The 56,610-nt window shown below is 65.8% G+C and carries 52 protein-coding genes (1 of these 52 cut by a window edge); 39 read left to right on the forward strand and 13 right to left on the reverse strand.

Features of this window, described 5'->3' with window-relative positions; all coding sequences use genetic code 11:
- The 16 genes from rpsB to SB751_RS11295 all read left to right on the forward strand — a co-directional run.
- Window positions 1–47: the final stretch of a 30S ribosomal protein S2 gene (gene rpsB, locus SB751_RS11220; RefSeq protein WP_144195056.1), read on the forward strand. Its footprint begins 697 nt before the window's first position; only the last 47 of its 744 coding nucleotides appear in the window; the start codon falls outside the window, past its left edge; the stop codon is at window positions 45–47.
- A 254-nt stretch (window positions 48–301) separates the two neighbouring features.
- Window positions 302–1,180, forward strand: a complete 879-nt coding sequence (gene tsf / locus SB751_RS11225; RefSeq protein WP_144195058.1) for a translation elongation factor Ts — start codon at window positions 302–304, stop codon at window positions 1,178–1,180.
- A gap of 336 nt (window positions 1,181–1,516) precedes the next feature.
- Complete coding sequence (gene pyrH, locus SB751_RS11230; RefSeq protein ID WP_092297616.1) at window positions 1,517–2,227, forward strand: UMP kinase; 711 nt, start codon at window positions 1,517–1,519, stop codon at window positions 2,225–2,227.
- Window positions 2,228–2,335: 108 nt separating this feature from the next.
- The gene (gene frr, locus SB751_RS11235) at window positions 2,336–2,896 is read left to right on the forward strand and encodes a ribosome recycling factor (protein WP_144195060.1); all 561 of its coding nucleotides are present in this window, start codon (window positions 2,336–2,338) and stop codon (window positions 2,894–2,896) included.
- Window positions 2,897–2,944: 48 nt separating this feature from the next.
- Complete coding sequence (locus tag SB751_RS11240; protein WP_144195062.1) at window positions 2,945–3,715, forward strand: isoprenyl transferase; 771 nt, start codon at window positions 2,945–2,947, stop codon at window positions 3,713–3,715.
- Window positions 3,716–3,770: 55 nt separating this feature from the next.
- Window positions 3,771–4,592: a phosphatidate cytidylyltransferase gene (locus SB751_RS11245; RefSeq protein ID WP_144195064.1), complete on the forward strand. Its 822-nt coding sequence runs from the start codon at window positions 3,771–3,773 to the stop codon at window positions 4,590–4,592.
- Window positions 4,593–4,622: 30 nt separating this feature from the next.
- Window positions 4,623–5,801, forward strand: coding sequence for a 1-deoxy-D-xylulose-5-phosphate reductoisomerase (gene ispC / locus SB751_RS11250; protein WP_144195066.1), 1,179 nt, complete (start codon window positions 4,623–4,625; stop codon window positions 5,799–5,801).
- Window positions 5,802–5,855: 54 nt separating this feature from the next.
- Complete coding sequence (gene rseP / locus SB751_RS11255; RefSeq protein WP_410748052.1) at window positions 5,856–7,259, forward strand: RIP metalloprotease RseP; 1,404 nt, start codon at window positions 5,856–5,858, stop codon at window positions 7,257–7,259.
- 144 nt (window positions 7,260–7,403) lie between these two features.
- Window positions 7,404–9,743, forward strand: a complete 2,340-nt coding sequence (bamA, locus tag SB751_RS11260; protein ID WP_377731455.1) for an outer membrane protein assembly factor BamA — start codon at window positions 7,404–7,406, stop codon at window positions 9,741–9,743.
- Window positions 9,744–9,764: 21 nt separating this feature from the next.
- Window positions 9,765–10,292, forward strand: a complete 528-nt coding sequence (locus SB751_RS11265; protein ID WP_144195072.1) for an OmpH family outer membrane protein — start codon at window positions 9,765–9,767, stop codon at window positions 10,290–10,292.
- A 49-nt stretch (window positions 10,293–10,341) separates the two neighbouring features.
- Complete coding sequence (gene lpxD / locus SB751_RS11270) at window positions 10,342–11,448, forward strand: UDP-3-O-(3-hydroxymyristoyl)glucosamine N-acyltransferase (RefSeq protein WP_144195074.1); 1,107 nt, start codon at window positions 10,342–10,344, stop codon at window positions 11,446–11,448.
- The gene (fabZ, locus tag SB751_RS11275; protein WP_092133949.1) at window positions 11,445–11,897 is read left to right on the forward strand and encodes a 3-hydroxyacyl-ACP dehydratase FabZ; all 453 of its coding nucleotides are present in this window, start codon (window positions 11,445–11,447) and stop codon (window positions 11,895–11,897) included. Before lpxD ends, fabZ begins: the two co-directional genes overlap by 4 nt.
- Window positions 11,898–11,982: 85 nt before the next feature.
- On the forward strand, window positions 11,983–12,786 hold the full coding sequence (lpxA, locus tag SB751_RS11280) for an acyl-ACP--UDP-N-acetylglucosamine O-acyltransferase (RefSeq protein ID WP_144195077.1): 804 nt from the start codon (window positions 11,983–11,985) through the stop codon (window positions 12,784–12,786).
- 15 nt (window positions 12,787–12,801) lie between these two features.
- Entirely contained in the window at window positions 12,802–14,007 is a 1,206-nt protein-coding gene (gene lpxB / locus SB751_RS11285; RefSeq protein ID WP_409558925.1) for a lipid-A-disaccharide synthase, read from the forward strand.
- A complete protein-coding gene (gene rnhB, locus SB751_RS11290; protein ID WP_250025313.1) occupies window positions 14,007–14,669 on the forward strand; it encodes a ribonuclease HII in 663 nt (220 codons plus the stop codon). Before lpxB ends, rnhB begins: the two co-directional genes overlap by 1 nt.
- 9 nt (window positions 14,670–14,678) lie before the next feature.
- Complete coding sequence (locus tag SB751_RS11295; RefSeq protein ID WP_144195083.1) at window positions 14,679–15,461, forward strand: TrmH family RNA methyltransferase; 783 nt, start codon at window positions 14,679–14,681, stop codon at window positions 15,459–15,461.
- A gap of 51 nt (window positions 15,462–15,512) precedes the next feature.
- On the opposite strand, the gene SB751_RS11300 is transcribed toward SB751_RS11295, so the two are convergent.
- Window positions 15,513–16,448 (reverse strand): pyruvate, water dikinase regulatory protein, encoded by a 936-nt coding sequence (locus tag SB751_RS11300; RefSeq protein WP_410748053.1) that lies wholly within the window; start codon window positions 16,446–16,448, stop codon window positions 15,513–15,515.
- Between the two features lie 247 nt (window positions 16,449–16,695).
- Between SB751_RS11300 and ppsA the strand changes: the two genes are divergently transcribed.
- The 3 genes from ppsA to SB751_RS11315 all read left to right on the forward strand — a co-directional run bounded on the left by ppsA (window position 16,696) and on the right by SB751_RS11315 (window position 20,646).
- Window positions 16,696–19,080 carry a phosphoenolpyruvate synthase gene (gene ppsA / locus SB751_RS11305; RefSeq protein ID WP_144195087.1) on the forward strand — a complete coding sequence of 795 codons (2,385 nt, stop codon included), beginning with the start codon at window positions 16,696–16,698 and terminating at the stop codon, window positions 19,078–19,080.
- 153 nt (window positions 19,081–19,233) lie between these two features.
- Window positions 19,234–19,659: an NfeD family protein gene (locus tag SB751_RS11310; RefSeq protein WP_211943075.1), complete on the forward strand. Its 426-nt coding sequence runs from the start codon at window positions 19,234–19,236 to the stop codon at window positions 19,657–19,659.
- A gap of 57 nt (window positions 19,660–19,716) precedes the next feature.
- Window positions 19,717–20,646 carry an SPFH domain-containing protein gene (locus SB751_RS11315; protein WP_144195091.1) on the forward strand — a complete coding sequence of 310 codons (930 nt, stop codon included), beginning with the start codon at window positions 19,717–19,719 and terminating at the stop codon, window positions 20,644–20,646.
- Between the two features lie 60 nt (window positions 20,647–20,706).
- Here the strand turns inward: SB751_RS11315 and smpB are convergent, their stop codons facing one another.
- Window positions 20,707–21,159, reverse strand: coding sequence for an SsrA-binding protein SmpB (gene smpB / locus SB751_RS11320; protein WP_144195093.1), 453 nt, complete (start codon window positions 21,157–21,159; stop codon window positions 20,707–20,709).
- Between the two features lie 186 nt (window positions 21,160–21,345).
- On the opposite strand from smpB, the gene SB751_RS11325 reads away from it, so the two are divergent.
- Together SB751_RS11325 and SB751_RS11330 are read left to right on the forward strand one after the other, a co-directional pair.
- Window positions 21,346–21,786: a type II toxin-antitoxin system RatA family toxin gene (locus SB751_RS11325; RefSeq protein WP_144195095.1), complete on the forward strand. Its 441-nt coding sequence runs from the start codon at window positions 21,346–21,348 to the stop codon at window positions 21,784–21,786.
- Window positions 21,779–22,129, forward strand: coding sequence for an RnfH family protein (locus tag SB751_RS11330; RefSeq protein WP_244844662.1), 351 nt, complete (start codon window positions 21,779–21,781; stop codon window positions 22,127–22,129). The genes SB751_RS11325 and SB751_RS11330 overlap by 8 nt, the downstream gene beginning before the upstream one ends.
- 37 nt (window positions 22,130–22,166) lie before the next feature.
- Here SB751_RS11330 and SB751_RS11335 read toward each other — a convergent pair whose 3' ends face one another.
- Both SB751_RS11335 and SB751_RS11340 read right to left on the reverse strand, forming a co-directional pair.
- The gene (locus SB751_RS11335) at window positions 22,167–22,727 is read right to left on the reverse strand and encodes a DUF4124 domain-containing protein (protein ID WP_144195097.1); all 561 of its coding nucleotides are present in this window, start codon (window positions 22,725–22,727) and stop codon (window positions 22,167–22,169) included.
- A gap of 104 nt (window positions 22,728–22,831) precedes the next feature.
- Entirely contained in the window at window positions 22,832–23,791 is a 960-nt protein-coding gene (locus tag SB751_RS11340; RefSeq protein ID WP_144195099.1) for a DMT family transporter, read from the reverse strand.
- A gap of 115 nt (window positions 23,792–23,906) precedes the next feature.
- Here SB751_RS11340 and guaB point away from each other — a divergent pair, with 115 nt between their 5' ends.
- From guaB to SB751_RS11370, 6 genes are all read left to right on the forward strand, one after another.
- On the forward strand, window positions 23,907–25,370 hold the full coding sequence (gene guaB, locus SB751_RS11345; protein ID WP_144195101.1) for an IMP dehydrogenase: 1,464 nt from the start codon (window positions 23,907–23,909) through the stop codon (window positions 25,368–25,370).
- A gap of 107 nt (window positions 25,371–25,477) precedes the next feature.
- Entirely contained in the window at window positions 25,478–26,155 is a 678-nt protein-coding gene (locus tag SB751_RS11350) for a hypothetical protein (RefSeq protein ID WP_144195103.1), read from the forward strand.
- On the forward strand, window positions 26,130–27,749 hold the full coding sequence (gene guaA, locus SB751_RS11355) for a glutamine-hydrolyzing GMP synthase (RefSeq protein ID WP_144195105.1): 1,620 nt from the start codon (window positions 26,130–26,132) through the stop codon (window positions 27,747–27,749). Before SB751_RS11350 ends, guaA begins: the two co-directional genes overlap by 26 nt.
- A 238-nt stretch (window positions 27,750–27,987) precedes the next feature.
- Window positions 27,988–30,156 carry a TonB-dependent siderophore receptor gene (locus SB751_RS11360; protein ID WP_377731457.1) on the forward strand — a complete coding sequence of 723 codons (2,169 nt, stop codon included), beginning with the start codon at window positions 27,988–27,990 and terminating at the stop codon, window positions 30,154–30,156.
- Window positions 30,157–30,300: 144 nt separating this feature from the next.
- Window positions 30,301–31,341, forward strand: coding sequence for an endonuclease/exonuclease/phosphatase family protein (locus SB751_RS11365; RefSeq protein ID WP_144195109.1), 1,041 nt, complete (start codon window positions 30,301–30,303; stop codon window positions 31,339–31,341).
- Between the two features lie 112 nt (window positions 31,342–31,453).
- Window positions 31,454–31,963 carry a DUF1993 family protein gene (locus SB751_RS11370; protein ID WP_144195111.1) on the forward strand — a complete coding sequence of 170 codons (510 nt, stop codon included), beginning with the start codon at window positions 31,454–31,456 and terminating at the stop codon, window positions 31,961–31,963.
- Window positions 31,964–31,998: 35 nt separating this feature from the next.
- Here the strand turns inward: SB751_RS11370 and dkgB are convergent, their stop codons facing one another.
- Both dkgB and SB751_RS11380 read right to left on the reverse strand, forming a co-directional pair.
- The gene (gene dkgB / locus SB751_RS11375; protein ID WP_144195113.1) at window positions 31,999–32,799 is read right to left on the reverse strand and encodes a 2,5-didehydrogluconate reductase DkgB; all 801 of its coding nucleotides are present in this window, start codon (window positions 32,797–32,799) and stop codon (window positions 31,999–32,001) included.
- Between the two features lie 33 nt (window positions 32,800–32,832).
- Window positions 32,833–34,041: an MFS transporter gene (locus SB751_RS11380; RefSeq protein WP_211943074.1), complete on the reverse strand. Its 1,209-nt coding sequence runs from the start codon at window positions 34,039–34,041 to the stop codon at window positions 32,833–32,835.
- 104 nt (window positions 34,042–34,145) lie between these two features.
- Between SB751_RS11380 and SB751_RS11385 the strand changes: the two genes are divergently transcribed.
- The 6 genes from SB751_RS11385 (at window position 34,146) to SB751_RS11410 (ending at window position 39,589) form a co-directional block, all read left to right on the forward strand.
- On the forward strand, window positions 34,146–35,033 hold the full coding sequence (locus SB751_RS11385) for a LysR substrate-binding domain-containing protein (RefSeq protein WP_144195117.1): 888 nt from the start codon (window positions 34,146–34,148) through the stop codon (window positions 35,031–35,033).
- An 85-nt stretch (window positions 35,034–35,118) separates the two neighbouring features.
- The gene (queE, locus tag SB751_RS11390) at window positions 35,119–35,763 is read left to right on the forward strand and encodes a 7-carboxy-7-deazaguanine synthase (protein WP_144195119.1); all 645 of its coding nucleotides are present in this window, start codon (window positions 35,119–35,121) and stop codon (window positions 35,761–35,763) included.
- A 3-nt stretch (window positions 35,764–35,766) separates the two neighbouring features.
- A complete protein-coding gene (locus tag SB751_RS11395; protein ID WP_211943072.1) occupies window positions 35,767–36,243 on the forward strand; it encodes a 6-pyruvoyl trahydropterin synthase family protein in 477 nt (158 codons plus the stop codon).
- Window positions 36,244–36,252: 9 nt separating this feature from the next.
- Window positions 36,253–36,807: a tRNA adenosine(34) deaminase TadA gene (gene tadA, locus SB751_RS11400; RefSeq protein ID WP_377731459.1), complete on the forward strand. Its 555-nt coding sequence runs from the start codon at window positions 36,253–36,255 to the stop codon at window positions 36,805–36,807.
- Between the two features lie 5 nt (window positions 36,808–36,812).
- Window positions 36,813–37,739, forward strand: a complete 927-nt coding sequence (ldcA, locus tag SB751_RS11405; protein ID WP_211943071.1) for a muramoyltetrapeptide carboxypeptidase — start codon at window positions 36,813–36,815, stop codon at window positions 37,737–37,739.
- A 227-nt stretch (window positions 37,740–37,966) separates the two neighbouring features.
- Entirely contained in the window at window positions 37,967–39,589 is a 1,623-nt protein-coding gene (locus SB751_RS11410; protein WP_144195123.1) for an ABC-F family ATPase, read from the forward strand.
- Between the two features lie 63 nt (window positions 39,590–39,652).
- On the opposite strand, the gene SB751_RS11415 is transcribed toward SB751_RS11410, so the two are convergent.
- A complete protein-coding gene (locus SB751_RS11415; RefSeq protein WP_211943070.1) occupies window positions 39,653–40,270 on the reverse strand; it encodes a hypothetical protein in 618 nt (205 codons plus the stop codon).
- A gap of 147 nt (window positions 40,271–40,417) precedes the next feature.
- Here SB751_RS11415 and SB751_RS11420 point away from each other — a divergent pair, with 147 nt between their 5' ends.
- The 4 genes from SB751_RS11420 (at window position 40,418) to SB751_RS11435 (ending at window position 45,931) form a co-directional block, all read left to right on the forward strand.
- Entirely contained in the window at window positions 40,418–41,848 is a 1,431-nt protein-coding gene (locus SB751_RS11420) for an aldehyde dehydrogenase family protein (protein WP_211943069.1), read from the forward strand.
- 151 nt (window positions 41,849–41,999) lie between these two features.
- The gene (locus tag SB751_RS11425) at window positions 42,000–44,462 is read left to right on the forward strand and encodes a penicillin acylase family protein (protein ID WP_410748054.1); all 2,463 of its coding nucleotides are present in this window, start codon (window positions 42,000–42,002) and stop codon (window positions 44,460–44,462) included.
- 18 nt (window positions 44,463–44,480) lie between these two features.
- Window positions 44,481–45,194, forward strand: coding sequence for a glutamine amidotransferase (locus SB751_RS11430; protein ID WP_144195131.1), 714 nt, complete (start codon window positions 44,481–44,483; stop codon window positions 45,192–45,194).
- Window positions 45,191–45,931: an MOSC domain-containing protein gene (locus SB751_RS11435; RefSeq protein WP_144195133.1), complete on the forward strand. Its 741-nt coding sequence runs from the start codon at window positions 45,191–45,193 to the stop codon at window positions 45,929–45,931. The genes SB751_RS11430 and SB751_RS11435 overlap by 4 nt, the downstream gene beginning before the upstream one ends.
- On the opposite strand, the gene SB751_RS11440 is transcribed toward SB751_RS11435, so the two are convergent.
- Window positions 45,918–46,142 (reverse strand): DUF1289 domain-containing protein, encoded by a 225-nt coding sequence (locus tag SB751_RS11440; protein WP_144196212.1) that lies wholly within the window; start codon window positions 46,140–46,142, stop codon window positions 45,918–45,920. The genes SB751_RS11435 and SB751_RS11440 overlap by 14 nt on opposite strands.
- 188 nt (window positions 46,143–46,330) lie before the next feature.
- On the opposite strand from SB751_RS11440, the gene SB751_RS11445 reads away from it, so the two are divergent.
- Window positions 46,331–46,765, forward strand: coding sequence for a PaaI family thioesterase (locus SB751_RS11445; protein ID WP_144195135.1), 435 nt, complete (start codon window positions 46,331–46,333; stop codon window positions 46,763–46,765).
- Between the two features lie 49 nt (window positions 46,766–46,814).
- On the opposite strand, the gene SB751_RS11450 is transcribed toward SB751_RS11445, so the two are convergent.
- The 5 genes from SB751_RS11450 to prpB all read right to left on the reverse strand — a co-directional run bounded on the left by SB751_RS11450 (window position 46,815) and on the right by prpB (window position 54,256).
- Window positions 46,815–47,966 (reverse strand): asparaginase, encoded by a 1,152-nt coding sequence (locus SB751_RS11450; protein ID WP_144195137.1) that lies wholly within the window; start codon window positions 47,964–47,966, stop codon window positions 46,815–46,817.
- Window positions 47,967–48,214: 248 nt separating this feature from the next.
- Window positions 48,215–49,411: a 2-methylaconitate cis-trans isomerase PrpF gene (gene prpF, locus SB751_RS11455; RefSeq protein ID WP_144195139.1), complete on the reverse strand. Its 1,197-nt coding sequence runs from the start codon at window positions 49,409–49,411 to the stop codon at window positions 48,215–48,217.
- A gap of 28 nt (window positions 49,412–49,439) precedes the next feature.
- Window positions 49,440–52,037 (reverse strand): Fe/S-dependent 2-methylisocitrate dehydratase AcnD, encoded by a 2,598-nt coding sequence (acnD, locus tag SB751_RS11460; RefSeq protein WP_144195141.1) that lies wholly within the window; start codon window positions 52,035–52,037, stop codon window positions 49,440–49,442.
- Window positions 52,038–52,103: 66 nt separating this feature from the next.
- Window positions 52,104–53,258 (reverse strand): 2-methylcitrate synthase, encoded by a 1,155-nt coding sequence (gene prpC / locus SB751_RS11465; protein ID WP_144195143.1) that lies wholly within the window; start codon window positions 53,256–53,258, stop codon window positions 52,104–52,106.
- Between the two features lie 89 nt (window positions 53,259–53,347).
- Window positions 53,348–54,256 carry a methylisocitrate lyase gene (gene prpB, locus SB751_RS11470; RefSeq protein WP_144195145.1) on the reverse strand — a complete coding sequence of 303 codons (909 nt, stop codon included), beginning with the start codon at window positions 54,254–54,256 and terminating at the stop codon, window positions 53,348–53,350.
- 351 nt (window positions 54,257–54,607) lie between these two features.
- On the opposite strand from prpB, the gene prpR reads away from it, so the two are divergent.
- Window positions 54,608–56,560 carry a propionate catabolism operon regulatory protein PrpR gene (gene prpR, locus SB751_RS11475; RefSeq protein ID WP_244844661.1) on the forward strand — a complete coding sequence of 651 codons (1,953 nt, stop codon included), beginning with the start codon at window positions 54,608–54,610 and terminating at the stop codon, window positions 56,558–56,560.
- Window positions 56,561–56,610: the final 50 nt, after the last annotated feature.

Below are 56,610 nucleotides of genomic sequence, written 5' to 3' on the forward strand. Positions count from 1 at the left end.
AAGCTGCACGTGGCGGCGACGAATTCGTCGAAGTCCAGGAAGGCTGATTGCCCGCTGGCGCCTGAGGCCGGGGTACACCGGCCACCGGCGCCCGCCTTGCGGCACATTGAAAAGGGGGCACTTCTGGCGCCCCCTTTTTGCAAACTGCGAATCGCAGTGCGCCGCAAGCTGAAACTGACTTTGTTGTCATCCGCCGCGCATACGATGTGCCGCGGGTGAGCCGGACCCAAGTTGATCAGACACCGGCCGGGTGTCCCGGAAGCAGGTGGGACATCGGCCCGAACCAATCAAGGAGTGACAAATGGCGGCAATTACCGCAAGCATGGTTGCAGAACTGCGCGCGAAGACCGACGCGCCGATGATGGAATGCAAGAAGGCCCTGACGGAAGCCAATGGCGACCTGGACAAGGCTGAAGAGCTGCTGCGCGTCAAGCTGGGCAACAAGGCCAGCAAGGCGGCGTCGCGCGTGACCGCCGAAGGCGTGGTGGCCTCGTACATCGACGGCACGACCGGCGTGCTGGTCGAGCTGAACTGCGAAACCGACTTCGTGTCGAAGAACGACGACTTCCTGGCCTTCTCGGCCAAGGTGGCCGAACTGATCGCCAAGCAGAACCCGGCTGACGTGGCTGCCCTGTCGGCACTGGAAATCGACGGCGTGTCGGTGGAAACCACCCGCGCCGCGCTGATCGGCAAGATCGGCGAGAACATGACGATCCGCCGCTTCGCCCGCTACGCCAATGGCGGCAAGCTGGTGTCGTACCTGCACGGCACGCGTATCGGCGTGATGGTCGAGTTCGACGGCGACGAAACCGCCGCCAAGGACGTGGCCATGCACGTGGCCGCCATGAAGCCGGTGTCGCTGTCGTCTGACCAGGTGCCCGCCGAGCTGATCGCCAAGGAGCGCAGCATCGCCGAGCAGAAGGCTGCCGAATCGGGCAAGCCGGCCGAGATCGTCGCCAAGATGGTCGAAGGTTCGGTCCAGAAGTACCTGAAGGAAGTCTCGCTGTTCAACCAGCCGTTCGTGAAGAACGACAAGCAGACCGTCGAGCAGATGCTGAAGGCCGCCAACACCACGGTGAAGGGTTTCACCCTGTTCGTGGTGGGCGAGGGCATCGAGAAGAAGCAGGACGATTTTGCTGCTGAAGTGGCCGCCCAGGTGGCTGCCGCCCAGAAGGGCTGATCGTCCGGGTGGGGGAGGGGCCTTTTTCACGAAGGGCCGATTCCGCCACCGTATAATGCCGAGGGGCGCCGCAAGGTGCCCCTCTGCACAAGCGCGCCAGGCAGCGTGCCGGGCGCCGCGGCTGTATCAGTCGATTTCCGCAGTCACCTGCATGTTGGGCGAAGTTCGCGTAACGATGCCTGCAGATGACGGCGAAAACCGGCTTCGAGCTGTCCCGCAATTCCGTATTTCCGTGCGGCCCTGAGCCAGGCCGGGGTCACAAGCCCCGACAGCCCGGGCCGCGCGCGCCAATCCATCCGTTCGAACGAGCGATCAAGAACCAGCCCGAGGGTGAACATGCCAGCCTACAAGCGCGTCCTACTTAAACTTTCCGGTGAGGCCCTGATGGGCGACGATGCCTTCGGCATCAACCGCGCCACCATCGAAGGCATGGTCAATGACATTGCCGAGATCGTGAAGCTGGGCGTCCAGGTCGCCGTGGTGATCGGCGGCGGCAACATCTTCCGTGGCGTGGCCGGCGGTGCCGCCGGCATGGACCGTGCCACGGCCGACTACATGGGCATGCTGGCCACCATGATGAACGCGCTGGCCCTGCAGGACGCCATGCGCCACGCGAATATCGAAGGCCGCGTGCAATCAGCGCTGCGCATGGACCAGGTGGTCGAGCCCTATATCCGCCCCCGCGCCATCCGCCAGCTGGAAGAGGGCAAGGTCGTGATCTTCGCGGCCGGCACCGGCAACCCGTTCTTCACCACCGACACCGCCGCCGCGCTGCGCGGGGCGGAAATCGGCGCGGAAGTCGTGCTCAAGGCCACCAAGGTGGACGGCGTGTACACGGCCGACCCCAAGAAGGACCCCAGCGCCACGCGCTACACCACCATCACGTTCGACGAGGCCATCTCGCGCAACCTGCAGGTCATGGACGCCACGGCCTTCGCGCTGTGCCGCGACCAGAAGCTGCCGATCAAGGTGTTCTCCATCGTCAAGCCGGGTGCGCTGAAGCGCGTGATCCTGGGCGAAGACGAAGGTACGCTGGTGCACGTATGACGACGGCGGGCCGCGTCACAATGCGGATTCGGCCCGGCCTGAGAGTAGAATGATTCATTTTCGATCCCGTCCGGCGGGATCCTGTCTGGCTGATTTCCGGAGGTAAACATGAGCGTCGCCGACACAAAGAAGAGCGCCGAGCAGAAGATGCAGAAGTCGATCGAAGCCTTCAGGGCCGATCTGGCGAAAATTCGTACCGGTCGTGCCCACACCGGTCTGCTCGATCACGTCCAGGTGGACTACTACGGCTCGATGGTGCCGATCAGCCAGGTGGCCAATGTCGGCCTGGCCGATGCGCGCACGATCAGCGTGCAGCCCTGGGAAAAGAAGATGGTGAGCGCGGTGGAAAAAGCCATCCGCGACGCTGACCTGGGCCTGAACCCGGCCACCATGGGCGAAACGATCCGCGTGCCGATGCCCGCGCTGACCGAAGAGCGCCGCAAGGAACTGACCAAGGTCGTCAAGGGTGAGGCCGAGGGTGCCAAGGTGGCCGTGCGCAACCTGCGCCGCGACGCCATGGAGCAGTTCAAGAAGCTCGTCAAGGACAAGACCATTTCCGAGGACGACGAGCGCCGCGGCCAGGATGAAGTCCAGAAGCTGACGGACAAGTTCGTGGCCGAGATCGACAAGCTCGTGGCCGAAAAAGAGAAGGAGATCATGACGGTCTGACGGCCGCCCGGCGGGAACCCCGCCGGCTCCGTCCCCGTCCGCGAATCCATGCAGCACATCAGTTCGACGCTCGGCGTTCCCGATACCACCTACGTGCCCCGCCACGTTGCCATCATCATGGATGGCAACGGCCGTTGGGCGACCCAGCGTCATCTGCCCCGCGTGGCAGGCCACAGCCGTGGCCTGGACGCGGTACGCGCGGTGGTGGAGGCCTGTGCCACCCGCGGGGTGCAGTTCCTCACGCTGTTCGCGTTCAGTTCGGAGAACTGGCGCCGTCCGGCGGACGAGGTTTCGTTCCTGATGCGCCTGTTCATGACCGCCTTGCGCCGCGAGGTGGTCAAAATGCACGCCAATGACATCCGCGTGCGCGTGGTGGGCGACCTCGGGCGTTTCAGCCCGCGCATCCAGCAGCTGATCCGCGATGCGGAGGCCCGCACCGCCGGCAATACCGGCCTGACGGTGACCATCGCCGCGAACTACGGCGGCCGCTGGGACCTGCTCCAGGCCATGCGCAAGATGCTGGCGCGCTCGCCGATGCTCGACCCGGATGCCATCGACGAGTCCGTGCTGGCGCCGCATCTGGCGATGTCCTATGCGCCCGAGCCCGACCTGTTCATCCGCACCGGCGGCGAACAGCGCATCAGCAATTTCCTGCTGTGGCAGCTCGCGTATTCCGAGCTGTACTTCACCGATACCTACTGGCCCGATTTCGACGCCGCCGAGCTGGACAAGGCCTTCGCCTCGTACCGCCAGCGCGAGCGGCGCTTTGGCCGGACCAGCGCCCAACTGGTGGCGCCCGGACTGTCTGGTACGGCCTGAGCGGATCGCCGCGACCGGCCTGTCCTGATCCCACTTTCAAAGGAAACCGCAGCGCATGCTCATCACCCGCGTCATCACCGCCTTGTGCCTGTTGCTGTTGATCCTGCCGATCCTGTTCCTGGCGCCAGTAATGTGGCTGGCGGGGCTGATCGCCGTGATCGTGCTGCTGGCCGGCTGGGAGTTCGGGCGGCTGATCGGACTGCGCCGCTTCTGGCCCTACGTCTACGCGGTGGCCTGCCTGCTCGTGCTGATTTACTTCCATGACGCGCCCGAACGCCGCGCCATCCATTACCTGCTGGCCGCCGCGCTGGTGGCCTGGGGCGTGGCGCTGGTGCTGCTGGCACGCGGGGTGCGCAAGGCTACGCCGGGCTTCACGGTGCTGGGTGCCATCCTGGGGCTGATCATGCTGCCGGCGTTCGGTCACGCCGTGATGGTGCTGCGGGCCGAAGGCATCGCGGTGCTGCTGTCGGCCGCGGTGCTGGTCTGGGCGGCCGATATCGGCGCGTATTTCGTCGGCAAGGCCATCGGCAAGCGCAAGCTGGCGCCCACCATCAGCCCGGGCAAGTCCTGGGAGGGTGCGATTGGCGGCTGGTTGCTGGTGATGATCGTGGCCGTGGTGCTCGGCACCACCCATGTCTTCGCGCCGACCTGGTTTTCACGCATCGCCGACCAGGGCGGGGTGGGGCTGATGATCGGCCTTTCCACGCTGCTCGTGGCGGCCAGCGTTATCGGTGACCTGTTCGAGTCACTGCTCAAGCGTCAGATCGGCAAGAAGGACAGCAGCCGGCTGCTGCCCGGGCACGGTGGCGTGCTGGATCGCATCGACGCGCTCATTCCGGTATTCCCGCTGGCGGCGCTGCTGCTGGCCTGGATGTGATCACAATCTGAATTTGGTTATCTGGTTCCTATGCAACGCATTACCATCCTGGGCGCCACGGGCTCCATCGGCGAAAGCACACTCGACGTAGTGCGTCGGCATCCGGACCGCTACAGCGTGCATGCGTTGAGCGCCCACCGCCAAGTGGATAAGCTGGCGGCGGCCTGCGTGGAGTTCCGCCCGGCGCACGCCGTGGTGGGCTCCGCGGACGCGGCACGCCAGCTCGAGACGCTGCTGCGCGGCGGCGGCGTGAAGACCGAAGTCAGCTATGGCGAAGCCGCGCTGGAATCCATCGCCGCCGACGACGGCACCGATGCCGTGATGGCCGCCATCGTCGGCGCGGCCGGGCTCCGTTCTTCGCTCGCCGCCGCTCGGGCGGGCAAGCGCGTGCTGCTGGCCAACAAGGAATCGCTGGTCATGTCGGGCGCCATCTTCATGGACGCGGTGCGCGAGCACGGCGCCACGCTGCTGCCCATCGACAGTGAGCACAACGCGATCTTCCAGTGCCTGCCGACCAGCGACCCGCGCTACGGCGCGGGCGTGTCCAAGGTGCTGCTGACCGCATCGGGCGGCCCGTTCCGGACGCGTGATCCGTCCACCCTGCACGACATCACGCCGGACCAGGCCTGCGCCCACCCCAAATGGGTGATGGGCCGCAAGATCTCGGTGGATTCGGCCACGATGATGAACAAGGGGCTCGAGGTGATCGAGGCCCATTGGCTGTTCGGCGCCCCGGCGGAGAAGATCGAGGTGCTGATCCACCCGCAAAGCATCGTCCATTCGATGGTGGCGTACGCCGACGGCTCGGTGCTCGCCCAGCTTGGCAACCCCGACATGCGCACGCCCATTGCCTATGGCATGGCGTACCCGGAGCGGATCGACTCCGGGGTGAGCCCTCTCGACCTGACCGTCGCCGGCGGCCTGCATTTTGAGATTCCTGACCTGGATCGCTTCCCCTGCCTCGGGCTAGCCTTTGATGCATTGCGCGCGGGCGGGGTAGCCCCGGCCGCGCTGAACGCCGCGAACGAGGTGGCCGTGGAGGCTTTCCTCGATGGGGCGATCCGATTTACCGATATTGCCCGCGTGGTGGCCGACGTGCTCGCACAGCCGCAGTCTGGTTCGGTCGCGACGCTCGAGGGCGTGCTGGAGGCCGATGCCGCCGCACGCCGTGCCGCGCAGGCATTGCTGACGCGGCTGGCCAGCCGCTAAGTGGGTAGCGCCGTCGCGCCTCGGCGCGGCCAGCTCTGGAGAGGGTGATTTGTCATGCAGACCGTAATTGCGTTCGTCGTCGCCCTGTGCATCCTGATTTTCGTGCACGAGATGGGGCACTACCTGGCCGCCCGTGCGTGCGGGGTCAAGGTATTGCGATTCTCGATCGGCTTTGGCCGGTCGTTGGCGCGCTGGACCAGCAAGGGGCCTGACCGCACCGAGTGGACGCTCGCCGCGATCCCCCTGGGCGGCTACGTCAAGATGCTCGACGAGCGCGAGCGCGACCCCGAGACCGATCCGCCCATCCCCCCGGAAGACCTGCCGCGCGCGTTCAACCGGCAGTCCGTGGGCAAGCGTTTCGTGATCGTGGCAGCCGGGCCGGTGGCCAACTTCGCACTGGCCATCCTTCTATATATAGTGCTGTTCGCCGGTGGCATGCGCGAGCCGGTACCCGTGGTGGCAACCCCGGCGGCCGGCACCGTGGCCGCCCAGGCCGGTGTGCGGGACGGCGACCGCGTGCTGTCGCTGACCGCCAACGACCGCACCGAGCCGGTCCAGTCCTGGAACGACCTCCGCATGGCCGTGTTCGCCGAAGGTTTTGGCGACGCCAGCGCTGTGCTGCGTGTGCGCGGCACCGATGGGGCCGAGCGCGACATCCGGCTGCCCCGCCTGCCCAATACCGGCGGCAATCCCGAGCAGGACCCGCTGGCCACGCTCGGCCTGTACCTGAAGGGCGGGCCGGTCACGATTACGGAAATCGTGCCGGACTCGGCGGCGCAGCGCGCCGGACTGAAGGCCGGCGACCGCGTGGTGGCCTGGCAGGGCCAGCCGCTGACGCAGGCGAGCGAACTGATCCGCGCCGTACGGGCGCGGCCGGGCGAGCAGGTCACGCTGGGTATCGAGCGCAACGGGCAGCGGCTGGACGTGCCGGTCAAGCTGGACGCGGCCCCTGCCGCGGATGGCGCCAAGGACGCCAGCGGGGCGGCGGCGGCCCCTACGGGCAAGCTGGGCGCCGCGCTGAACCAGGCGGTGCAGACCGAGATTGTCCGCTACGCGCCGTGGCAGGCCGTGGTGCGGGCCGCCGACCAGGTCTGGAGTACCAGCACGCTGTCCCTGAAACTGCTCGGCAAGATGCTGGTGGGGCAGGCGTCATTGCAGAATCTGAGCGGCCCGCTCACCGTGGCGGACTACGCCGGCCGTGCCGCGAACATGGGTTGGCAGCCGTTTATCAGCTTCCTGGCGCTCGTCAGTGTCAGCCTCGGTGTGCTCAATTTGTTACCCATTCCGGTTCTGGATGGGGGGCATTTGCTGTATTATTGCGTGGAATTTTTGACTGGCAGGCCCGTACCAGATCACTGGCAGGCGATGCTGCAGAAGGTCGGCATCGCGTGCATCTTGCTCCTGACCTCACTCGCTTTGTTCAATGACGTCAGCCGACTGTTTCTTGCGCGCGGCTAGATCCGCGTAGCCGAAAGCGGCCGTTGGCCGGAGAAGGTCGCGTTCCGGCGGTGTCGTCGAACCCGTCGGGAGGGGGCGGCCTTGTCAGCAAAGCCAGGCGTCATCATGGACGGCGTCGGGACGGCATCGGAGCCAATACCCTGCATGAAATCGAAGAGGAATAGGGGATTCACGTTGATCAGACATAAGCGCATCTCGCTGGGCGTGCTGACGAGTGCCATTATCGCGGCCTGGAGCCCGGCGGGCTGGGCCGCCGACCCCTTTGTGGTCAGGGACATCCGCGTGGAAGGCCTGCAGCGCGTGGAGCCGGGCACTGTGTTCGGCTATCTGCCTGTTCGCGTCGGGGAGACCTTCACCGATGACAAGGGCGCCGATGCGATTCGTGCACTCTACAATACCGGTTTCTTCAAGGACGTGCAGATCCGCGCCGAGGAAGGCGTGCTCGTGGTCCAGGTGGAGGAGCGCCCAGCCATCTCGCAGCTCGAGTTCGTCGGCATCAAGGAATTCGACAAGGACACGCTGCGCCGCTCGCTGCGCGCAGTGGGTGTGGCCGAAGCGCGTTACTACGACAAAGCACTGATCGACAAGGCCGAGCAGGAGCTGAAGCGCCAGTACGTGGCGCGCGGCTACTACGCAGCCGACGTGCAGACCACGGTGACCCCGGTGGACCGTAATCGCGTGTCCGTGGTGTTCAACGTGGAAGAAGGCCCGGTTGCCAAGATCCGCCAGATCAATATCGTCGGCAACAAGGCGTTCAAGGAAGGCACGCTGCGCGACGAGATGCAGCTCTCCACGCCGAACTGGCTTTCCTGGTACACCAAGAATGACCTGTACTCGAAGCAGAAGCTCACGGCCGACCTGGAAGCACTGCGCTCGTATTATCTGAACCGCGGCTATCTGGAGTTCCAGATCGAGTCCACCCAGGTCTCGATCACGCCGGACAAGAAGGACATCTTCCTGACGCTGAACATCAAGGAAGGCGATCAGTACAAGGTATCCGACATCCGCCTGGCCGGCGAACTGCTCGGCAAGCAGGCCGAGATGGAAAAGCTGCTGCAGCTGAAGAAGGGCGACATCTTCTCGTCCGAAAAGCTGACGGCCAGCACCAAGTCCATCACGGACCTGCTGGGCACCTACGGCTACGCATTCACGACGATCAATCCGCAGCCCCAGGTCAATCAGGAAACGCGCGAAGTGGCACTGACGCTGATGGTCGATCCAGGCCGTCGTGTGTATGTGCGCCGCGTGAATGTGGTGGGTAACAGCAAGACCCGCGACGAAGTGGTGCGCCGTGAAATGCGTCAGATGGAAAGCTCGTGGTTCGACAGCGAGAAGCTCACGCAGTCGCAGGCCCGTATCAACCGTACCGGCTACTTCACGGACACGAACATCACCACCGAGGACGTGGCCGGCGCGCCCGACCAGGTGGATGTCAACGTGAACGTGACCGAGAAGCCGACCGGCCAGATCAGCCTGGGCCTGGGTTTCTCGTCGACTGACAAGCTCGTGCTGCAGGCCGGCTTGCGCCAGGACAACGTGTTCGGCTCCGGTACCAGCCTGGGGCTAGACGTGAACACGGCCAAGTCGTTCCGGACCATCTCGCTGACGCAGTACGACCCGTACTTCACGGTGGACGGTATCAGCCGTTCCACGGACATCTACTACCGTACGTCCCGCCCGCTGTACTACACCGGCGACCAGGACTACAAGATCGTCTCGGCCGGCGGCGGCTTCAAGTTCGGCGTGCCGTTCTCCGAGAACGACACGGTGTTCTTCGGTATCGGTTACGAGCGTACCGAGGTGCATACCTCGGTCAACACGCCGAGCCAGTACACCGCGTGGCTGAACAAGATCGGCAAGAGCAGTGGCGACCCCATCAACAACTTCCCGTTCACGATCGGCTGGGCCCGTGACCGTCGCGACAGCGCGCTGATCCCGACCAAGGGTCCGTACACGCAGGCCAACCTCGAAGTGGGCGTGCCGGGCGGCGATACGCAGTACTATCGTGCCAGCTTCCAGCAGCAGTACTTCTACCCGCTGTCCAAGGCATTCACGCTGGCCTTCAACGGCGAAGTGGCGTACGGCCACGGCTACGGCGACACGCCGTTCCCAGTGTTCAAGTACTTCTACGCCGGTGGTATCGGCTCGGTGCGCGGCTACCAGACCAGCACGCTTGGTCCGAAGGACCAGAACGGCAACCCAGTGGGCGGTGCGTCCAAGCTGATCGGTAACGTGGAATTCGTGTTCCCGCTGCCGGGCTCGGGCGTGGACCGCACGCTGCGCCTGTTCACGTTCTTCGACTTTGGTAACGTGTACCAGGAAGGTGCACCGATTACGTTCAGCGATCTCAAGTACTCGACCGGCTTCGGCATGTCGTGGCTGTCGCCGATCGGCCCGCTGAAGGTCAGCATGGGCTTCCCGCTGAAGAAGGACGATACGGATCGCGTACAGCGATTCCAGTTCCAGATCGGTACCGCGTTCTGATCCCCAAAAAGGATTTGTTTCATGAAACTCCATACACCACTGATGAAATCCCTGAGCGCCGCCGCGCTGGCCGCAGCGGCCCTGTGCGTAGCCGCCCCGGCGATGGCTCAGGAGGCACGCATTGCCGCGGTCAACTCGGAGCGCATCCTGCGAGACTCGCAGCCGGCCAAGGCCGCACAGGTCAAGCTCGAGCAGGAATTCTCGAAGCGTGACCGCGAACTGCAGGACATGGCCCAGAAGATCAAGGGCATGGCCGACAAGCTCGACAAGGACACGGCCGTGCTGGCCGATTCCGACCGCCAGCGCCGCCAGCGTGAAGTGGCTGACCTCGACCGTGAGTTTCAGCGCAAGCAACGTGAATTCCGCGAAGACCTGAACCAGCGCCGTAACGAGGAACTTGCTCAGGTGCTTGAGCGCGCGAACCGTGTGATCCGCCAGCTGGCCGAGCAGCGCAAGTACGACTTGATCGTGCAGGAAGCGGTGTACGTCAATCCACGCATCGACATTACCGATGACGTGATGAAGGCGCTCAACGCCGGCAGCAAGTAAGCGGCGCGCGCTCGTTCGTCGCTGTCTCGTTCTTCAAGGAAGTACCGCCATGCAGACACCCACACTGGGTCAGCTCGCCACCGAGAACGGCGCGCAGGTTGTGGGTGATCCCGACCTCGCCGTGCGCGGCCTGGCGCCGCTCGACCAGGCCGGCCCCGGCGACCTGTCTTTCCTGTCCAATCCACTGTACCTGCCGCAGGCGCTGGCTTCCAAGGCCAGCGCCGTCATCGTGTCGCCGGCGGACCTCGAGCGTATTCGCGCCGATGGCCAGGCTGGCGGTCGCAACTGGCTGGTCGCGCGCAATCCGTATGTCTGCTTCGCCCGCGTGGCGCAGCGCTTCGACCGTGAGGCGAATGCTGATCCGCGCACTGGTATCGACCCGCGCGCGAGCGTGGCGGCGGATGCCGTGGTGCCGGCGTCCTGCTTCATCGGGCCCAACGTGGTGATCGAGGCTGGCGCGCGGCTGGGCGAGCGGGTACGGGTCCTGGCGAATGCCTTTATCGGCGCAGGGGCGGAGATCGGCGACGATACGCTCATTTACGCGAACGTTTCCGTCTATCATCGTTGCGTGGTGGGTGTGCGCAACATCCTGCATAGCGGCGTGGTGGTGGGGGCGGATGGCTTTGGTTTCGCGCCGGACATCGGCCCGGCCGGGGTGGAATACGTGAAGATTCCGCAGGTTGGCCGCGCCGTGCTGGGCAATGACGTGGAAGTGGGCGCTAATACGGCCATCGACCGCGGCGCGATGGCCGATACGGTCATCGAGGACGGCTGCAAGCTCGACAACCAGGTCCAGATTGCGCACAACGTGCGGGTGGGCGCTCATACCGTGATAGCGGGCTGCGCGGCGGTGGCCGGCAGCACCCGCATCGGCCGCTTCTGCGTGATTGGCGGATCGGCCAATTTCGCGGGCCATTTGAATATCGCCGACCGGACGACGGTGTCCGGCGGCACCTCGATTACCAAATCGATTACGAAACCCGGGGGGCATTACACCAGCGTGTTTCCGTTCACGACGCATGGCGAGTGGGAGCGCAATGCGGCCATCGTGCGCGGATTGTCCAAGCTGCGCGAGCGCGTGGTCACGCTGGAACGCCGCCTGCGCGGCCAGTCCGCCGGGTCCAATACCACACAAGACGAAGAGAAATCATCATGACCGCATCCGACATCGACATCCGCAAGATCCTGAAGCTGCTGCCGCATCGGTACCCGATCCTGCTCGTCGATCGCGTGCTGGAGTTCGAGCCGCAGAAGCGGATCAAGACCCTGAAGAACGTCACGATCAACGAGCCGTACTTCATGGGGCACTTTCCCGATCAACCCGTGATGCCGGGCGTGATGATCCTCGAGGCGCTGGCGCAGTCGGCCGGCCTGCTGACCTTCGGCGCCGACATGGAGCGCAAGGAAGGCGCGCTGTATTACTTCGTGGGTATTGATGGAGCGCGCTTCAAGCGCGTGGTCTACCCCGGCGACCAACTGCACCTGAACGTGACCGTCGAGCGCTATATCCGTGGCATCTGGAAGTTCAAGGCCAGCGCCACCGTGGACGGCGAAGTCGCTTGCGAAGCGGAACTGATGTGCACGGTCAAACAGGCCGAAGGCTGATCGGCGCCGCCGCGCCCACACATGGGCCCCGTCCCGCGTGGCAACGCGCGGGACTCAACCGAATTCAGACCACAGGACAGGACGTATGACGCAAATCCATCCCAGCGCACTGGTCGACCCGAAGGCAGAGCTTGCCGCCGACGTGACCGTCGGTCCGTTTTCCATTATCGGTCCCAACGTGCGGATTGGCAGCGGCACCCGGATCGGCTCGCATACCACCGTCGAAGGCCATACCACCATTGGGGAAGGCAACCGCATCGGGCCCTACGCCTCGGTGGGTGGCACGCCGCAGGACATGAAGTACGCCAACGAGCCCACCCGGCTCGAGATTGGCGACCGCAACACGATCCGCGAGTTCACGACCATCCACACCGGCACGGTGCAGGACCAGGGCGTGACCAGCCTTGGCAACGACAACTGGATCATGGCCTACGTGCACATCGCGCACGACTGCCGCGTGGGCAACAACACGGTGTTCTCGAGTAACGCGCAGATCGCAGGCCACGTGGAAGTGGGCGACTGGGCCATTCTCGGCGGCATGAGCGGCGTGCACCAGTTTGTGCGCATCGGCGCGCATGCGATGCTGGGCGGCGCTTCGGCGTTGGTCCAGGACGTGCCGCCGTTCGTGATCGCCGCGAGCGACAAGAACGGCAACAAGGCCACCCCGCACGGTATCAATGTGGAAGGCCTGCGTCGCCGGGGCTTTGATGCTGGCCAGATCGCCGCACTGCGCCAGGCCTACAAGCTGCTCTACAAGTCAGACCTGGGTTTCGACGAGGCGCGCAACGAGATCTCGGCCCTCCTGGGCCAGACCGATGTAGCCACCGGCGCGCCGCTGCGCGCCTTCGTGGAATTCCTGGCCGCGACGCAGCGCGGCATCGTCCGCTAAGCCGCGCCGCACATGATCCACGCCGCAGTGCAGGCCGATCCGCCTACCGTCGCTCGGGGGAATGTCAACAAGCGTGGCACGATTGCCATGGTCGCCGGGGAGGCTTCCGGCGATCTGCTGGCTTCGCTTCTGCTTGAAGGGCTGCATGCGCGGCTGGGCGAGTCCGTGGACTTCGCGGGTATCGGCGGCCGCCGCATGATGGCGCAGGGCTTTGTCTCCCACTGGCCGATGGAGACGCTTTCCGTCAATGGCTATGTGGAGGTGCTCGGTTCGCTGCGGGAAATCCTGGCGACGCGCCGGGCGATTCGCGACAAGCTGCTGGCCAATCCGCCGCTGTGTTTCATCGGCGTGGATGCTCCCGACTTCAATTTTGGATTGGAAGTACCCCTGCGTCGCTCGGGCATTCCGGTCGTGCATTTCGTCAGCCCGTCGATCTGGGCGTGGCGCGGCGGGCGCATCCGCACCATCGCGCGCGCGGTGGACCACATCCTCTGCCTGTTCCCGTTCGAGCCCGAGATCTACGCCAAGGCCGGCATACCGGCGACCTACGTCGGTCATCCGCTGGCCGATGTGATCCCGATGGTGCCTGACGTCCAGGGCGCACGGGAAAAGCTCGGCTTGCCCGAGGGCAAGCGCATCGTCGCGGTGCTGCCGGGCAGTCGGCAGTCCGAGGTGCGCAACCTCGGCGCGACGTTCTTTGCGGCCATGGCACGCATGCATCGCATGGACGGCAACCTGGCGTTTGTTCTGCCGGCGGCCAGCGCGCCGCTGCACGAGATCATCCGCGGGCTGCACGAGCGCTACCCTGAGATCGACTTGACGGTGGTGGACGGGCAGTCGCACCTGGTCATGGAAGCCGCCGACGTGGTTCTGCTGGCCAGCGGCACGGCCACACTCGAGGCGGCACTCTACAAAAAGCCGATGGTCATCTCGTACAAGGTGCCCTGGCTCACCGCGCAGATCATGAAGCGGCAGGGCTACCTGCCTTATGTGGGCTTGCCTAATATTCTGTCAGGACGGTTCGTGGTGCCAGAACTGCTCCAGGACGACGCCACGCCCGAGGCACTGGCGCGCGAGACGCTGCTGCAACTGAACGACGAGAGCAATATTGCCTTCTTGCGGGAGCATTTCACGACCATGCATGAGACGCTGAAGCGCGACACCGCCAACCTCGCCGCCGGCGTGGTGGTGGATCTCATGCACGAACGGGGTGTGCGCTGATGGCCAGTCAGAAAGCCGGAAAAGGTCCGTCGCCGCAGATGGGACTCGAGCTGACCCAAACCGTCACTGTCGTACGCCGTCTTTGCGGCGTGGATGAGGCCGGGCGCGGCCCGCTGGCCGGGCCGGTCTATGCCGCCGCGGTGATCCTGAACCCTGAGCGGCAGATCCGGGGCCTCGCCGACTCGAAGATCCTGACCGCAGAAAAGCGCGAGGTGCTGTTCGAGCGCATCTGCGAACGCGCGATCGGCTGGCACATCGCTTCGGCCTCGGTCGAGGAGATCGACTCGCTCAACATCCTGCACGCCTCCATGCTGGCGATGCAACGCGCGGTGGCGGGCCTGACGGCCAGCGGCATCATGCCCGATCTGGTGCAGGTCGATGGTAACCGCTGTCCGCAGGTGCCGTATCCGGTCGAGGCAATCGTGAAGGGCGACGCCAAAGTGCGGGCCATTTCCGCTGCGTCGATCCTTGCCAAGGTGGCCCGCGACCGCGAGCTTCATGCGCTGCACCTGGAATATCCCCAGTATGGCTTCGATGCCCACGTGGGCTATCCCACGCCGCAGCATCTGGCCGCGCTTGAGCAGTTCGGCGCGACACCGCATCACCGCAGCTCGTTCGCGCCAGTGCGGCGGGTGCTGGAGCGCGACGCGCTGCCATTCTGAGACACATCCTTGAAGCACGTCACTTCGCGCGACAATGCGCTGTTCAAGCACCTAAAGGCCCTCACGGGGTCCACGCACGCGCGCCGCAAGGCGGGGCAGTCCGTGCTCGATGGCGTGCACCTCGCGCAGGCGTATGTGGCCGCGCGGGGGCAGCCGGTCAGTTGTGTCGTGTCAGAGCGGCACTACGATCATGCCGAAGTCCGTCCGCTGCTCGAGGGCATCGATCCGGACCGTGTCGTCCTCCTTGCGGATGCGCTGTTCGCGCAGATCACCAGTGTCGTGAACGGCATCGATCTGATGTTGGTGATCGACACCCCCGGCGGGCACCTGCCGTCCACGATCGACACGGATTGCGTGATCCTGGACGGGGTGCAGGATGCCGGAAATGTCGGCTCGATCCTGCGCAGCGCTGCCGCGGCAGGCATTCCGCATGCCTTCCTGACCACGGGCTGCGCGTTTGCGTGGTCGGTCAAGACCCTGCGCGCGGGCATGGGCGCGAACTTCCACCTCAACATCGTCGAGCATTGCACGCTCGGGATGCTCGAAAGCCGGCTGGCCGTGCCACTGCTGGCGACGTCATCGCACGCCGACGCAGCCGTGTTTGACACCGATCTGCGTCAGCCGGTGGGCTGGGTCGTCGGCAACGAAGGCGCAGGCGTCAGTCCGGAATGGATGGCGCGCGTCTCGCGAACCGTCGGCATTCCGCAGCCGGGCGGCCTTGAGTCACTCAACGTGGCGGCGGCGACTGCTGTCTGCCTGTTTGAAGCGGTCAGGCAGCGCCGCGCGGCGTAGCGCTGACACCAGGAGTTCGGCCTCCAGCGCTACGGGACGATTCTCAAAATCTCAGTAGTTGTCGCGGTCTATCTTGATTTCCTGGAGGATCGTCGTGGCGATCTCCTCGATCGACTTGTGCGTGGAACTGAGCCACTTGATGCCTTCGCGGCGCATCATGGCCTCGGCCTCGTTGACCTCGTAGCGGCAGTTTTCCAGCGCCGCGTACTTGCTGCCCGGTCGCCGCTCGTTGCGGATCTCGGTGAGACGCTGCGGATCAATCGAGAGCCCGAAAATCTTCGGCTTGAACGCGTAGAGTGCCGACGGCAGGCGGCCGCGTTCGAAATCGTCCGGGATCAGCGGATAGTTGGCGGCCTTCAGTCCGTATTGCATCGCCAGATACAGGCTCGTCGGGGTCTTGCCGCTGCGCGACACGCCCACCAGGATCACGTCTGCCTCTTCCAGGTTCTTGTGCGACTGGCCGTCGTCGTGCGCCAGGGAGAAGTTAATTGCCTCGATCCGGTTCTTGTACGCCTCGGTGTCCGCATTCTGGTGGAAGCGGCCGATTGCGTGCGTGGACTTGAGTCCCAGCTCCTTCTCCAGTGGCTCGATGAAGGTCTGGAACATGTCCAGGATCATGGCCTTGGCGCGCCGGATGGCCTTGTTGGCCTCGGCATTGACCAGCGTGGTGAACACGATGGGCGGCACGCCCTCGTTGTAGAACGCCTCGTTGATCTTGCCGACGGCCACGTGAGCCTTCTCCGGCGTGTCCACGAACGGCATCCGCACCTTGCGGAAGCGCATTTCGAACTGGGCCAGAATGGAGTGGCTGAAGGTCTCGGCCGTGATGCCGGTGCCGTCCGACACGATAAAAACCGTACGGACGGCAGGGCGATCGCCAACGCTGGCGGTGGCCTGGGACGCGGCGGCGGGAGAGGCGGCAGGGCTTGCCGCCGGGCCGGGCGCAGGCGCCTGTTGGGGCGCATCAGGCGCTTCGGGAAGGGACATGTCTGGTCAATTATTTGAGGCAGCCACGCGAAAGTGCGGTGCGGCACGGTAGAATAGCGGCGATCTTTTCGCTAAGCAATTCCGCTCGCGCCGGTGCAGTAACGATTCGCGGCACAATTGTCGACAATGTGCGCCGCAGCATCCGCATGCACTTAGGAATGGTTTAGCCAAGCGATCCGCCGGGAACAGAACCCCAACAACATACCGGTCGGTGACACCGATTTCTTACTTTGTTTTTGAGGCTTTTATGACTAACCAGGCAGATAACGGCGCCTATGTGCTGCCGTTCGAGCAGTTGCGCATGCATGACGTGGAAACCGTCGGCGGCAAGAACTCTTCGCTGGGGGAGATGATCTCCCAGCTGGCAGAGGCTGGCGTCCGCGTTCCCGGCGGTTTTGCCACCACCTCGCTCGCGTTCCGCGACTTCCTGCAGCACAACGACCTGACCACCCGCATTTCGGATCGCCTGAAGACGCTCGACGTCGATGACGTGAAGGCCCTGGCCGAAGCCGGCGCCGAGATCCGCGGCTGGGTTGCCGCCGCCCCGTTCCAGCCGCGCCTGGAACAGGAGATCCGCGAACACTACGCTCGCGTGTCGGCCCGTGAAGGCGCCGAGGCATCGTTCGCCGTCCGTTCCTCGGCCACGGCCGAAGACCTGCCGGACGCCTCGTTCGCCGGCCAGCAGGAGTCGTACCTCAACGTCAGCGGCATCGACGACGTGCTCGACAAGATCAAGCACGTGTTCGCCTCGCTCTACAACGACCGTGCCATCTCGTACCGCGTGCACAAGGGCTTTGCCCACGATGTGGTAGCGCTGTCCGCCGGCGTGCAGCGCATGGTCCGTTCGGACCTCGCCGCGTCGGGCGTGATGTTCACCATCGATACCGAATCCGGCTTCCCCGACGTGGTCTTCATCACGTCGAGCTACGGCCTCGGCGAGACCGTGGTGCAGGGCGCCGTGAACCCGGACGAGTTCTATGTCTTCAAGCCGACCCTGGACCTGGGCAAGTACCCCATCATCCGTCGCTCGATTGGCTCGAAGCTGATCAAGATGGAATTCACGGGCCCGGGTGAGGCCGGCCGGGTGAAGACTGTCGACGTGCCGCCCGAGCTGCGTAACCGCTACTCGATCACCGACGCCGATGTGTCGGAGCTGGCCAAGTACGCGATGATCATCGAGAAGCACTATGCCCGCCCGATGGACATCGAGTGGGGCAAGGACGGCAAGGATGGCAAGATCTACATCCTCCAGGCACGCCCGGAGACGGTGAAGAGCCAGTCGGCCGGCAAGGCCGAGCAGCGCTTCAAACTCAAGGGCACGGCGCCCGTGCTGACCAGCGGCCGCGCTATCGGCCAGAAGATTGGTACCGGCCCGGTCCGCGTGATCAACGATCCGTCCGAGATGGAACGCGTGCAGCCGGGTGACGTGCTGGTGGCCGACATGACCGACCCGAACTGGGAGCCGGTGATGAAGCGTGCCTCGGCCATTGTGACCAACCGTGGCGGCCGTACCTGCCACGCGGCCATCATCGCCCGTGAACTGGGCGTGCCGGCCGTGGTGGGCTGCGGCGATGCGACCGATTTGCTGAAGGACGGCACGCTGGTGACGGTTTCGTGCGCCGAAGGCGACGAAGGCCGCATCTACGACGGCCTGCTCGAGACCGAGATCACCGAAGTCGAGCGCGGCGAGATGCCCGAGATCGAAACCAAGATCATGATGAACGTGGGCAATCCGCAGCTCGCGTTCGACTTCGCGCAGATCCCGAACCATGGTGTGGGCCTGGCCCGCCTCGAGTTCATCATCAACAACAACATCGGCGTTCACCCGAAGGCGATCCTCGACTATCCGCAGGTCGATGCCGACCTGAAGAAGGCTGTGGAATCGGTGGCCCGTGGCCACGCCAGCCCGCGCGCGTTCTACGTCGACAAGCTGGCGGAAGGCATCGCCACGATCGGTGCGGCGTTCTATCCGAAGCCCGTGATCGTGCGCCTGTCCGACTTCAAGTCGAATGAGTACAAGAAGCTGATCGGCGGTTCGCGCTACGAGCCGGACGAGGAAAACCCGATGCTGGGTTTCCGTGGCGCTTCGCGCTATATCGCCGAGGACTTCGCCGAAGCGTTCGAGATGGAATGCAAGGCCATGAAGCGCGTGCGCGACGAAATGGGCCTGACCAACGTCGAGATCATGGTGCCGTTCGTGCGCACGCTGGGCCAGGCCGAGAAGGTCATCGGGTTGCTCGCCAAGCACGGCCTGAAGCGCGGCGAGAACGGCCTGCGCATCATCATGATGTGCGAAGTGCCGTCGAACGCGATTCTCGCCGAGGAATTCCTGCAGTTCTTCGACGGATTCTCGATCGGCTCGAACGACCTGACGCAGCTGACGCTGGGTCTGGACCGCGACTCCGGCATGGAACTGCTGGCCAGGGACTTCGACGAGCGCGATCCGGCCGTGATCTTCATGCTGCAGCGCGCCATTTCCACGGCGCTGCGTCTGGACAAGTACGTCGGCATTTGCGGTCAGGGCCCTTCGGACCATCCGGACTTTGCAGCCTGGCTGGCCAAGGAAGGCATCAAGTCGATCTCGCTGAATCCTGATTCCGTGGTCGAAACCTGGAAGCAACTGGCTTCGTAAGGCATTTGGCGTCACAATAGCGACAACGCATCCAAAGCGGCGCCCGGCTGAACCCGGGCCGCCGCGTGGCACCGGCCCTGCAGCAGGTGTTGCAACAGCCCCCGCAGGCGCCTATGGCGCGGCGGGGGTTTTTTATTTGGGAAAAGGAGCGGGATGTCGTCTTACTACATATGGTTCGCCGCGGCAGTGGTGCTGGTAATCGCCGAGATGGCGACGGGCACCTTTTATCTGCTGATGATTGCGGTGGGCGTGGCGGCCGGTGGCGTAGCCGCGCTTGCCGGCCTCGGTGTGCCGGCGCAGACGGTCACGGCTGCGCTGGTGGCCATCGCATGCATCACGGCCCTGCGGCGCACGCGCTACGGCACGCTGCGGCGGGGTACGGCATCCACGGATCCCGATGTGAACCTCGATATCGGGCAGGAACTTGATGTGTCTGCCTGGGACCCCAATGGGCGTGCCCGCGTGCCGTATCGCGGCGCTGACTGGACCGTGGAACTGGCGCCAGACACCGAGCCGCTTCCGGGTCGCTTTCGCATTGTCGAAGTGCGAGGCACCACGCTGATCGTCTCGCCGCGCTAATCCCTGCGCGGCACACATCCGATGACTAGTCGTTTTCCTATTTGATGGGAGTTGTACATGCTTGCCTACCAGCTCGGGCTGTTTCCACTGATTCTGCTCATCGCGGCCATCGTGCTGATTGCCAAGGGCATCAAGATCGTGCCGCAGCAGCACGCATGGGTGCTCGAGCGTCTGGGGCGCTACCACGCCACGCTGACGCCAGGCCTGACGATCGTGGTGCCGTTCGTGGATCGCGTGGCCTACAAGCACATCCTCAAGGAGATTCCGCTCGATGTGCCAAGCCAGGTCTGCATCACCAAGGACAACACGCAGTTGCAGGTGGACGGCGTGCTGTACTTCCAGGTGACGGATCCGATGAAGGCTTCCTACGGCTCGAGCAACTTCGTGGTCGCGATCACGCAGTTGTCGCAGACCACGCTACGGTCGGTGATCGGCAAGCTGGAGTTGGACAAGACCTTCGAGGAGCGCGAGTACATCAACCACAGCGTGGTCAATGCGCTCGACGAGGCCGCCGCCAACTGGGGCGTGAAGGTGCTGCGCTACGAAATCAAGGACCTGACACCGCCGAAGGAAATCCTGCACGCGATGCAGGCGCAGATTACCGCCGAGCGCGAGAAGCGGGCGCTGATCGCGGCTTCCGAAGGCAAGCGGCAGGAGCAGATCAATCTGGCCTCCGGCGCCCGTGAGGCGGCGATCCAGAAATCCGAGGGCGAGCGGCAGGCGGCGATCAACAAGGCACAGGGCGAGGCGTCGGCGATCCTGGCCGTGGCCGAAGCCAATGCGCAGGCCATCGAGAAGATCGGCCACGCAATCCGGGGGGAGGGCGGCTCGGAGGCTGTCAACCTCAAGGTGGCCGAGGAATATGTTGCCGCATTTGGCAACCTCGCCAAGCAGGGCAACACGCTGATCGTGCCGGGCAACCTCGGCGAAATGAGTTCGATGATCGCCTCAGCGTTGCAAATCGTGAAAACCCAGCAGAAGACCTGAGCGACGCGTTCTGAAGCGGCTTTGCCAGACAAGAACGGAGGCCCTGGCCTCCGTTTTTTCTTATTCCTTGTTGTCGCCCTTCATCAGGCGCGCCTTTTCGCGCTGCCAGTCCCGATTTTTCTCGGTTTCGCGCTTGTCGAACTGCTTCTTGCCCTTGCCCAGGCCGATTTCGCACTTCACGCGGCCGCGCGTGTAGTGCAGGTTCAGCGGCACGAGCGTATAGCCGCGCTGCTCGACCTTGCCGATCAGCTTCTTGATCTCGTCGGCCTTCAGCAGCAGCTTGCGCGTGCGCACGGGGTCCGGCGTCACGTGCGTGGAGGCACTCTGCAGGGGGCTGATGTGTGCGCCGATCAGGTACATCTCGGCGTTGCGCACCACGACGTAGCCCTCCTTGATCTGCACGCGGTTGGCCCGGATGGCCTTGACTTCCCAGCCCTCCAGCACAATCCCGGCTTCGTAGCGTTCTTCGATGAAGTAGTCGAAAAAGGCTTTCTTGTTATCAGCGATGGTCATGCGTACGTGGTGGATTCCTGAGCAAGGCTGCCGCGCTGCGGCAAAGAGGGGAGCGACCGTTGCGGCGTCATCAAGGGGCGCCCTGTGCGCCGGGGATGCCGTCGACCCGCGTGTCGGCTAAAATCTGGATTCTAGCAAACCCGCCCCGTTCGGGCCCAGCCCCTGGCGGCGCCCGCATCCGATTACATGGCAGACGTCCATAAATCCGTCCTGCTTGGCTATTCGGCCGAGCAGATGTATGACCTGGTCACCCGCGTGGAGGACTATCCCAAGTTCCTGCCATGGTGCGGTGGCGTGGAGATCTTCGAGAACACCGAGACCCTGCTCGACGCGAAGCTCCATATCCATTTCAACGGCATCAAGCAGTATTTCCATACCCGGAACGTGCAGGAGCGTCCCACACGCATTGATATGACGTTCGCGGACGGTCCTTTCAAGACCTTCAACGGCTCCTGGCGCTTTACGCCGCTGCGCGCTGACGCCTGCAAGATCGAGTTTCACCTGCATTATGAGTTTTCGAGCTTCATTCTCGAGAAGATCATCGGTCCGGTGTTCAGCATGATCGCCAATACGTTTGTGGATGCCTTCGTCAAGCGGGCCGAGGTGGTCTATGCCAACAATGGCTGAGGCGGGCGCCATGGTGCGGCTCTCGGTCTGCTATGCCAGGCCCGACGCGGTGTTCCTGAAGGAAGTCTCGGTGCCGGCCGGCACGAGCGTGGAGGGGGCGATTCGCGCCAGCGGCCTGACCGAGGCGTATCCCGAAGTGGACCCGACCACGGCCCGCGTCGGCATCTACGGCAAGCTCAAGGCCGCGGAAACGCTGGTTCGGGAGGGGGACCGGGTGGAAGTCTACCGGCCGCTGACCGCTGATCCCAAGCAGGCACGCCGCAAGCGCGTGCAGAAGACCCGGGCCACCGGAACGCGCGAAGGCCTGAAATGGCTGCGCGGCGGGGGCGGGCAGGGGAGTTGACTGGGCGGGCAGCCTATCCCGGCGCCCACCCTCGGCCTCAACTGCAGTGCTGGGCCATCGACTGGCTGACCTTGTCGAGTTCGGCCGCGCGTTCGTCGCCGTTCAGGCGGTGCGCGGCGCCATCCGGGCCAGCCTTCGAGATGCGCATGCCTTCGCGCAGTCCCGTGGCGTAGTTCGACATCTCTTCGCAGCGCGTCTGGCGGGCCAGTTGCTCGCGTTCCTTGGTGGCGGCTTCCAGGTCGGCCTTGAGGCGCTCCTCGCGGCGCTCGCGGAAGGCCTGATCGGGATCGGTCCCGGCGGCGGGCTTGTCCTTGGCCCGCGCGCTGACCTGGCGGGCCCGGGGCGCGTCCCCCGCGGGGGCCTTGGCGTCAGCTTGACCATCGGCCTTCGCGGCGGTTTCGGCTTCCACCGGGCGATAGGCGCCTGCCGCGCGGCCGGGTGCCATGACGATGGCGCGGTCCGGCACGGAGGGCGGCGGCGGGACATCGCTATAGACCATGCGGCCGGTGCCATCCTTCCACTGCCATTGGGAAAAGGCCGTGGCGGGCACGGCAAGACTGGCGGCAACAAGCAGGTACAGCGCGGTCGAACGGTTCATGGCAAGGGTATCTGTGGCGTCTGGGCAGAAATGCCAGGTTGGCGATGAAAACCGGACGGTAGGAGGGTTGACAATCATGTGACCCCCGCGTCATGCCCGGTAGTCTACGCAGACTTGTCCGTGGCGTGCAAGCGCACGGACCAGGCCACCCCGAGGATCAGCAACGCGATGGCGGCCAACTCCAGCGGCCTTGGCCAGCGGTGATCGAACACAAACCCGTATGCCAGCGCGAACAGCGTCTCAAAAACGATCATTTGCCCCGAAAGCGTCAGGGGTAGGCGGCGACTGGCGATGTTCCAGAGGTTGTTGCCAATTAGCGACGCCCCGAGCGCCACGGCGGCGTTGACCGTCCAGAACCACTGCCATTCGCGCCCGCTGCCCGGGGCGGTCAGCGCGTCGCCGGCCACGAGCCAGCCGATGCCGGCCAGCACCACGGAAACCAGCCCGGTAGATAGCCCGTACAGGGCCGACCACTCGTTCCCGCTGTAATGCGGATGGCGCTGGAGGTAGCGCGCGTTGTCCACGGCGTAGAGCGTCCAGCAGACCAGCGCGCCCGCCGCGCAGGCCACGCCAGCCAGCTTCTGCCACGCCGGACGGGCCAGTGCGCCCGCCGCCGTGCCGTGCGCACTGCCGCCCCCGGCAAACAGGTCGACATTGATGCAGGCGATGCCCGCCGCCACCACCAGCAGTGGCCAGACCAGCCGCGAGAGCGGCACCGCGCCGTGGTCACGGCGGCCCATGATCGTGATGGAAACCGGCAGGATGCCGATGATTAGCGAGGTCGGCCCGACCCCGGCCAGCTGCACGCCGAATGCCAGCAGTACGTAATAGAGCAGGTTGCCGGTGAACGCCTGGCGCAGCAGGGCGACGCAATCGCCCCGGGTTAGCTTTTTTGCGAGGCGCCGCATCAGCGGCAGCGCCGCCACGAAGGCGACGAGCCCATAGGCCAGGTACCGGCCAATGGCGAGTTCCCAGGGCGAAAACGCCGGCAGCAGCTTCGGCGCGATGAACACCATGCCCCAGAACGCGCCGGCCAGCAGCCCGCACAAAACGCCGATGCCCATCGGACTCCTGTTGTGATCTGTGGAAGGGAGGCCGAGAATAGCAAGCGGGATGCAAGAACGCATCAGCAAATCCTGCATTCCTGTATAATCTGCTTTTGCGCCTAGAGGATTTGCTATGCGTCTTGTCCAGAAAGCACTCACATTCGATGACGTGCTGCTTGTACCGGCCTATTCGGCCGTCCTGCCCCGGGATGTTTCCCTCCGCACCCGCCTGACCCGTTCGATCGAACTGAACATTCCGCTCGTGTCCGCCGCCATGGATACCGTGACGGAAGCCCGCCTTGCCATTGCGATGGCGCAGGCCGGCGGCATCGGCATCGTCCACAAGAACCTGAAGCCCGCCGACCAGGCCCGTGAAGTGGCGCGCGTGAAGCGCTACGAATCGGGTGTGCTGCGTGATCCGATCACCATTTCGCCGGACATGAAGGTCCGCGATGTGATCGCGCTGTCGCAGCAGCATGGTATTTCCGGCTTCCCGGTGCTCGAAGGCAAGACCGTAGTCGGCATCATCACCAACCGCGACCTGCGCTTCGAGGAAGAACTCGACGCCCCGGTGCGCGCCAAGATGACCCCGCGCGAAAAACTTGTCACCGTGGCCGAAGGCGCCACGCTGGACGAGGCCAAGCGCCTGATGAACCGTCACCGCCTGGAGCGCGTGCTGGTGGTCAATTCCTCGTCCGAGCTGCGTGGCCTGATCACCGTGAAGGACATCCAGAAGGCCGTGGACAACCCGCTGGCCAGCAAGGACGATCACGGCCAGCTGCGCGTGGGCGCCGCCGTGGGCGTGGGTCCGGATAACGACGAACGCGTGGAACTGCTGGTTAAGGCCGGCGTGGACGTGATTGTGGTCGATACGGCGCATGGCCACAGCCAGGGCGTGCTGGACCGCGTGCGCTGGGTCAAGCAGAACTTCCCGCACGTGCAGGTGGTGGGCGGCAACATCGCCACCGGCGCGGCCGCGCTGGCGCTGGTCGAGCACGGCGCGGATGGCGTGAAGGTGGGCATCGGCCCCGGTTCGATCTGCACCACGCGGATCGTGGCCGGTGTGGGCGTGCCCCAGATCACCGCCGTCTCCAACGTGTCCGAGGCGCTCAAGGGCACCGGCGTGCCGCTGATTGCCGATGGCGGCATCCGTTACTCGGGCGATGTGGCCAAGGCCCTGGCGGCCGGCGCGCACACCGTGATGATGGGCGGCATGTTCTCGGGTACCGAGGAAGCGCCGGGCGAGGTGTTCCTGTACCAGGGCCGCTCGTTCAAGAGCTATCGCGGCATGGGTTCCGTGGGCGCGATGAAGGACGGCGCCGCCGACCGCTACTTCCAGGAAGACAACACCGCCAACGTCGACAAGCTCGTGCCGGAAGGCATCGAGGGCCGCGTCCCCTACAAGGGATCGGTCATGGCGATCATCCACCAGCTCACCGGTGGCGTGCGTGCGTCGATGGGCTATTGCGGCAGCAACTCTATCGCCACCTGGCACGAGACGGCCGAGTTCGTGCAGATCACGGCCGCCGGCATGCGCGAATCGCACGTGCACGATGTGCAGATCACCAAGGAAGCGCCGAACTACCATATCGACTGATCCCGATATGGCCCGCCCGACCTGGGCATCACGGCCGCGCTGGCAACGTCGAGGTTGACGAGGCCGCGCGGCCGCGACGCAAGAAGCATCAGGAAAAAGGAGCGCCCATGAAAGTACTATTGCGAGCCGTGCTGTTCTTCGACGCCTTGCTAGACCTGCTGCTCGGCATCCTGCTGCTGATGTCGCCGTTCACGACGCTGTATGCCGCACTCCAGTTGCCGCAGCCGCAGCCGGCCCTGTTCGGCCAACTGCTCGGCGTGGCGATGATCGGCTTGGCCTGGCTGCTGCTCCAGGCCGCCATCAACGGCCAGTTGACCGTGCCCGTGGCACGCACGGCGGGCCAGGTGAACCTGGTGAGCGCCGTACTGATCGTGGCGTGGACGCTGTTCCTCGACATGCCCGTGCAAGGCGCCGGCAAGGTCTGGCTGCTGACGCTGGCCGCTGTCATGCTGTTCTTCGCCGTGGTGCAGATGCCCGCCGCCAAGCGCGTGCGCCTGCGTGAGCGGGAGCAACTGGCCCAGCGCGAGGCTGAGCTGCGCGCCGCCCGGCATGGCGATGGCCCCGTGTACTATCCCGGCACGCCGGTCGATGCCGTCGACCCCGCCGACCCGCACCAACAACCCGGCGCCGCCTACCCGGCACGCCCGCATGGATCTCCCGAATACCGGCGCGAACCGGTCATTACCCCGCCACCCGGCTACGGCCCAGGTACCGAGGTCATGCCCGAATCCGAGCCGGAAGCTCTGCCAAACGCCCATCATGCACGACAAAATCCTCATCCTTGATTTCGGCTCGCAGGTCACGCAGCTGATTGCCCGCCGCGTTCGCGAGGCACACGTCTACTGCGAAATCCATCCTAACGATGTGACCGACGAATTCGTCCGCCAGTACGCGCCGAAGGCCATCATCCTGTCCGGCAGCCACGCCAGCACCTACGAAGACCACCAGCTGCGCGCGCCGCAAGCCGTGTGGGACCTCGGCGTGCCGGTGCTGGGCATCTGCTACGGCATGCAGACCATGGCCGTGCAGCTGGGCGGCAAGGTGGAGTGGAGCGACCATCGCGAATTCGGCTACGCCGAGGTGCGCGCCCATGGTCATACCAGGCTGCTCGATGGCGTCGAGGATTTCGCGACGCCCGAGGGCCACGGCATGCTCAAGGTCTGGATGAGCCATGGCGACAAGGTGGCCGAACTGCCGCCGGGCTTCAAGCTGATGGCGTCCACGCCGAGCTGCCCGATCGCCGGCATGGCCGACGAGGCGCGCGGCTATTACGCGGTGCAGTTCCACCCGGAAGTCACGCATACGGCAAAGGGCCGCGAGATGCTCGAGCGCTTCGTGCTCAAGATTGCCGGCGCGAAGGCCGACTGGGTGATGCGCGACCATATCGCCGAAGCCGTGGCCAAGATCCGCGAGCAGGTGGGTGACGAGGAAGTCATTCTGGGCCTGTCCGGCGGCGTGGATTCGTCGGTGGCGGCGGCGCTGATCCATCGCGCCATCGGCGACCAGCTGACCTGCGTGTTCGTCGACCATGGCCTGCTGCGCCTGGACGAGGGCAAGATGGTCATGGAGATGTTCGCGGGCCGGCTGCACGCCAAGGTGGTCCATATCGACGCCTCGGAGCAGTTCCTGGGGCATCTGGCCGGCGTGACGGACCCCGAGCAGAAGCGCAAGATCATCGGCCGCGAGTTCGTCGAGGTCTTCCAGGCCGAGGCCAAGAAGCTGAGCAACGCCAAGTGGCTGGCGCAGGGCACGATCTACCCGGACGTGGTGGAATCGGGCGGCACCAAGACCAAGAAGGCGACCACGATCAAGAGCCACCACAACGTCGGCGGCCTGCCCGAGACGCTGGGCCTGAAGCTGCTGGAACCGCTGCGCGACCTGTTCAAGGACGAAGTGCGCGAGTTGGGCGTGGCGCTGGGCCTGCCGCCCGAGATGGTGTACCGCCACCCGTTCCCGGGTCCGGGCCTGGGCGTGCGGATCCTGGGCGAGGTCAAGCGCGACTACGCCGAACTGCTGCGCCGCGCCGACGCCATCTTCATCGAGGAACTGCGCAAGACCATCGCCACGGAGCAGGATGCCGCGGCGGGCCTGTGCGAGCCGCAGCAAGTGGGTAAGAGCTGGTACGACCTGACCAGCCAGGCCTTCGCGGTGTTCCTGCCGGTGAAGTCCGTCGGCGTGATGGGCGATGGCCGCACGTACGACTACGTGGTGGCCCTGCGCGCAGTGCAGACCACCGACTTCATGACCGCCCACTGGGCGCACCTGCCGTACGCGCTGCTCGGCCGTTGCTCGAACCGCATCATCAACGAGGTGCGGGGCCTGAACCGGGTGGTGTACGACGTCTCGGGCAAGCCGCCGGCGACGATCGAGTGGGAATAAACCCAGGCCCTTCGGGGCCTGCGGAGCGGTGACATATCAACGGCCGGGGCGCAATCGCCCCGGCCGTTTTTCATTTCAGGACGCTGGGCTTCATACGCGGCACCTGTGTGGTGCGTACGCCACGGCTGACAATCAAACCGAAGATAAATGTATCGGGGCCATTACATGACATTACAATTGCGAACGAAATGCGAGTCATTCGCATTAGCATTTCCAATTCGTAACGAGAGATATCGCAATGTCTGTATGCGCCCGGCGCCGCGTTCGCGGCACGCACGCCTTCCGCCTGACCACCTTTGCCTTGAGCATGCAAGCCGCCAGCGTCTCGCTGGCCCAGGAGCAGGCGCCTGCGCCTGCCCACCAGGAATTGCCGACGATCACGGTCCGGGGCAGCAATCTGCCCGAATCGCCGACCGGCCCGGTACATGGCTTCGTGGCGAAACAAGCCGTGACTGCCACCAAGACCGACACGCCGATCATGGAGACGCCGCAGTCGATCACGGTCATCACGCGTGACCGGATCGAACTCACGGGCGCCCAGTCGGTGGCGCAGGCGGCAGGCTACACGGCCGGCGTCTCGGCGGCGGGGTTCGGCACGGACAACCGCACGGATTCGATCAAGATCCGTGGCACCGACTCCACGCAGTACCTCGACGGGCTGCTCAATGCCGTGGGGTTCTATAACAACACGCGGCCGGACCCGTACGCGCTGGAGCGCATCGAGATCCTGAAAGGGCCGTCAGGCATGCTGTACGGGCAGGGCTCGGTGGGCGGCGTGGTCAATCTCGTGTCGAAGCGCCCGCAGGCCGAGGCCGCGCGCGAAATCGGCGTGAGTTTCGGCAACTTCAACCGCAAGCAGATCCAGGCCGACTTCACGGGTCCGATCGACGCCGACGGCAAGTGGCTCTACCGCTTCGTGGCCCTGGCGCGCGATAGCGATGCCTCCGTGGACTACGTCAAGGACAACCGCTACTACATCGCGCCCTCGCTGACCTATCGCCCGACGTCCGACACCAGCTTCACCTTGCTGGCCAATTTCCAGAAGGATGATTCGGGCTCGATGATCGGCTTCTTCCCGTGGCGCGGCACCCAGATCGAGAACCCGGCCGGCCAGATCCCGCAAAGCTTCTTTATCAGCGAGCCCGGCTTCGACAAGTACACGGCCGAGCAGCACGCGGTGGGCTACCAGTTCGAGCACAAGTTCAACGACACCTTCACGGTGCGCCAGAACCTGCGCTATTCGCACAGCACCGTCGATTACCGCAGCATCTACACGGCCGGCTACACGGGCGCTACGCATGGCTGGGTGCCGGGCAGCGACACCATGCTGCGGCGCACCATCTACCTGAACCAGCCGACGCTGAACCAGTTGGCCGTCGACACGCAGGTGCAGTCGAAGTTCGGCACCGGCCCCGTGCGCCACACGCTGCTGTCCGGCTTCGACTACCAGAACAACGAGATCACGGGCCGCACCGGCGTGGGTGGCTTTGCCGCGCCGATCAACGTGTTCAATCCGGTCTACGGCAACTACCAGGCGCCCACATCCACGCGCGACCTGGCACCGGCCAAGCAGATCCAGACCGGCGCCTACCTGCAGGACCAGATCGAATGGAACAAATGGCTGCTGATGCTGGGCCTGCGCTACGACTGGTCGCGCGCGGCGCAGGACAACACGCCGGCGGGGTCGCGTGACGACAACGAGCTGACCAAGCGCTTCGGCCTGATGTACCGCTCGGACTTCGGCCTGAACCCGTACGTCAGCTATGCCGAATCGTTCCAGGGCCAGGCCGGTTTCAATGTGGACGGCGGCGCGTTCAAGCCGCTGCGCGGCAAGCAGTGGGAAGTGGGCGTCAAGTACCAGCCGCCGGGCAGGAACATGACGCTGACCGCCTCGCTATTCGATATGCGCGAAGAAAACCGCAAGGTGGCCGGCGTGGTCAACGGCCTGCCCGGCACGGTGCAGGTGGGCGAGGCGCGTACGCGCGGCGCGGAACTGGAGGCGCTGGTGTCGCTGGGCCGGCTGGACCTGATTGCCACGTACACCTACCTGGACGCCAAGGTCATCGAAGGCACGGCTGCGGAGCAGGGCCAGCGGCTGGCAAGCATCCCGGCCAACATGGCGTCGCTGTGGGCCAACTACCGCTTCAGCCTGTTCGACATGCCGGGCTTTGTGGCCGGCGCGGGCGTGCGCTACAACGGCCCGTCGTACGATGGCACCGGCAACAACCGCGTGGGCGGCTTCACGCTGTTCGACGCCGTGCTGGCCTACGATCACGGCCCGATCCGCGTGTCGCTGAACATGAACAACCTGTTCAACAAGCAGTACATCAACACCTGTATCGCACGCGGCGACTGCTTCTTCGGCACGCAGCGCACGATCATCGGCAATGTGACATACCGCTTCTGATCGCCCGATCAGCCATGGCGAACGCCGGCTTGCCCAGGGCAGCCGGCGTTTTTTCTTGACCCTCGTCAGACAATCCAGCCAATCAATCGGAACTGTCGTGGTCTGCTGTGACAATGCGTGGCACCACCCACTCCGGAGTGACACATGCCGTACTACGCAGGGCTGAAACAGATCGAGGATACGGACGTACGCAGGCGCACCATCGACGGGCTGAAGCGCCTGCGGCCCGCGCTGGCCGCTGCCATTCCACCGCGCACCGCCACCGACACGCTGCTGCTGGCCACCTGGAATATCCGCGAGTTCGACTCGGGCAAGTACGGCTACCGTGACGACGAGGCGTACTACTACATCGCCGAAATCCTGAGCCGCTTCGACCTGATCGCCATCCAGGAGGTGCGCAGCGGCCTCTATCCGCTCCAGCGGCTGCAACGGATATTGGGTAGCTGGTGGGATTTCCTGGTGACTGACGTGACGCTGGGCACCTCCGGCAACGCCGAGCGCATGGCCTACCTGTACGACCGGCGCAAGGTCTCGTTCACCGGACTGGCCGCCGAACTGGTGCTGGCGAAGGAGAAGGGCGCGCCCGAGGAGCCGGTGCAGATGGCGCGCTCGCCTTATATCGCGGGCTTCCGGGCCGGCTGGGCTTACCTGACCCTCGCAACGGTCCACATCTACTACGGCAAGAGCGTGGCCGTGGACCCGCGCCGGCTGGCCGAGATCACGGCGTTCGCCCGCACGCTGGCCAAACATGCCGGCAAGCTCTCCGGCGCGCCGCAATACGCGCCCGGCATCCCGCCGGAGCCGGGCAACCTGATCGTGCTGGGCGACTTCAACATCTTCAACCGCAACGACGTGACCATGGAGGCCATGACCCGGGCCGGCTTCGCGGTGCCGGAAGCCCTGCAGGCCGTGCCGGGCTCCAACGTCGACAAGAACAAGCATTACGACCAGATCGCCTATCTCAGCCGACTGGCGCACCTGACGCCCACCGGCAAGGCCGGCGTGTTCGACTTCTACGAGCACGTCTACCGGATCGAGGACGAGGCGGCCTACGCCCGGCAGCGGGCCGCCAAGCCGGGGCGCGGCTTCAAGGACTGGCGCACTTACCGGATGAGCGACCATCTGCCGATGTGGGTCGAATTCGGCATCGACGATGGTGACGCCTATCTTGACGGGTTGGAGTAGCGGCGTTCGGGGGCGCGGCCAGCAGGCATGCGCGATTCGATCTATCCTCCCGTCTGCAGCACAGCGGCGGCACTGCCGCGCACCCCCACGACACCGCACCCAAGGAGCCCAAATGGCCCTCTCGATGTATGACGTTTCGATCCCGCCGTTCATCCGCGCACTGAGCAATCTATCGGCGATTCTTGAAAAGGGCGCTGCCCACGCCAAGGCGCAGGGGATCGACGAATCCGAGCTGATTCAGACGCGTCTGATTGCCGACATGGACGCGCTGCCCGCCCAGGTGCAGCGCGCCAGTGATTCCGCCAAGGGCTGCGCCGCGCGGCTGGCCGGGATCGAGATTCCGTCCTACGCCGATACCGAGGCGACGTTCCCCGAGCTGCAGGAGCGCATCGCCAAGACCATCGGTTTCCTGAAGTCGATCCGCCCCGAGCAGCTGGAGGGCAGCGACACGCGCACCGTGGAACTCAAGCTCCGCAATGGCCCGGTCACCTTCGACGGCAAAAGCTACCTGCTGGGCTTCGCGCTGCCGAACTTCTACTTCCACGTGACCACCGCCTACGACCTGCTGCGCCACAAGGGCGTGCAGATCGGCAAGATGGACTTCCTCGGCGCGCCGCGCTGATTGCCGGCGTCAGTCCCAGTCGTTAGTCCCAGTCGTCAGTCCCATTGCGGCGCGAAGGCGGGGTTGGCCAGCCGCTCGCCCCGGTCCAGCGCGGCAATCTCGGCCATCTCGCCGGCTGTCAGCGTGAGCCGCGCCGCCGCGAGATTGCTCTCAAGGTTGGCGCGCCGGGTGGACGACGGAATCACCGCATAGCCCTGTTGCATCAGCCACGCCAGCGCCACCTGCGCCGGCGTGGCGTCTCGCACGGCGGCAATCCGGCGTAGTACGGCATCCTCCATCACCTTGCCGTAGGCCAGCGGCATATAGGCCGTCAGGTGAATCCCCTGTTCGCGCATGAACCCCGCCACCTTGCGGTTCTGCAGGAAGGGATGCAGTTCGATCTGGTTCGTGGCGATGGCCGGCGCGCCAATGGCGTCGATGGCTTGCTTCAGGTGCCCGATGGTGAAATTCGACACGCCAATCGCACGCGTCAGCCCGGCGGCCTGGGCCTGCGCCAGCGCTTCCATGTACTCGGCCACCGGCAACGCGTCGCCCGGCGACGGCCAATGGATCAGCGTCAGATCGACCCGATCAAGCTTCAGTTTCTCAAGACTCGTCTCAAGGCTGGCGCGCAAGGCGTCGCGGCCCAGGTGCTCGGTCCAGATCTTGGTCGTCACGAACAGGTCGTCACGCGCCACGCCGCTGGCGGCAATCGCGCGGCCTACTTCGGCCTCGTTGCCGTAGATCTGGGCCGTGTCGATGTGGCGATAGCCCACCTCCAGCCCCATCGTCACGGAATCGATGACCTGCTGGTCCTTGAGTCGGAAGGTGCCAAGGCCAAGTTGCGGAATCTGCATGAAGTTCTCCGATGAAAGGAAGGTTGGCAAAAATCAATGAGACATCGCCCCGGCCGGCACATTGCCCGCACGGGGATCGATGCCGGCGGCGCGGTCCAGCCGGCCGCTCCATTCGGTCAGGCCCAGCGCCACGAGCACCACCAGCGCGCCGATCCACGGCGTATGCATCAGCCCCAGATGCTGGACGATCAGCCCGCCCGCCCACGCCGCCCCGGCAATGCCGAGATTGAACGCGGCGATATTGAGGCCGGACGCCACGTCCACGGCCTGCGGCGTATGGCGCTCCGCCTGCTTCACCACGTAGACCTGCAAGCCCGGCACATTGCCGAAGGCAACCGCGCCCCAGGCCAGCACCGTGGCCACCACCAGCCAGCGGTGCGGCGCGGTGAAGGTCAGCACGAACAGCACGGCGGCGAGTAGGAGAAATACGATGCGCAGCGCTGGAATCGGGCCATGCCGATCCGCCAGCCGGCCACCCCAGATATTGCCCACCGCCACGGACACGCCATACACCAGCATCACCAGCCCCACGGCGCCGGCGCTGAAGCCCGAGACGTCCTGCAGGATCGGGGCAAGGAAGGTGAACGGAATGAACGATCCGCCGTAGCCGATGGCCGTTTTCGCATAAACCAGCAGTAGCCGCGGCTCGGCCAGTACCCGCGCCTGCTGCAACAGCGAGGCGGGCGGGGAATGGCGGATCTGCGAGGGCACGAACAGCAGGCTGCCGATAAAGGCGATCACGCCGAGACCGGACACGGCCAGGAAGGTCTCGCGCCAGCCAAAATGCTGGCCGATGAATGTCCCAAGCGGCACGCCGGTCACCAGTGCCACGGTCAGGCCGGTAAACATGATGGCGATGGCGCTCGCGGCGCGCTCCTTTGGCACCAGGCCGGTGGCGATGGTCGAGCCGATCGAGAAGAACACGCCATGCGCGAGGCCGGTAAGAATGCGCGCCATGATCAGCGATTCATAGCTCGGCGCCTTCCACGCCAGCAGGTTGCCGGCGGTGAACAGCGCCATCAGGGAGAGCAGCAGCAGCTTGCGGGGCAGGCGGCCGGTGAGGGCGGTCAGCACTGGCGCGCCGACAGCCACGCCCAGTGCGTACAGGCTCACCAGCAGGCCGGCGGACGGCACCGAGATGTGCAGGTCCGCCGCGATGGTCGGAATCAGGCCGACGATCACGAATTCCGTCGTCCCGATGGCAAAGGCGCTGATCGTTAGCGCCAGCAAGGCAATAGGCATGTCGAACATCCTCAAGCAGGTTTTTTCGATGGACGCAGTGTGCCGCGTGCTTTCTTGCAGAAAAACCCCGTGATCAGCCAAAGATATTTGACTAAAATTCAAGGATGAAACTGACGCTAGAAGAATTGCTCGCCTTTGCGACCGTGGTGGATAGCGGCTCGATCACCGCCGCTGCGGAGCAGCTCGACCAGACCGTCTCCGGGGTCAGCCGGGCGCTGTCCCGGCTGGAGGAGAAGCTGGAAACCACGCTGCTGCGCCGGACCACGCGGCGGCTGGAGTTGACCGAGGAGGGCGCGGCGATGCTCGCCCACGCGCGCCAGATCCTGGCGGCGGCAGATCTGGCCGAGGAGCAGATGGCGCTGCGCCGCCAGCGGCCGGCGGGGCGGCTGCGCGTGAACGCGGCGTCGCCGTTCATGCTGCACGTGGTGGTGCCGCTGGTCGGCGCCTTCCGCGCGGCTTACCCGGAAATCGAGCTCGAACTGAATACCAACGACCAGATCATCGATCTGCTCGAACACCGCACCGACGTGGCGATCCGTATCGGCACGCTGCGCGATTCCACGCTGCACGCGCGGGCGCTGGGCAGCAACCGCATCCGCGTGCTGGCCAGTCCCGATTACCTGAATGCGCGTGGCACCCCGGCCACCGTGGCCGAGCTTGGCGATCACACCTTGCTTGGTTTCACCCAGCCGGAGTCGTTGAATCGCTGGCCGCTGCGGGGCGAGAATGGCGCGGAAGTGGAGATTCGTCCGCAAATCTCGGCGTCGAGCGGCGAGACGCTACGGCAGCTGGCGCTGGCCGGGCAGGGCATCGTCAGCCTGGCCGATTTCATGACCGATGCCGACCGGCGCGCGGGCCGGCTGGTGCAGGTGCTGAAGGGCAGTACGATCGAGGTCCGGCAGCCGATCCACGCCGTTTACTACCTCAACACGCAGCTATCGGCCCGTATTGCCGTGTTCCTGGACTTCCTGCAGGAGCGGCTGGCGCCTTAGGCGGCCATCAGCGGAGCAGGGTGCGCCTTAGCGAAAACCCTAGTCCCTTGCTATACTAATGGGTTGCTCGTCGCTACCCCACATAATGACTTACGCCGTCAAGGAAATCTTCTACACGCTGCAGGGCGAAGGCGCCAACGCCGGCCGCGCTGCGGTGTTCTGCCGTTTCTCGGGTTGCAACCTGTGGACCGGCCGCGAAGAAGACCGGGCGCGCGCGGTCTGCCAGTTCTGTGACACAGACTTCGTCGGCACGGACGGCACGCGCGGCGGCAAGTACAAAACCGCCGAGGAGTTGGCGGCCGTGGTGGCCTCGGAATGGCCCCAGGGCCCTGGCAGCGCCGGCGGCAAGCCGCTCGTGGTCTGCACCGGCGGCGAGCCGCTGCTCCAGCTGGACGCGCCGCTGATCGACGCGCTGCACGCGCAGGGCTTCGAGATCGCCATCGAGACCAACGGCACGCTGCCCGTGCCGGACGGCATCGACTGGGTCTGCGTGAGCCCGAAGATGGGCGCGGATCTCGTGGTGACGCGCGGCGACGAACTCAAGGTTGTCATCCCGCAGGACGGCCAGGACTTCGCGGCATACGAGCAGCTGGATTTTCGCTATTTCATGGTGCAAGCCATGGATGGCCCGCTGGCCCGGCAGAATACGGCCGCGGCGGTGGAATTCTGCCAGCGCCACCCGCGCTGGCGCCTGTCGCTGCAGACCCACAAGCTGCTTGGCATTCGCTGATCCATGACCAAACAAGTCTCCATCACCCGTCGCCTGGAGTTCGATTCCGGCCACCGTATCCCTAGCCATGGCGGCCAGTGCCGCAACATTCATGGCCACCGCTACCGCCTGGACCTGACCCTGTCGGGCGAAGTCCTGCACAAGGAAGGCGCCTCCGACGACGGCATGATCCTCGACTTCGGCGACATCAAGACGCTCGCCAACGAGCATCTGGTCTCGAAGTGGGACCACGCCTTCCTGATCTACCGGGGCGATACGGCGCTGCTGAACTTCCTCCAGTCGATGGAAAACCACAAGACCGTGGTGCTCGAGTCCATTCCCACGGTGGAGAACCTTGCCCAGGTGGCGTTCGACATCCTCGCGCCCGTGTTCAAGGACTGCTTTGGCCACCATCTGCAACTGACCCGCCTCGTGCTGTTCGAAACGCCGAACTGCTGGGCCGAAGTTAGCGCGCCGGTACGCCTGCCCGCGCAGGACTGATCCGGGCCGATGTCCGATCCGATGTCCGATCTGCTGCCCCAGACCTTCCCCGATCCCGACGCGCGCGACCGTTTCTACATGGCCGCCGCGCTGGAAGAGGCGCGTCTGGCCGAAGCAGCGGGCGAGGTGCCGGTGGGCGCTGTGGTGGTCTGGAACGACAGGATCATCGCGCGCGGCCACAACCTGCCGATCCGCTCGATGGACCCGTCCGCCCACGCCGAGATGCAGGCGCTGCGCGCCGCCGCCCAGGTGCTCGGCAACTACCGCATGCCCGAGTGCGAGCTGTATGTGACGTTAGAGCCCTGTGCGATGTGCTCGGGCGCCATCCTCCACGCCCGCCTGCGCCACGTGGTCTTCGGTGCGACCGACCCCAAGACCGGCGCGGCCGGCAGTGTGGTGGACCTGTTCGCGCAGGCCACGCTCAATCATCAGACCACGGTGGCCCGGGGGGTGATGGCCGACGAATGCGGCCAGATGCTGCGCGATTTCTTTGGCGCGCGGCGCCGTGCGCAGAAGTCGGCACGCGTTAAAATCGCGGCTCCAGATTCTGGTGCAGAGAATTAAGGTCCATGAGCAGCCAATCGATCGAAGTCCGCCTGATTGCGTCTTCCGGTTACCCCCATGATGTGGCGATTGCGGCACGTGGCTGCGCCTGGCTCAAGCATCACGGCTATCACGTGGGCAACCCCGACGTGCTGGCCCGCCGCTACCTGCGCTTCGGCGGTACGGACGCCGAACGGCTGGCCGACCTGCACGCCATCGGCACCGGTGCGCAGCGCGAACTGACGCTGGCCGTGCGCGGCGGCTACGGGCTGGGGCGGCTGCTCGGCAAGATCGATTTCGCGCGGATTGCCGACCAGGCGCGCGCCAGCGGCACGCCCATCGTCGGGCATAGCGATTTCACGGGGTTTCAGCTTGCCTACCTCGCCGCCACCGGGGGCGTGACGTTTGCCGGCCCGATGCTGCTGGCCGACTTCGGCGCCGAACCGGTGGACGCGTTCATGTGGCAGCACTTCGAGGCTATCCTGCGCGACCCGGCCTACACCGTGACGGTGGAGGCCCCACAGGCGCTGGCACGCCCCGTGGCCGTGGACGGCACGTTCTGGGGCGGCAACCTCGCCATGCTGTGCAGCCTGCTTGGCACCCCCTACATGCCGAAGATCGACGGCGGCATCCTGTTTCTCGAGGACATCAACGAGCCGCCGTACCGCATCGAGCGGATGCTGCTGCAACTGGCGCAGGCCGGCGTGCTGGCCCGCCAGCAGGCACTGGTGCTGGGCGATTTCTCCAATTACCGCACCACGGACTACGACAACGGCTACGACATGGACGCCGTGTTCGACTACGTGCGTGCCGAAGTCGGCATTCCGGTGCTGACCGGCCTGCCGTTCGGCCACTGCCCGCGCAAGCTGACGCTGCCGGTGGGCGCGCAGGCCCGCCTGACCGCCCAGGCGGACGGCTTCACGCTGGCCCTGTCCGGCTACCCGACGCTGTAACCGTCACAACGCGCCGCGCCCGCCGGTAATCGCCCGAGCAATCCCCGCTAGCGGCCCGCGAGTGGTAAAATCTCCGGTTATTTCCGCATTTTTGCCAGGCCGGACGCGCTGATGGGCAGGTCTTCCACGCGATCCCCCAACCCTGGCAGGCCCGGGCCCGCCCGGGCGGCGCAGGCGCCCCGCGCAGCCTCCCTCTACGCACCCATACGCATTCAAAGGTTCCAGACGTGCTTTCTACCGCAAACATCACCATGCAGTTCGGCCCCAAGCCGCTGTTCGAGAACATCACGGTCAAGTTCGGTGAAGGCAACCGCTACGGCCTGATCGGCGCGAACGGCTGCGGCAAGTCCACCTTCATGAAGATCCTTGGCAGCGACCTCGATCCCTCGTCGGGCCAGGTCATGCTGGAGCCGGGCGTGCGCCTGGGCAAGCTGCGCCAGGACCAGTTCGGCTATGAAGACAACCGCGTGCTGGACGTGGTGATGATGGGCCATACCGAGATGTGGGCCGCCGCGAGCGAGCGCGACGCCATCTACGCCAATCCGGAAGCCACGGATGAGGACTACATGAAGGCGGCCGAGCTGGAAGCCCGCTACGCCGAGTTCGACGGCTACACCGCCGAGGCGCGTGCCGGCGAACTGCTGCTGGGCGTGGGCATTCCCACCAGCCAGCACCAGGGCCCGATGAGCGACATCGCCCCCGGCTGGAAGCTGCGCGTGCTGCTGGCCCAGGCGCTGTTCTCGAATCCGGACGTGCTGCTGCTCGACGAACCGACCAACAACCTGGACATCAACACCATCCGCTGGCTGGAAGACGTGCTCAACGAGCGCAATTCCACGATGATCATCATCTCCCACGATCGACATTTCCTGAATTCGGTGTGCACGCACATGGCCGATATGGACTACGGCACGCTGAAGGTCTACCCGGGCAACTACGACGACTACATGGAAGCGTCGATGCAGGCCCGCGAGCGCCAGCTGGCCGCCAACGCGCGTGCCAAGGAGCGCATCACGGAACTGCAGGACTTCGTGCGCCGCTTCTCGGCCAACAAGTCCAAGGCCCGCCAGGCCACGTCGCGTGCGAAGCAGATCGACAAGATCAAGGTGGAGGACATCAAGCCGTCGTCGCGCCAGAACCCGTTCGTGCGCTTCGAGTTCGAGAAGAAGCTGCATAACCTGGCGGTGGAGGTGGAGGGCATCACCAAGACCTACGACCGCAAGATCATCAACAACCTGACGCTGGCGATCCAGGCCGGCGAGCGCGTGGCGATCATCGGCGAGAACGGCGCCGGCAAGACCACGCTGCTGCGCAGCCTGCTGAACAATATTGTCCAGACTGGCGTGCAGCGCGGCGTGGAAGTGGACCGCGGCGAAGTGAAGTGGGCCGAGAACGCCAACGTTGGCTACATGCCGCAGGACACGTACGAAGAATTCCCGGTGGACCGCGACGTGATGGACTGGATGAGCCAGTGGACGCAGGCCGGCGACGACGACCAGTCGCTGCGCGGCACGCTGGGCCGGCTGCTGTTCTCGGCCGACGATATCAAGAAGAACGTCAAGGTGCTGTCCGGTGGCGAGAAGGGCCGCATGATCTGGGGCAAGCTGATGCTGGGCCGCCACAACGTGCTGGCCATGGACGAGCCGACCAACCACATGGACATGGAGTCGATCGAGTCGCTGCAGATCGCCCTGGACAAGTTCACCGGCACCCTGATCTTTGTTTCGCACGACCGCGAACTGATCAACGGCCTGGCCACGCGTGTGATCGAAGTCCGCACGGACGGCACGATCACCGACTACCTCGGCACGTACGACGAGTACCTGGAGTCGCAGGGTATCGCGGCTTAAAGGAACTCCGAGCCGGAACACCGAGCCGGAACGCCCCTCTCCCATGGGGGAGGGGCGTTGTTCTTACCTGGCGGCCACCCCCTGCGCCGCCAGCATCGCATCCAGCTGGTCCAGAATCGCCCTTGCGGTGATCTCTCCCTTGGCCTTCTGCAAGGCCGCGGCCAGTGCCTCGCGCAACGCGGCCAGTTCGGCCACCGTTCCCGCCTTTTCCACCTTCACCTGCAAGACGTAGCCGCGCAATCCAAGATGATTGCCGATCACATCGGTATAGAAGTGGTAAAGCTGCTTGTAGCCGTCCGCGCCGCCCACTGCTACCGGCGTCGGGGCGATGGCGGTATCGGCGAGCACGTCGTCGAGTCCCTTGCCGAGTGCCGAATACGCCGCAAACAGATTGGTGTCCGGCGGGCCAGAGCGGGCCGGGCGTTGTGTGGTGGCGGTTACCGGCGGGGCAACGGGTTTGGCCGCTTCCGAGGCATCCGCCACCACCAGCCCCAGTTCCACCAGCGTGTCCAGCGCTTCCTCCCCGACCCCCATCCCGCCCACCTGCGCCAGCAACGCCGATTTGCGGCGTTCGCCATTCACGATAAGCAGCAGCGCGCGCAGCTTGTGATCGAGCTTTCGGGCACGTGTGCGAATCTCCTCCTGACCTGCCTCCGTCTTCTGAAAGACCGGATCGACCATGTCTCGCTCCTCTTTTCTTTGTTTTCGATGGGCGGCATGCGCCCGGAATCAAACAAAATCCGAGTTGGCATTCCGCTCTACAATGTGAGGCACCCTAAAAGTAACAAAAAATTGCAACCGCCGATTCACCTATCGAGAACTGTGGCCATGCAACAACGAGACAAACTTTTCATCAACGGCAAGTGGATTCAGCCCCATGGCAGCGGGCTGATCGATGTGGTTCATTCCGCCACCGAGGCGGTAATGGGCAAGATTCCCGAGGGCGACGCCCGGGATGCCGAGGACGCCATCGCCGCCGCGCGGGCCGCCTTCGACGGCTGGTCCAACACGCCGCCGGCCGTGCGCGCCGGCTATATCCGCAAGATCGCCGAAGGGCTCAAGGACCGTACCGAGGAACTGGCGCAGCTGATTGCCGGCGAAGTGGGCATGCCGATCAAGCTGGCGCGGGCCATCCAGGTGGGCGGGCCGGTCTATAACTGGGGCCAGGCCGCCTCGCTGCTGGAGCAGTTCCAGTTCGAGGAACAGGTCGGCAATTCGCTGGTGGTGCGCGAGCCCGTGGGCGTGGTGGCCGCGATCACGCCGTGGAACTACCCGCTGAACCAGATCACGCTGAAGGTGGCGCCGGCGCTGGCCGCCGGCTGCACCGTGGTGCTCAAGCCGTCCGAGGTGGCGCCGCTGAACGCCTTTGTGCTGGCCGAGGTGATCGAGGCCGCCGGCCTGCCGCCGGGCGTGTTCAACCTCGTCACCGGCTATGGCCCGATCGTGGGCGAAGTGCTGGCGAGCCACCCCGAAGTGGATATGGTGTCGTTCACCGGCAGCACGCGCGCCGGCAAACGCGTGTCCGAGCTGGCCGCGCAGTCGGTCAAGCGCGTGGCGCTGGAGCTGGGCGGCAAGTCCGCCTCGGTGATCCTGGACGACGCGGACCTGCCGCAGGCCGTCAAGGGCACCATCAACGCCTGCTTCCTGAACTCGGGCCAGACCTGCTCGGCCCATACCCGCATGCTGGTGCCGCGCGCCCGCTACGACGAGGTCAAGGCCATCGTCGCGAAGGTGGTGGAGAACTTCACGCTTGGCGACCCGCTGGCGGAGACCACGCGTCTCGGCCCGCTGATCTCGGCCGTGCAGAAGGAGCGCGTGACGGGCTATATCCGGCGCGGGCTGGAGGAGGGCGCCGAACTGCTGGCCGGCGGCCCGGATGCCCCCGAGGGGCTCGGCAAGGGCTTCTTCGTGAAGCCGACGGTGCTCGGCAACGTTGATCCGAAGGCGACCGTGGCGCAGGAGGAGATCTTCGGCCCGGTGTTGACCGTAATCTGCTATGACACCGAGGAAGACGCCGTGCGCATCGCCAATGACAGCGTCTACGGACTCGGCGGCGGGGTGTGGTCTGGCGACGAGGCCCGCGCGATCCGCGTGGCACGGCGCATCCGCACCGGTCAGGTGGACATCAACGGCGGCCCGTTCAACATGAACGCGCCGTTCGGCGGCTTCAAGCAGTCCGGCAACGGGCGCGAGGCCGGCAAGTACGGACTCGAGGAATTCCTCGAATACAAGTCGCTGCAACTGAAGAAGCCCGCCTGACGGGCGCTTCCTGGCGTTGCATCGCATGCCCGGCACGTCCGGGCATTTTTTTCTGGCGCCGGAATCTGCGATGCTTCGCTCTTTGATGGATCCCAATCGAACCCGATCGAACCAATCGAACCAATCGATCCCAATATTTCGGAGGAATACGATGCGCTGGTGGAAACGGCTCGGCGGCTGGCTGCTCTCGCTCCTGTTGCTGCTGGTGACGGGCGCCGTGGGCGGCTATGCCTGGTATCGTCAGGCTTCGCAGCCGGATACGGCCGGCACGCTGATCCTGCCCGGCCTGCATGACCGCGTGGTGGTGGTGCGGGACCGCAACGCCGTGCCGCACATCCAGGCCGCCCATGCGCTGGACGCCTACTACGCGCTCGGCTACGTCCACGCGCAGGACCGGCTCTGGCAGATGCAGATGAACAAGCGCGTGGTGGCGGGCCGGCTGGCGGAAATCCTCGGCCCGGGCGCGCTGGACACCGACCGCTTCCTGCGCACGCTGGGAGTGCGGCGCAATGCCGAGGCCATCCTCGCCCAGACTTCCCCCGAGACCCGCGCCGCGCTGCAAGCCTATGCCGATGGCGTGAACGCGTTCATCGACACGCGCAAGTCCGCGCTGCCGCCCGAGTTCCTGATCCTCGGCACCAAGCCGGAGCACTGGGAGCCCGCCGACACGCTCGGCTGGCAGACCATGATGGCGTGGGATCTGGGCGGCAACTGGACGCAGGAAGTGCTGCGCATGGGGTTGGCCCAGCAGCTGCCCACGTCCCGCATTGCCGAGATCCTCGCTCCCTATCCGGGCGACCCACCGCTGCGCACCATGGACTACGCGGCCTTCTATCGCCATCTCGCGCCCGTGGCCACGGCCATGGCGAGCGTGGTGGAGCGGGCGCCGGCAGGCTATGTAGAGGGGATGGGATCGAACAACTGGGTGGTCTCCGGCGCCCACACGGTCAGCGGCAAGCCCTTGCTGGCCAATGATCCGCACCTGGGGCTGCAGGCGCCGTCACTCTGGTATTTCGCCCAGATGCAGGCGCCGGGGCTCGATGTGACCGGCGCCACGCTGCCCGGCATTCCGCTGGTCGTGCTCGGCCATAACGCGCGCATTGCCTGGGGTTTCACCAATACCGCGCCGGACGTGCAGGACCTCTATATAGAAAGGATCGATCCGGCGCACCCCACCCGCTACCAGACGCCGGACGGCTGGGCGGAGTTCGAGACCCGCACCGAGACCATCCGCGTGAAGGGGGCCCCGGACGTGGCCCTGACCGTCCGGGCCACGCGCCACGGCCCGGTGCTGTCCGACGTGGCCGAGCCGCTGACCATTGCCGCCAAGCCGCTGGGCGCCCAGTACGTGGTGGCGTTCCAGTGGACCGCGCTGCGCCCGGACGACAAGACCTTCGAAGGCGGCCTGAAGCTGGCCGCCGCGCGCGACTGGAACACCTTCCTGGCGGCGATGCGCGACCTCCACGCGCCGCAGCAGAACATCGTCTATGCCGATGTGGACGGCAATATCGGCTATATCGCGCCGGGCCGCGTGCCGCTGCGCCGGGCGGACAACGACCTGAAGGGCCTCGCGCCGGCGCCGGGGTGGGATGCGCGCTACGACTGGACCGGCTTCGTGCCGTTCGACGCGCTGCCGCGCCGCTTCAACCCGCCGGACGGCATGATCGTGACGGCCAACCAGAAGATCGTGGCCGACGACTACCCGTACTTCATCACCAGCGAGTGGACCGTGCCGTACCGCCACGACCGCATCCGCGCGCTGCTGGAGGCCACGCCGCGCCATACGCCGGACAGCTTCGCCGCCATTCAGAAGGACGTGGTCTCGCTGGCCGTGCGCGATGCCTTGCCACTGCTGCTGGCCGCCCCCGTGGCCAGCGACGCCAAGCGCCCGGACCGCGAGCGCGCCCTGTTCGAGGCCCTGCGCAAGTGGGACGCCACCATGGCGGCAGACCGCGCCGAGCCGCTGGTCGCCACCGCATGGCTGCGCGAGTTGTCGCGCCTGCTGTTCGAAGACAAGCTGGACGAGACCCAGTTCAACCGGCTCTGGGACCAGCGCAACGTGCAGTTGCCGATGCTCAACGCGCTGCGTGCCCCGCGCGGCGCCGGTGCGTTCTGGTGCGACAACACCCGTACGCCGGCGCACGAGACCTGCGCCGAAACCATCGGCCTGGCCTGGCAGCGCGCCATCGCCGACCTGGACGCCCGCTATGGCAGCAATCCGGAAACATGGCGCTGGGGCCAGGCCCATACCGCGCGCGCCGAGCACAAGCCGTTCGGCAAAGTTTCGTACTTGTCAGGTTTTTTTAACGTGCGCGTGCCGACCGGCGGTGATACGTATACGGTGGATGTCGGCCGCCACAGCCTGCGTGACGAGGCCGCACCTTTCGAGAGCGTACATGCGGCCAGCCTGCGCGCGATCTATGACCTTTCAGATTTGTCCCATTCCCGCTTCATGACGTCGACGGGACAATCGGGCAATGCCTTGTCTCCGCACTACCGCGACTGGACCGAGCGGTGGGCGGCGGTACAGTTCATTACGATTGGCGCGCCACGCCGCAATCCCGGCGGCGACGCGTTCGACACACTGGTGCTCCGGCCAGCCGGCGCACCCTAAGCTTCAGGAGAGTTGACGATGACCGAGACCCGACGCCGCACCGACGTAATCCAGCATGTGCCGTTCGAGCATGCCGGCGTGATTGCCAATGCCGTGCGCGACCGCGGGCACGAGATCCGCGTGTTCCAGGCCGGCGTGGACGACCTGACGCTGGTCGCGGCCGATCCGGCGGACCTGCTGGTGGTGCTGGGCGGGCCGATCGGCGTCTATGAAACCGAGGCCTATCCGTGGCTGGAGGCCGAGATCGCGGTCATCCGCGAGCGGCTCGGCACGCGGCGGCCCATGATCGGCGCCTGCCTGGGCGCGCAGTTGATCGCGGCGGCGTCTGGCGCGCGCGTCTATCCGGGCACGCGCGAGATTGGCTGGGGGCCGGTCACGCCGACCGAAGCCGGCCTGCGCTCGCCGCTCGCGGCCCTGGCGGACGCGGACTGGCAGGTGCTGCACTGGCACGGCGATACCTTCGACCTGCCGGCCGGCGCCGAACTGCTGGCCTCCACCGCCGGCACGCCGCACCAGGCGTATGCGATCGGCCAGCACGTGCTGGCGCTGCAATTCCACCCCGAGGTGCTGCCCGGCGACATCGAGACCTGGCTGATCGGCCATACGGTGGAACTGGCCAAGGCCGGCATCGACCCGCGCACCATCCGCCGCCGTACGGCCGAGATCGGCGCCACTGTGGCGGCCGCCGGGGAACGCATGTTCATGCGCTGGCTCGACGAGGCCGGGCTGTGACGGTGCAGGTCATCGACATCGCCATTGATGCCTTGCTCGCCGGCAAGGTGCGCCCATTCGGCCCGAAGGCAGTGCCAAGCGGCATCGACAAGCAGTTGCAGGACGGCCCGCTGCGCGTGACCACGCGCGGGCTGGCCGGGGACGAGCAGGGCGATCCGCGCCATCACGGCGGCCCGGAAAAGGCCATTCACCACTATCCGCGCGACCATTACCCGGCCTGGGCGGCCGAACTGGCCGCAGAGGAGGGCGTGACCGTGACCGATGTACTGTCGCGCCCTGGTGCCTTCGGCGAAAACCTGAGCACCCGGGGTTTGACGGAGGCGGACGTGTGCATTGGCGACCAGTTCCGGCTCGGCTCGGCGCTGGTGGAGGTCTCGCAGGCGCGACAGCCATGCTGGAAGCTCAATCACCGCTTTGGCTACGCGGGCATGTCGCGCGCGGTGCAGCAGAGCCAGCGCACGGGCTGGTACTACCGGGTGGTCGAGGAGGGCGAGGTACGCGCCGGGGACCGGCTGGTGCTGGCCGCGCGGCCCTATCCGCAATGGACCCTGCAGCGGCTGCTGCACGTGCTCTATGTCGACCGGCTCAACCACGCGGCGCTGGCCGAGATGGCGGAACTGGCGCCGCTGGCGGAAAGCTGGCGAAAACTCGCCCGCGAGCGCGTGGCGCGGCGCGAAGTCGAGGATATGGAGAAGCGGCTGACCGGGGTCATCCCCGGATCCCTCAGCCCTGGCTGAAGCGGCGCGCGGTGCCCTCGCGCGTGATGCGGTCCCAGATCACCTGCTTTTCGGCATCGGAGTAGAACACCCAGTTACTGACCTCGGCGGCGGTGCGGCCGCAACCCTGGCAGATCTCATCGAACAAGGTGGAGCAGATGCCGATGCAGGGGCTGTCGGGCCGGTCGCTGAGGCCCTGGGCTTCGGTAATGTCGGACGGTTCGGCAGGCATGCAGAGGCGGGGCGGGAACGGCAGGAACGATTGGGGGGCCATTATACCGGCCGACGCCCCGGCGGCTGGGTGTGCTGCCGGAGGCTCAGGACGTTCAACTACCCATCAGGTCATTGAGCGAATGGGCAGCGCCGGCTACGCTGGGTGGAATCGAATTCGTCCCATGCCGTATGTTCTGGAGCCTTGCCATGCCTGAATCGACCGTGGACCCGCGTCTGGCCGCGATGGTGGCGTCCGTGCTGATGGAATCGCCGGTGGCGCGCACGCTGGGCATCCGCCTGGATGCGCTGGCGGTAGACCGCGTGGAACTGGTGCTGCCGTTCAGCCCGAACAACGTCACGGTGCGCAAGGTCGTGCATGGCGGGGTGATCGCCACGCTGATCGACGTGGCTGGCGCCGCGGCTGCGTTCTCGAACGTGGATCTGGAGGTGGTACGCGGCGGCGCCACCGGGGCGCTGTCGATCCAGTATCTGGCGCCCGCCGATGGCGTGGCCTTGCGCGCGGTGGCGGAGGTGATCCGCCGGGGCAAGCGGCAGGTGTCGCTCGAGGTATCGGTCTACGCCGACGGCGCCGACGAGGGGCCGCTGGTGGCCAAGGCGCTGATGACCACGGCGCTGTTTTGAGGGGGCAGTGAGGATGCCCCCTCCCGCAAGCAGGAAGGGGCGGGGGACATCAATACTTCCAGAACATCTGCTGCAGCGCCTTCGGGTCGTTGGTCTTGGTCAGCGCCAGCGCCATCAGGATGCGAGCCTTTTGCGGGAGTTGGTCGTCGGTGACGATCCAGTCGTACTTGTCGTCCGGCTGCTCGGCGTTGCGCACCACCACGCCGCTGCCCGTGCGCGAGGCGCGCACGATCTGCACGCCCTTGGCGCGGGCCGCCTTGAGCGGCTCCACCATGTAGTCGCCCACGCTGCCGTTGCCGGTGGCGGCATAGACGATGGCCTTGGCGCCATTCTTCACCGCCGCGTCGATGCTGGCCGGGTTCACGTTGCCGTAGGCGTAGACCACGGCCACTTCGGGCAGCTTGTCGATCTTGTCGATGTCGAACTCGGTCTGCGTGGTGTGCGGGCGGGCCAGCGTGCGGTAGTACAGCGTGCGGCCTTCCACCACATAGCCGAGCGGGCCGAACGGCGAGCGGAAGGTCTCGGTCTTGAACGTGTTGGTCTTGGTCACGTCACGGCCGGTGTGGATCTCGTCGTTGAGCACCACCAGCGTGCCCTTGCCGCGCGACTCGGGCCGGGAGGCCACCAGCACCGCGTCATACAGGTTCAGCGCGCCATCGGCGCCCAGCGCCGTACCCGGCCGCATCGAGCCGACTACCACCACCGGCTTGTCGCTCTTGAGCGTGAGGTTCAGGAAGTACGACGTTTCCTCGATGGTGTCGGTGCCGTGCGTGATGACGATGCCATCCACATCCGGCTGCTTCAGCAGTTCGGACACGCGCTTGGCCAGCTTCAGCAGGCGCTCGTTGTTGAAGCTTTCCGAGCCGATCTGGAAGATCTGCTCGCCCTTGACGTTGGCGACCTTCGAGATCTCGGGCACCGAGGCGATGATCTTGTCCACCGGCACCACGGCCGACTGGTAGGCCGCCGTGTTGGTGGCCGATGCGCCGGCGCCGGCGATGGTGCCGCCCGTGCCGATGATGACCACATTGGCCTTGCGCGCCTCGGCGGGGGCGGCAGCGGTGGTGGCCGGGGCCGCGCCCGGGGCCGGAGCCAGTTGCGCATGGGCCAGGCCGGACATCAGCCCGGCGGACAGCAGCAGTGCGGCGATGGGTGTTGCCATCGGCTTGACAAGCGATTTCAGGCAGGCAGTACGTTGCATGATGCTCCTCATGTCGGCAGGTTCGGGCGTCTTGTGGAAGCGCCGCCCCGTGTCTTCGATTCATGGATACCGTCCGGCGTCGGACGGAGCGAGCACTATACCCACCGGCGCGGGTTGCGTCGACAACTGCCGCGCCAGTGAGATAGCCCGCAAACGTATGCCCCATAAGACAAAGCGGCATCCTACCCGGGGGGAAGGATGCCGCTTTTTAGAGGAATTACGAGTCCGGGACGAGTCGGGCGAAAGGATCAGAAAGCGTCGCCCGGCACGCGCACCCAGCCTTCCATCAGCACGCGTGCGCTGCGGCTCATGATGGCCTTGGTGACGGTCCACTGGCCGTCGGCCTGGCTGGCCTGCGCGCCCACCCGCAGCGTGCCGGACGGATGCCCGAAGCGCACGGCCTCGCGCTCGCCGCCGCCGGCTGCGAGGTTGACCAGCGTGCCCGGCACCGCCGCCGCCGTGCCGATAGCCACCGCCGCCGTGCCCATCATGGCGTGGTGCAGTTTGCCCATCGACAGCGCGCGCACCAGCAGGTCCACGTCGCCGGCGTTGACGGCCTTGCCGCTGGACGCCGTGTACGTGGCCGGCCGCGCCACGAACGCCACCTTCGGCGTGTGCTGGCGCCGCGCGGCTTCGTCGATGTCACGGATCAGCCCCATGCGCTTTGCACCGTACGCCCGGATGGTCTCGAACATCGCCAGCGCCTTCGGGTCGCCGTTGATGGCGTCCTGCAGCTCCGTGCCGGTGTAGCCGATGGCGTCGGCATCGACAAAAATCGTCGGAATGCCGGCGTTGATCATCGTTGCCTTGAGCGTGCCCACGCCGGGCACTTCCAGGTCATCGACGAGGTTGCCGGTCGGGAACATCGCGCCGCCGCCATCCTCGCCTTCCTCGGCGGGGTCCATGAACTCCAGTTGCACCTCGGCGGCCGGGAAGGTCACCCCGTCCAGCTCGAAATCACCGGTTTCCTGCACCGCGCCGTCCGTCACCGGCACGTGCGCGACGATGGTCTTGCCGATATTGGCCTGCCAGATCCGCACGGTGACCACGCCGCTGCCGCTGCGCGGGATGCGTGCGGCATCGATAAAGCCGTTGCTGATGGCAAACGGCCCCACGGCGGCGGAGAGGTTGCCGCAGTTGCCGCTCCAGTCGATGAACGGCTGGTCGATCGACACCTGGCCGAACAGGTAGTCCACGTCGTGGTCCGGCCGCGTGCTGGCACTGATGATGACCGTCTTGCTGGTGCTCGACGTGGCTGCGCCCATGCCGTCGATCTGCTTGCCGTACGGGTCCGGGCTGCCGATGACGCGCATCAGCAGCTTGTCACGCGCCGCGCCGGGCACGCGCGCGGCCTCGGGCAGGTCCTGCAGGCGGAAAAAGACGCCCTTGCTGGTGCCGCCACGCATGTAGGTGGCGGGAATCTTGACTTGCGCTACGTGAGTCATGCTTCGTCCAGTTTCCGGTGAATTCCCATCAAGCTGCGGCACGCGCCGATTCCAGGAAGTCCTGCGCAAACCGTTGCAGCACGCCGCCGGCCTCGTAGATCGACACTTCCTCGGCGGTGTCCAGCCGGCACTGCACGGGTACATCCACGCGCTCGCCGTTCTTGCGATGGATCACCAGCGTCAGCTCCGCGCGCGGCTTGCGGGCGCCGACGATGTCGAACGTCTCGGTGCCGTCCAGGCCCAGCGAGGTGCGGTTCACCCCCGGCTTGAACTCCACCGGCAGCACGCCCATGCCAATCAGGTTGGTACGGTGAATGCGCTCGAAGCCCTCGGCCACGATGGCCTCAACGCCGGCCAGCCGCACGCCCTTGGCCGCCCAGTCACGCGACGACCCCTGGCCATAGTCGGCCCCGGCCACCACGATCAGCGGCTGCTTGCGCTCCATATAGGTCTCGATGGCTTCCCACATGCGCACAACCTTGCCTTCCGGCTCGATCCGCGTCAGCGAACCCTTCTTGATCGCGCCATCCACCACCGCCATCTCGTTGATGAGCGTGGGGTTGGCGAAGGTGGCGCGCTGGGCGGTCAGGTGGTCGCCCCGGTGCGTGGCGTACGAGTTGAAGTCTTCCTCGGGCAGGCCCATCTTCGCCAGGTACTCGCCGGCCGCGCTGTTCAGCATGATGGCGTTCGACGGCGACAGGTGGTCCGTGGTGATGTTGTCACCGAGCACTGCCAGCGGCCGCATGCCCCGCAGCGTACGCTCGCCGGCCAGCGCGCCTTCCCAGTACGGCGGACGGCGGATGTAGGTGCTCTGGGCGCGCCAGTCGTAGAGCGGGCTCACGGCCTCGCCCTGGTCCACCGAGATGGCGAACATCGGCTCGTACACCTTGCGGAACTGCTCCGGCTTCACGCTCTTGGCGACGATTTCGTCGATTTCCTCGTCGCTCGGCCAGATGTCCTTCAGGTAGACCGGCTTGCCGTCGGCGTCCTTGCCCAGCGCGTCGCGTTCGATGTCGAAGCGGATCGTGCCGGCGATGGCGTAGGCCACCACCAGCGGCGGCGAGGCCAGGAACGCCTGCTTGGCGTACGGGTGGATGCGGCCGTCGAAGTTGCGGTTGCCGGACAGCACTGCCGTGGCGTACAGGTCGCGGTCGACGATCTCCTTCTGGATCACCGGATCGAGCGCGCCGGACATGCCGTTGCAGGTGGTGCAGGCGAAGGCGACGATGCCGAAGCCGAGCTTTTCGAGGTCCGGCAGCAGCTTGGCTTCCTCGAGATAGAGTTCGACGGCTTTCGAGCCCGGCGCCAGCGACGACTTGACCCACGGCTTGCGCGTCAGCCCGCGCGCGTTGGCGTTGCGAGCCAGAAGTGCCGCCGCAATCACGTTGCGCGGGTTGCTGGTATTGGTGCAGCTGGTAATGGCGGCGATGATGACCGCGCCATCGGGCATTTGGCCCGGCACGTCGTCCCAATGCCCGGCGATGCCGCGCGCGGCCAGGTCGGACGTCGGCAGCCGCTTGTGCGGGTTCGACGGGCCGGCCATGTTGCGGACTACGGTGGACAGGTCGAAATGCAGCGTGCGCTCGTACTCGGCGTTGGCCAGCGAGTCCGCCCACAGGCCGGCGGTCCTGGCGTAGGTTTCCACCAGCGCGACCTGCGCGTCCTCGCGGCCGGTCAGGCGCAGGTAGGACAGCGTCTGCTCGTCGATATAGAACATCGCGGCCGTGGCGCCGTACTCGGGGGCCATGTTCGAGATGGTCGCGCGATCGCCCAATGTGAGGCTTGAGGCACCTTCGCCGCGGAATTCCAGATAGGCGCCGACCACCTTCTCCTTGCGCAGGAACTCGGTCAGGGCCAGCACGATGTCGGTGGCGGTAATGCCGGGCTGGCGCTTGCCGGACAACTCCACGCCGACGATGTCAGGCAGGCGCATCCACGACGCGCGGCCCAGCATCACGTTTTCGGCCTCCAGGCCGCCCACGCCAATGGCGATCACGCCCAGCGCGTCCACGTGCGGCGTGTGGCTGTCAGTGCCGACCACGGTATCGGGGTAGGCCACGCCCTGTTCGGCGTGGATCACCGGCGACATCCGCTCCAGATTGATCTGGTGCATGATGCCGTTGCCCGGCGGGATGACGTCCACATTGCGGAACGCCTTCTTGGTCCAGTTGATGAAATCGAAACGGTCTTCGTTGCGCCGGTCTTCGATGGCGCGGTTCTTGGTGAACGCATCGGGATCGAAGCCGCCGCATTCCACGGCGAGCGAGTGATCGACGATCAGTTGCACCGGCACCACCGGGTTGACCAGCGCGGGGTCGCCGCCCTGGTCGGCAATGGCGTCGCGCAGGCCGGCCAGGTCCACCAGCGCGGTCTGGCCCAGGATGTCGTGGCAGACCACGCGCGCGGGGAACCATGGGAAGTCCAGCTCGCGCTTGCGCTCGATCAATTGTTGCAGCGAGGCGGTCAGCGTGGCCGGGTCGCAGCGGCGCACGAGGTTCTCGGCCAGCACGCGCGAGGTGTAGGGCAGCTTGTCATAGGCGCCCGGCTGGATGGCTTCCACGGCGGCGCGCGCGTCGAAGTAGTCCAGTTTGGTGCCGGGCAGCGGCTTGCGGAAGGCAGTGTTCATGGCGTGGGGTAGTTATGGAGCGTCCGTGGCGGGCGGCGCGGGGCAGGGCGCCCCGCGCGGCACCGGTCAGCGCTTCTCGATCGGCACGAACTTGAGGTTCTCGGGCCCCGTGTAGTTGGCGCTCGGGCGGATGATCTTGTTGTCGATCCGCTGCTCGATGATGTGCGCGGCCCAGCCCGAGGTGCGGGCGATGACGAACAGCGGCGTGAACATCGCCGTCGGCACGCCCATCATGTGGTAGCTCACGGCGCTGAACCAGTCGAGGTTCGGGAACATCTTCTTGGCGTCCCACATCACCGTTTCCAGGCGCTCGGCGATGCTGAACATCTTGGTCGAGCCGGCGTCCTTCGACAGCTTGCGCGCCACTTCCTTGATCACCTGGTTGCGCGGGTCGCCGGTGGTGTACACCGGGTGGCCGAAGCCGATCACGACTTCCTTGTTCTCCACGCGGCGGCGCACGTCGGCCTCGGCTTCGTCCGGGGTGTCGTAGCGCTTCTGGATCTCGAACGCCACTTCATTGGCGCCGCCATGCTTCGGGCCGCGCAGTGCGCCGATGGCGCCGCAGATCGACGAATGCATGTCCGAGCCCGTGCCGGCAATCACGCGGGCCGTGAAGGTGGAGGCGTTGAACTCGTGCTCCGCGTAGAGGATCAGCGAGGTCTGCATCGCGCGTTCCCACAGCTTGGACGGCGCCTTGCCGTGCAGCAGGTGCAGGAAGTGGGCGCCGATGGAATCATCGTCCGTCTCCACCTCGATGCGGCGGCCGTTGTGGCTGTAGTGATACCAGTACAGCAGCATCGAGCCGAGGCTGGCCATCAGCTGGTCCGCGATGTCGCGCGCGCCCGGCGTGTTGTGGTCGTCCTTCTCGGGCAGCACGTTGCCGAGGACCGACACGCCCGTGCGCATCACATCCATCGGGTGGGCGCTGGCCGGTACCCATTCCAGCGCGGCCTTGACGTTGGCGGGCAGGCCGCGCAGGGACTTCAGCTTGGCCTTGTAGGCGGCCAGTTCGGACTTGGTCGGCAGCTTGCCGTGCACCAGCAGATGGGCGATTTCCTCGAATTCGCAGGTATCGGCGATGTCCAGGATGTCGTAGCCGCGATAGTGCAGGTCATTGCCGCTGCGGCCCACGGTGCAAAGCGCGGTATTCCCCGCGGTCACGCCGGACAGGGCGACGGACTTCTTGGGCTTGGGCGTGGCGAGCGGTTGAGCTTCGGACATTGTGGGTCTCCTTGTTGGTCTGGGTGCTGATTGGTGCAGATGGGTGCAGATAGTGGTAGGTCGATGCGGATGGTGTCGCGCGGAATGGCTTACTTGGCCTTGCCCTGCGCGAACAGCGCGTCGAGCTTCTGCTCGTAATCATGGTAGCCGATGCGCTCGTACAGTTCGGCGCGGGTCTGCATGGTGCTGACCACGTTCTTTTGCGTGCCGTCCCGGCGGATCGCCTCGTACACGTTCTCGGCGGCCTTGTTCATGGCGCGGAACGCGGAGAGCGGGTAGAGCGACATCGCCACGCCCACGCTGCGCAGGTCGTCGAGCGTGAAATACGGGGTGGCGCCGAATTCGGTCAGGTTGGCCAGCACCGGCACCTTCACGGCATCGACAAAACGGCGGTACATGTCGAGGTCGGTCATGGCTTCGGGGAAGATGGCGTCGGCGCCGGCTTCCGCGCAGGCCACGGCACGTTCGATGGCCTTGTCGAGGCCTTCCACGGCCAGCGCGTCGGTGCGGGCCATGATGACGAAATTCTCGTCCGTGCGGGCATCGACGGCGGCCTTGATGCGGTCGACCATTTCGCCCTGGGTGACGATTTCCTTGCCCGGACGGTGGCCGCAGCGCTTGGCGCCGACCTGGTCCTCGATGTGCATCGCGGCGGCACCGAACTTGATCAGCGAGCGCGTGGTGCGGGCCACGTTGAAGGCCGAGGCGCCGAAGCCGGTATCCACGTCCACCAGCAGCGGGGTGTCGCAGACATCGGTAATGCGGCGGATGTCGGTCAGCACGTCATCCAGGTTGGAGATGCCCAGGTCGGGCAGGCCGAGCGAGCCCGCGGCCACGCCGCCACCGGACAGGTAGATGGCGCGATAACCCGCGCGCTTGGCCAGCAGCGCGTGATTGGCGTTGATGGTGCCGGGAATCTGCAGCGGGCTTTCGTCGGCCAGGGCCTGGCGGAAGCGGGCGCCAGCGGAGCGGGCGAGTTCGGAGGCGGAATAGGTCATGGGCGTGTGCTTGGAATGTTCTGGAATCTCATTGAGAGCGGCCAGATAGAGCGCAAGGGGTGTGCCATGCGAACGCGGGTGTTCCGAAACGATCGTGCAAAAATGGATATATGCTGTTAAATCATCGTGTTATGTCGATGAATTAAACCATTCTGGCAGCTATTGCATCGGCGTTTGCGTCACATTCACATTTCAACTTTGAAATGCAAGGTGTTCAGAGTTGAAAGATTCCACCAGCCGGCGCACAATGCAGACCGACTATACGCCGTTCCCATCATGAGTCTCCTGCCTTCCTCCGCGCCCCTCCACGCGCCCGCCATGCCGGCCGGTGGCCGTCCCCGGATCTGGGCGATGGGCATCAGCCGTCTCTCGCGGGCCTTCGCCGAATTGATCCCGGCCTACGCGGCCCGGGCGGAGTTCCGCATCGTTGGGCGGGCCTTCGAGGCCGCCGCCAGTGCCATCAACCGCGAGGCGCGCGAGGGGCGTGTCGATGTGGTGGTGGCGGGCGGCTCCAACGGCGCCTATCTGCGCCAGCATGTGGATGTACCCGTGGTGCTGGTCAAGGTGACCGGCTTCGACGTGATGAGCGCGCTGGCCACGGCGCGTCGTATTTCGCCGAAGGTGGCGCTGGTCACCCATGCCTCAACCTACGCCGAAGTCGACGAATTCGTGAGCGCGTTCTCGCTCGACATCCCCCGCTACACCTATCTGACCGAGGATGACGCCACCGCGCGCGTGCGGGCGCTCAAGGAAGAGGGCATCCGCGTGGTGGTGGGGCCGGGCATGGTGACCGACCTGGCCGACAAGTACGGCCTGATGGGCGTTTTCCTATATTCGGGCAATGCGGTGCGGCTGGCGCTGGAGGATGCCATCGAGGCGGCGCGGCTGCGGCGCATCGAATCCACCCGGCGCGACTATGTGAATACGATCCTGGCCCACCTGAACGAAGGCGTGGCCGCCGTGGACACCGAAGGCCGCGTGCAGGCGTTCAATCCGGCCATGGAGCGGTTCCTCGGCACCCCGACCGGCGTGGCCGTGGGGCGCAAGCTGTCCACGCTGGCGCCGGGCCTCGCGCTCGACGCGGTGATGGAAAGCGGCACGCGCGAGCTGGAGGCCATCCACCGGCTGGGCGACCGCATGGTGGTGGTCAACCGCATCCCCATCGTCGGGGAAGCCGGCACCACGGGCGCGGTGCTGACGATTCAGGATGCCAACGCGATCCATCGCGCCGACCGCAACCTGCGCTCGCGCGCCCGCGCCCGGCCGGCCGGGGTGCGCTACAGCCTCGACGACCTGGCCGGCGCCTCCCCGGCAATGAGCGACCTGCGCGCGCTGGCACGGCGCTACGCGCTGGTCGATTCCACGGTGCTGGTTGGCGGCGAGAGCGGCACCGGCAAGGAAGTGCTGGCGCAGGGCATGCACGACGCCAGCCCGCGCCGCGCCTTCCCGTTCATCGCGGTGAACTGCGCGGCATTTCCGGAATCGCTGCTGGAATCCGAACTGTTCGGCTACGAGGAAGGCGCGTTCACCGGCGCGCGGCGCGGCGGCAAGGCGGGCCTGTTCGAATCGGCCCACAACGGCACGCTGTTCCTCGACGAGGTGGGCGACATGCCGCCGGCGCTGCAAACCCGCCTGCTGCGCGTGCTGCAGGAAAAGCAGGTGCTGCCGATTGGCGGCATCGAGGCTGTGCCGATCAATGTGCGCGTGATTGCCGCCACGCACCGTGACCTCGCCGCGCGGGTGCGCGAGGGCACCTTCCGCCAGGATCTCTATTACCGGCTCAACATCCTGCGCATAGAAATGCCGCCGCTGCGCGAGCGCGTGGCCGATCTGCCCGATCTCGCCGAACTGCTATACCGGCGCGCGCAGGAGCGGCTTGGCACCCAGTCCCCGCAACGCCTGCCCGCGATGGTGCGGGAGCGCCTCACCCGCTATGCCTGGCCCGGCAATATCCGCGAGCTGGAGAACGTGACGGAGCGGATTGCCGTGCTGGTGGCCGGCGCGGAACTCCAGCCGGCGGCGTTGCAGCGTGAGTTGCAGGCGGCGGTACCGGAGCTGTTTTCTTCGGAGAACGGCGAGGGGGTGGCCAGGGGGCCAAGGGCGCCAAAGGTGCCGATCGAGATGGAGATGGCGATGCTGACCGCGCCATCGGAAGAGAGCCGCTCGCTGGCCGGCGTGGCCAAGGCGAGTCAGGCGGAGCACATCCGCCGGGTGCTGGCCGAGTGCGGCGGCAACCGCACCGCCGCCTGCGCCCAGCTTGGCATCAGTGCTACCACGCTCTGGCGCCGGCTGCGGGAAGGCTGAGCGATGATCCGATCGGCCCATCCGAAGATGAATTTTTTCAATTAACCGCC

The sequence above is a fragment of the Cupriavidus sp. SIMBA_020 genome (genome assembly GCF_046535395.1).
Classification (GTDB): domain Bacteria; phylum Pseudomonadota; class Gammaproteobacteria; order Burkholderiales; family Burkholderiaceae; genus Cupriavidus; species Cupriavidus campinensis.

Bases quoted from the DNA above. Each gene is read 5' to 3' on its own strand.
- tsf (WP_144195058.1), top strand. From the start codon at position 302: ATGGCGGCAATTACCGCAAGCATGGTTGCAGAACTGCGCGCGAAGACC.
- pyrH (WP_092297616.1), top strand. From the start codon at position 1,517: ATGCCAGCCTACAAGCGCGTCCTACTTAAACTTTCCGGTGAGGCCCTG.
- frr (WP_144195060.1), top strand. From the start codon at position 2,336: ATGAGCGTCGCCGACACAAAGAAGAGCGCCGAGCAGAAGATGCAGAAG.
- SB751_RS11240 (WP_144195062.1), top strand. From the start codon at position 2,945: ATGCAGCACATCAGTTCGACGCTCGGCGTTCCCGATACCACCTACGTG.
- SB751_RS11245 (WP_144195064.1), top strand. From the start codon at position 3,771: ATGCTCATCACCCGCGTCATCACCGCCTTGTGCCTGTTGCTGTTGATC.
- ispC (WP_144195066.1), top strand. From the start codon at position 4,623: ATGCAACGCATTACCATCCTGGGCGCCACGGGCTCCATCGGCGAAAGC.
- rseP (WP_410748052.1), top strand. From the start codon at position 5,856: ATGCAGACCGTAATTGCGTTCGTCGTCGCCCTGTGCATCCTGATTTTC.
- bamA (WP_377731455.1), top strand. From the start codon at position 7,404: ATGAAATCGAAGAGGAATAGGGGATTCACGTTGATCAGACATAAGCGC.
- SB751_RS11265 (WP_144195072.1), top strand. From the start codon at position 9,765: ATGAAACTCCATACACCACTGATGAAATCCCTGAGCGCCGCCGCGCTG.
- lpxD (WP_144195074.1), top strand. From the start codon at position 10,342: ATGCAGACACCCACACTGGGTCAGCTCGCCACCGAGAACGGCGCGCAG.
- fabZ (WP_092133949.1), top strand. From the start codon at position 11,445: ATGACCGCATCCGACATCGACATCCGCAAGATCCTGAAGCTGCTGCCG.
- lpxA (WP_144195077.1), top strand. From the start codon at position 11,983: ATGACGCAAATCCATCCCAGCGCACTGGTCGACCCGAAGGCAGAGCTT.
- rnhB (WP_250025313.1), top strand. From the start codon at position 14,007: ATGGCCAGTCAGAAAGCCGGAAAAGGTCCGTCGCCGCAGATGGGACTC.
- SB751_RS11300 (WP_410748053.1), bottom strand. From the start codon at position 16,448: ATGTCCCTTCCCGAAGCGCCTGATGCGCCCCAACAGGCGCCTGCGCCC.
- ppsA (WP_144195087.1), top strand. From the start codon at position 16,696: ATGACTAACCAGGCAGATAACGGCGCCTATGTGCTGCCGTTCGAGCAG.
- SB751_RS11310 (WP_211943075.1), top strand. From the start codon at position 19,234: ATGTCGTCTTACTACATATGGTTCGCCGCGGCAGTGGTGCTGGTAATC.
- SB751_RS11315 (WP_144195091.1), top strand. From the start codon at position 19,717: ATGCTTGCCTACCAGCTCGGGCTGTTTCCACTGATTCTGCTCATCGCG.
- smpB (WP_144195093.1), bottom strand. From the start codon at position 21,159: ATGACCATCGCTGATAACAAGAAAGCCTTTTTCGACTACTTCATCGAA.
- SB751_RS11325 (WP_144195095.1), top strand. From the start codon at position 21,346: ATGGCAGACGTCCATAAATCCGTCCTGCTTGGCTATTCGGCCGAGCAG.
- SB751_RS11330 (WP_244844662.1), top strand. From the start codon at position 21,779: ATGGCTGAGGCGGGCGCCATGGTGCGGCTCTCGGTCTGCTATGCCAGG.
- SB751_RS11335 (WP_144195097.1), bottom strand. From the start codon at position 22,727: ATGAACCGTTCGACCGCGCTGTACCTGCTTGTTGCCGCCAGTCTTGCC.
- SB751_RS11340 (WP_144195099.1), bottom strand. From the start codon at position 23,791: ATGGGCATCGGCGTTTTGTGCGGGCTGCTGGCCGGCGCGTTCTGGGGC.
- guaB (WP_144195101.1), top strand. From the start codon at position 23,907: ATGCGTCTTGTCCAGAAAGCACTCACATTCGATGACGTGCTGCTTGTA.
- SB751_RS11350 (WP_144195103.1), top strand. From the start codon at position 25,478: ATGAAAGTACTATTGCGAGCCGTGCTGTTCTTCGACGCCTTGCTAGAC.
- guaA (WP_144195105.1), top strand. From the start codon at position 26,130: ATGCACGACAAAATCCTCATCCTTGATTTCGGCTCGCAGGTCACGCAG.
- SB751_RS11360 (WP_377731457.1), top strand. From the start codon at position 27,988: ATGTCTGTATGCGCCCGGCGCCGCGTTCGCGGCACGCACGCCTTCCGC.
- SB751_RS11365 (WP_144195109.1), top strand. From the start codon at position 30,301: ATGCCGTACTACGCAGGGCTGAAACAGATCGAGGATACGGACGTACGC.
- SB751_RS11370 (WP_144195111.1), top strand. From the start codon at position 31,454: ATGGCCCTCTCGATGTATGACGTTTCGATCCCGCCGTTCATCCGCGCA.
- dkgB (WP_144195113.1), bottom strand. From the start codon at position 32,799: ATGCAGATTCCGCAACTTGGCCTTGGCACCTTCCGACTCAAGGACCAG.
- SB751_RS11380 (WP_211943074.1), bottom strand. From the start codon at position 34,041: ATGCCTATTGCCTTGCTGGCGCTAACGATCAGCGCCTTTGCCATCGGG.
- SB751_RS11385 (WP_144195117.1), top strand. From the start codon at position 34,146: ATGAAACTGACGCTAGAAGAATTGCTCGCCTTTGCGACCGTGGTGGAT.
- queE (WP_144195119.1), top strand. From the start codon at position 35,119: ATGACTTACGCCGTCAAGGAAATCTTCTACACGCTGCAGGGCGAAGGC.
- SB751_RS11395 (WP_211943072.1), top strand. From the start codon at position 35,767: ATGACCAAACAAGTCTCCATCACCCGTCGCCTGGAGTTCGATTCCGGC.
- tadA (WP_377731459.1), top strand. From the start codon at position 36,253: ATGTCCGATCCGATGTCCGATCTGCTGCCCCAGACCTTCCCCGATCCC.
- ldcA (WP_211943071.1), top strand. From the start codon at position 36,813: ATGAGCAGCCAATCGATCGAAGTCCGCCTGATTGCGTCTTCCGGTTAC.
- SB751_RS11415 (WP_211943070.1), bottom strand. From the start codon at position 40,270: ATGGTCGATCCGGTCTTTCAGAAGACGGAGGCAGGTCAGGAGGAGATT.
- SB751_RS11420 (WP_211943069.1), top strand. From the start codon at position 40,418: ATGCAACAACGAGACAAACTTTTCATCAACGGCAAGTGGATTCAGCCC.
- SB751_RS11425 (WP_410748054.1), top strand. From the start codon at position 42,000: ATGCGCTGGTGGAAACGGCTCGGCGGCTGGCTGCTCTCGCTCCTGTTG.
- SB751_RS11430 (WP_144195131.1), top strand. From the start codon at position 44,481: ATGACCGAGACCCGACGCCGCACCGACGTAATCCAGCATGTGCCGTTC.
- SB751_RS11440 (WP_144196212.1), bottom strand. From the start codon at position 46,142: ATGCCTGCCGAACCGTCCGACATTACCGAAGCCCAGGGCCTCAGCGAC.
- SB751_RS11445 (WP_144195135.1), top strand. From the start codon at position 46,331: ATGCCTGAATCGACCGTGGACCCGCGTCTGGCCGCGATGGTGGCGTCC.
- SB751_RS11450 (WP_144195137.1), bottom strand. From the start codon at position 47,966: ATGCAACGTACTGCCTGCCTGAAATCGCTTGTCAAGCCGATGGCAACA.
- prpF (WP_144195139.1), bottom strand. From the start codon at position 49,411: ATGACTCACGTAGCGCAAGTCAAGATTCCCGCCACCTACATGCGTGGC.
- acnD (WP_144195141.1), bottom strand. From the start codon at position 52,037: ATGAACACTGCCTTCCGCAAGCCGCTGCCCGGCACCAAACTGGACTAC.
- prpC (WP_144195143.1), bottom strand. From the start codon at position 53,258: ATGTCCGAAGCTCAACCGCTCGCCACGCCCAAGCCCAAGAAGTCCGTC.
- prpB (WP_144195145.1), bottom strand. From the start codon at position 54,256: ATGACCTATTCCGCCTCCGAACTCGCCCGCTCCGCTGGCGCCCGCTTC.
- prpR (WP_244844661.1), top strand. From the start codon at position 54,608: ATGGGCATCAGCCGTCTCTCGCGGGCCTTCGCCGAATTGATCCCGGCC.